General features: G+C 33.6%; 40 protein-coding genes and 1 pseudogene (1 of these 41 only partly in view). 21 read left to right on the plus strand and 20 right to left on the minus strand.

The window, feature by feature from the left end:
• The 3 genes from ABD935_RS01830 to ABD935_RS01840 form a co-directional block, all read right to left on the minus strand.
• Window positions 1-1,205: the 5' portion of a DUF5060 domain-containing protein gene (locus ABD935_RS01830; protein ID WP_345189823.1), read on the minus strand. The gene continues 421 nt to the left of window position 1, outside the view; only the first 1,205 of its 1,626 coding nucleotides appear in the window; its start codon is at window positions 1,203-1,205; the stop codon falls past the left edge of the window.
• Between the two features lie 52 nt (window positions 1,206-1,257).
• Complete coding sequence (locus ABD935_RS01835) at window positions 1,258-2,910, minus strand: sulfatase family protein (protein ID WP_425550188.1); 1,653 nt, start codon at window positions 2,908-2,910, stop codon at window positions 1,258-1,260.
• Between the two features lie 160 nt (window positions 2,911-3,070).
• Window positions 3,071-3,943 (minus strand): AraC family transcriptional regulator, encoded by an 873-nt coding sequence (locus ABD935_RS01840; RefSeq protein ID WP_345189825.1) that lies wholly within the window; start codon window positions 3,941-3,943, stop codon window positions 3,071-3,073.
• Between the two features lie 154 nt (window positions 3,944-4,097).
• Here ABD935_RS01840 and ABD935_RS01845 point away from each other — a divergent pair, with 154 nt between their 5' ends.
• The 5 genes from ABD935_RS01845 to ABD935_RS01865 all read left to right on the plus strand — a co-directional run bounded on the left by ABD935_RS01845 (window position 4,098) and on the right by ABD935_RS01865 (window position 9,040).
• Window positions 4,098-5,216 (plus strand): Zn-dependent alcohol dehydrogenase, encoded by a 1,119-nt coding sequence (locus ABD935_RS01845; RefSeq protein ID WP_345189826.1) that lies wholly within the window; start codon window positions 4,098-4,100, stop codon window positions 5,214-5,216.
• A 13-nt stretch (window positions 5,217-5,229) separates the two neighbouring features.
• Window positions 5,230-6,033 carry an alpha/beta hydrolase gene (locus tag ABD935_RS01850; protein ID WP_345189827.1) on the plus strand — a complete coding sequence of 268 codons (804 nt, stop codon included), beginning with the start codon at window positions 5,230-5,232 and terminating at the stop codon, window positions 6,031-6,033.
• A gap of 10 nt (window positions 6,034-6,043) precedes the next feature.
• The gene (locus ABD935_RS01855) at window positions 6,044-7,201 is read left to right on the plus strand and encodes a cytochrome P450 (RefSeq protein ID WP_345189829.1); all 1,158 of its coding nucleotides are present in this window, start codon (window positions 6,044-6,046) and stop codon (window positions 7,199-7,201) included.
• A gap of 158 nt (window positions 7,202-7,359) precedes the next feature.
• Window positions 7,360-7,674 carry a 2Fe-2S iron-sulfur cluster-binding protein gene (locus tag ABD935_RS01860; RefSeq protein WP_345189830.1) on the plus strand — a complete coding sequence of 105 codons (315 nt, stop codon included), beginning with the start codon at window positions 7,360-7,362 and terminating at the stop codon, window positions 7,672-7,674.
• Window positions 7,675-7,792: 118 nt separating this feature from the next.
• Window positions 7,793-9,040: an NAD(P)/FAD-dependent oxidoreductase gene (locus ABD935_RS01865; protein ID WP_345189831.1), complete on the plus strand. Its 1,248-nt coding sequence runs from the start codon at window positions 7,793-7,795 to the stop codon at window positions 9,038-9,040.
• Window positions 9,041-9,119: 79 nt separating this feature from the next.
• On the opposite strand, the gene ABD935_RS01870 is transcribed toward ABD935_RS01865, so the two are convergent.
• Window positions 9,120-10,142: a T9SS type A sorting domain-containing protein gene (locus ABD935_RS01870; RefSeq protein ID WP_345189833.1), complete on the minus strand. Its 1,023-nt coding sequence runs from the start codon at window positions 10,140-10,142 to the stop codon at window positions 9,120-9,122.
• A 578-nt stretch (window positions 10,143-10,720) separates the two neighbouring features.
• Between ABD935_RS01870 and ABD935_RS01875 the strand changes: the two are divergent.
• Window positions 10,721-11,971, plus strand: a pseudogene (locus tag ABD935_RS01875) (alpha-L-fucosidase).
• A 71-nt stretch (window positions 11,972-12,042) separates the two neighbouring features.
• Window positions 12,043-12,252: an alpha-L-fucosidase C-terminal domain-containing protein gene (locus tag ABD935_RS01880; RefSeq protein ID WP_345189879.1), complete on the plus strand. Its 210-nt coding sequence runs from the start codon at window positions 12,043-12,045 to the stop codon at window positions 12,250-12,252.
• 82 nt (window positions 12,253-12,334) lie between these two features.
• On the opposite strand, the gene ABD935_RS01885 is transcribed toward ABD935_RS01880, so the two are convergent.
• Window positions 12,335-13,171: a T9SS type A sorting domain-containing protein gene (locus ABD935_RS01885; RefSeq protein ID WP_345189835.1), complete on the minus strand. Its 837-nt coding sequence runs from the start codon at window positions 13,169-13,171 to the stop codon at window positions 12,335-12,337.
• 261 nt (window positions 13,172-13,432) lie between these two features.
• Here ABD935_RS01885 and ABD935_RS01890 point away from each other — a divergent pair, with 261 nt between their 5' ends.
• Window positions 13,433-15,586, plus strand: a complete 2,154-nt coding sequence (locus ABD935_RS01890) for a T9SS type A sorting domain-containing protein (protein WP_345189836.1) — start codon at window positions 13,433-13,435, stop codon at window positions 15,584-15,586.
• 91 nt (window positions 15,587-15,677) lie between these two features.
• On the opposite strand, the gene ABD935_RS01895 is transcribed toward ABD935_RS01890, so the two are convergent.
• The 5 genes from ABD935_RS01895 to ABD935_RS01915 form a co-directional block, all read right to left on the minus strand.
• Window positions 15,678-19,007, minus strand: coding sequence for a CRTAC1 family protein (locus tag ABD935_RS01895; protein WP_345189837.1), 3,330 nt, complete (start codon window positions 19,005-19,007; stop codon window positions 15,678-15,680).
• 93 nt (window positions 19,008-19,100) lie between these two features.
• Complete coding sequence (locus ABD935_RS01900; RefSeq protein ID WP_345189838.1) at window positions 19,101-20,303, minus strand: PKD domain-containing protein; 1,203 nt, start codon at window positions 20,301-20,303, stop codon at window positions 19,101-19,103.
• Between the two features lie 20 nt (window positions 20,304-20,323).
• On the minus strand, window positions 20,324-21,874 hold the full coding sequence (locus tag ABD935_RS01905; RefSeq protein WP_345189839.1) for a RagB/SusD family nutrient uptake outer membrane protein: 1,551 nt from the start codon (window positions 21,872-21,874) through the stop codon (window positions 20,324-20,326).
• A 38-nt stretch (window positions 21,875-21,912) separates the two neighbouring features.
• The gene (locus ABD935_RS01910) at window positions 21,913-25,173 is read right to left on the minus strand and encodes a SusC/RagA family TonB-linked outer membrane protein (protein ID WP_345189841.1); all 3,261 of its coding nucleotides are present in this window, start codon (window positions 25,171-25,173) and stop codon (window positions 21,913-21,915) included.
• Between the two features lie 170 nt (window positions 25,174-25,343).
• Window positions 25,344-26,255, minus strand: coding sequence for an IS1595 family transposase (locus ABD935_RS01915; protein ID WP_345189843.1), 912 nt, complete (start codon window positions 26,253-26,255; stop codon window positions 25,344-25,346).
• A gap of 281 nt (window positions 26,256-26,536) precedes the next feature.
• Here ABD935_RS01915 and lacZ point away from each other — a divergent pair, with 281 nt between their 5' ends.
• A complete protein-coding gene (gene lacZ / locus ABD935_RS01920) occupies window positions 26,537-29,764 on the plus strand; it encodes a beta-galactosidase, LacZ type (protein ID WP_345189844.1) in 3,228 nt (1,075 codons plus the stop codon).
• Between the two features lie 248 nt (window positions 29,765-30,012).
• Here the strand turns inward: lacZ and ABD935_RS01925 are convergent, their stop codons facing one another.
• The 7 genes from ABD935_RS01925 to tsaD form a co-directional block, all read right to left on the minus strand.
• On the minus strand, window positions 30,013-31,194 hold the full coding sequence (locus ABD935_RS01925; RefSeq protein ID WP_345189846.1) for a class I SAM-dependent methyltransferase: 1,182 nt from the start codon (window positions 31,192-31,194) through the stop codon (window positions 30,013-30,015).
• Window positions 31,195-31,203: 9 nt separating this feature from the next.
• Window positions 31,204-32,292: an AI-2E family transporter gene (locus ABD935_RS01930; protein ID WP_345189847.1), complete on the minus strand. Its 1,089-nt coding sequence runs from the start codon at window positions 32,290-32,292 to the stop codon at window positions 31,204-31,206.
• Between the two features lie 21 nt (window positions 32,293-32,313).
• Window positions 32,314-32,814 (minus strand): TrmH family RNA methyltransferase, encoded by a 501-nt coding sequence (locus ABD935_RS01935; protein WP_345189848.1) that lies wholly within the window; start codon window positions 32,812-32,814, stop codon window positions 32,314-32,316.
• A 69-nt stretch (window positions 32,815-32,883) separates the two neighbouring features.
• On the minus strand, window positions 32,884-33,525 hold the full coding sequence (locus ABD935_RS01940; RefSeq protein WP_345189850.1) for a DUF4159 domain-containing protein: 642 nt from the start codon (window positions 33,523-33,525) through the stop codon (window positions 32,884-32,886).
• A gap of 14 nt (window positions 33,526-33,539) precedes the next feature.
• Window positions 33,540-34,259, minus strand: a complete 720-nt coding sequence (locus tag ABD935_RS01945) for a 16S rRNA (uracil(1498)-N(3))-methyltransferase (protein WP_345189851.1) — start codon at window positions 34,257-34,259, stop codon at window positions 33,540-33,542.
• Window positions 34,259-34,897, minus strand: a complete 639-nt coding sequence (locus ABD935_RS01950; protein WP_345189853.1) for a peptidylprolyl isomerase — start codon at window positions 34,895-34,897, stop codon at window positions 34,259-34,261. Before ABD935_RS01950 ends, ABD935_RS01945 begins: the two co-directional genes overlap by 1 nt.
• 361 nt (window positions 34,898-35,258) lie before the next feature.
• Window positions 35,259-36,281 (minus strand): tRNA (adenosine(37)-N6)-threonylcarbamoyltransferase complex transferase subunit TsaD, encoded by a 1,023-nt coding sequence (gene tsaD, locus ABD935_RS01955; RefSeq protein ID WP_345189855.1) that lies wholly within the window; start codon window positions 36,279-36,281, stop codon window positions 35,259-35,261.
• A 165-nt stretch (window positions 36,282-36,446) separates the two neighbouring features.
• Here tsaD and ABD935_RS01960 point away from each other — a divergent pair, with 165 nt between their 5' ends.
• From ABD935_RS01960 to ABD935_RS01980, 5 genes are all read left to right on the plus strand, one after another.
• Window positions 36,447-40,835 (plus strand): translocation/assembly module TamB domain-containing protein, encoded by a 4,389-nt coding sequence (locus ABD935_RS01960; protein ID WP_345189856.1) that lies wholly within the window; start codon window positions 36,447-36,449, stop codon window positions 40,833-40,835.
• A gap of 143 nt (window positions 40,836-40,978) precedes the next feature.
• A complete protein-coding gene (gene pfkA / locus ABD935_RS01965; RefSeq protein ID WP_345189858.1) occupies window positions 40,979-41,965 on the plus strand; it encodes a 6-phosphofructokinase in 987 nt (328 codons plus the stop codon).
• A gap of 17 nt (window positions 41,966-41,982) precedes the next feature.
• Window positions 41,983-42,987, plus strand: coding sequence for a type I glyceraldehyde-3-phosphate dehydrogenase (gene gap, locus ABD935_RS01970; RefSeq protein ID WP_345189859.1), 1,005 nt, complete (start codon window positions 41,983-41,985; stop codon window positions 42,985-42,987).
• 85 nt (window positions 42,988-43,072) lie between these two features.
• Window positions 43,073-43,933 carry an N-acetylglucosamine kinase gene (locus tag ABD935_RS01975; RefSeq protein ID WP_345189860.1) on the plus strand — a complete coding sequence of 287 codons (861 nt, stop codon included), beginning with the start codon at window positions 43,073-43,075 and terminating at the stop codon, window positions 43,931-43,933.
• Between the two features lie 24 nt (window positions 43,934-43,957).
• Window positions 43,958-45,181 (plus strand): ATP-binding cassette domain-containing protein, encoded by a 1,224-nt coding sequence (locus ABD935_RS01980; protein ID WP_345189861.1) that lies wholly within the window; start codon window positions 43,958-43,960, stop codon window positions 45,179-45,181.
• 184 nt (window positions 45,182-45,365) lie between these two features.
• Here the strand turns inward: ABD935_RS01980 and ABD935_RS01985 are convergent, their stop codons facing one another.
• Entirely contained in the window at window positions 45,366-46,406 is a 1,041-nt protein-coding gene (locus tag ABD935_RS01985; RefSeq protein ID WP_345189862.1) for a GMP reductase, read from the minus strand.
• Window positions 46,407-46,540: 134 nt separating this feature from the next.
• Here ABD935_RS01985 and ABD935_RS01990 point away from each other — a divergent pair, with 134 nt between their 5' ends.
• Window positions 46,541-47,950, plus strand: a complete 1,410-nt coding sequence (locus ABD935_RS01990; protein WP_345189863.1) for a response regulator — start codon at window positions 46,541-46,543, stop codon at window positions 47,948-47,950.
• Window positions 47,951-47,961: 11 nt separating this feature from the next.
• Here the strand turns inward: ABD935_RS01990 and ABD935_RS01995 are convergent, their stop codons facing one another.
• Window positions 47,962-48,342, minus strand: coding sequence for a Rid family detoxifying hydrolase (locus tag ABD935_RS01995; protein WP_345189864.1), 381 nt, complete (start codon window positions 48,340-48,342; stop codon window positions 47,962-47,964).
• Between the two features lie 98 nt (window positions 48,343-48,440).
• Window positions 48,441-51,191, minus strand: a complete 2,751-nt coding sequence (locus ABD935_RS02000) for a putative LPS assembly protein LptD (protein ID WP_345189865.1) — start codon at window positions 51,189-51,191, stop codon at window positions 48,441-48,443.
• 177 nt (window positions 51,192-51,368) lie between these two features.
• Between ABD935_RS02000 and ABD935_RS02005 the strand changes: the two genes are divergently transcribed.
• The 6 genes from ABD935_RS02005 (at window position 51,369) to serB (ending at window position 57,631) form a co-directional block, all read left to right on the plus strand.
• A complete protein-coding gene (locus tag ABD935_RS02005; protein WP_345189866.1) occupies window positions 51,369-52,466 on the plus strand; it encodes an N-acetylmuramoyl-L-alanine amidase family protein in 1,098 nt (365 codons plus the stop codon).
• A gap of 53 nt (window positions 52,467-52,519) precedes the next feature.
• On the plus strand, window positions 52,520-53,461 hold the full coding sequence (locus ABD935_RS02010) for an MlaD family protein (RefSeq protein WP_345189867.1): 942 nt from the start codon (window positions 52,520-52,522) through the stop codon (window positions 53,459-53,461).
• A gap of 5 nt (window positions 53,462-53,466) precedes the next feature.
• Window positions 53,467-54,774 (plus strand): 4Fe-4S dicluster domain-containing protein, encoded by a 1,308-nt coding sequence (locus ABD935_RS02015; protein WP_345189869.1) that lies wholly within the window; start codon window positions 53,467-53,469, stop codon window positions 54,772-54,774.
• 158 nt (window positions 54,775-54,932) lie between these two features.
• Window positions 54,933-55,724, plus strand: coding sequence for a (Fe-S)-binding protein (locus ABD935_RS02020; RefSeq protein WP_345189870.1), 792 nt, complete (start codon window positions 54,933-54,935; stop codon window positions 55,722-55,724).
• A gap of 93 nt (window positions 55,725-55,817) precedes the next feature.
• Window positions 55,818-56,303, plus strand: a complete 486-nt coding sequence (locus ABD935_RS02025; RefSeq protein ID WP_345189871.1) for an ABC transporter ATPase — start codon at window positions 55,818-55,820, stop codon at window positions 56,301-56,303.
• Window positions 56,304-56,407: 104 nt separating this feature from the next.
• Window positions 56,408-57,631 (plus strand): phosphoserine phosphatase SerB, encoded by a 1,224-nt coding sequence (gene serB, locus ABD935_RS02030; RefSeq protein WP_345189873.1) that lies wholly within the window; start codon window positions 56,408-56,410, stop codon window positions 57,629-57,631.
• Window positions 57,632-57,671 lie beyond the last annotated feature (40 nt).

Here is a 57,671-nt window from a genome sequence, read left to right on the forward strand (position 1 = left end):
CACATGTAATTACGGCGCAAACAAATTTCTGCATTGGTATAATCACCTGTAAAAACCACATAAGGAGATTCCTCATAACCTCCATGTTCTATATTAAAAACGGGTTTGTCTTTAAACTTTGTTCTAGCATCAAGCATCTTGTCATAAAGATTATGCGACCAATTTTGAGTAGAAATGAAATCAACTTTATCTGGAAACCTTGAACAATATTTAAAATCATGTACCGATAACAATCTGTTAAATTTGTCTTGCGCTCTTAATCTTTTTATTCTTCCATGTATATAATCTTCATCTGCTCTACCATAATACAAGGCTTCTTTTGAAATATCCCAAACCACATTTGGAAAAGCTTGATAGCGCTTTATTATATAATCAAAATACATATTATCTGCCTCTGTATCCATATCTGGCCAAGCTACTAACTTGTTCCAAACGTAAATCATGAGGTGTGATACAATCCGTTTATCATGCATTAAGCTAATAGTACGATCAAATTTTTGAAAAAATCCTGGATTTAGTGCGGAATGGTCAGGTTCTTGGTTTGTCCCTAGGAAAGGAGAAATAGCTGCTGGACCACCAAATTCATGTTCAGGATGCTCTTTTAATTTTTCGTCTTTTTCCCAACTAACATCATACGAAAACACATTCATTACAATTTGATTGAAACCATTTTGCTCTATTAAATCCAATAAGTGATTTGTTTTAGGGATGCCCTTATCATTGTGATAATCCAATGCATATAACCAGTCACATTCAAAAGCCAGTAAGAAGTAAGGTGTGCCATCTTCATAATAAAAATGCTGAGGATTTTCTTTATTGATTACAATGGCTCCGTGATTACCGTCTTTATTATTTTCAACAATGATATTTCCCTTTTTCCCAGATAATTCAGTTAAATCTCCTTTTGTTTCAAAACTCCATTTGCCTTTTTGCGAACTGGAAAAGCGTATTATCCATTCATTTTGACCATTGTAAAATCCTGGCATTTCTTGCTTTGTGCCATTTTCGTGCGTAAAAATGGCATGAAAATCTACCGTAAATGGAGATTTTAATTGTGTTTTAGAAACAAAACTGATATCTAAAACTTCCCATTTTTCTACTTGATATGAAGCATGCTTTTTATAGTTTTCTTTTTTAATTTGACCAAAAGCTACATTTGATAAAAATAGAATAGCAATGACACTAATTTTAATGAGATGATTCATTTGTTAAATTTAATTTTAATGGGATTAAAGCATTTAAAAATATTAAAACAATTTAATCATTCCAATGCGCATCAATGACCTTTTGAATGTGCGGATACTTGTCGCCGTCTTCTTCATTCAATTCTTTACGTTTGGCTACAAGTTGCTCTTTTAAATTGGCAATAATGTCTTTATAGGCTGGATCTTTATAGGCATTGTTCATTTCTTGAGGGTCTTTACTTAAATCGTAGAACTCCCAAGCAACTGGTGTGTGCATGGTAAAACGGTTGCCCCAACTAGCTTTGTTCCATTCGGCATCAGGGTTGTCGGTATCTACCCAATACTTTCCATAGAAAAATATAAGTTTATGTTTTTTGGTTCTTATACCAAAATGTGCAGGATTAGCATGCGCATGCGCCATGTGCATCCAATACCGGTAATAGGTAGATTGTTGCCAGTTTTCAGGTTCTTCACCCGTTTCTAAAATATGTTTAAAACTATGCCCTTGCATTTGTTCAGGTGGCGTTCCTCCAGCCAATTCAATTAAAGTTGGTGCAAAATCCGCATTATTTATTATGGCATCTGTTCTCGTTCCTGCTTTGATTTTCTCTGGGTATCTTACAAAAAATGGCATACGCATAGACTCGTCGTACATCCAACGTTTGTCAATATAATCATGTTCACCCAACATAAAGCCTTGGTCGCCAGTGTACACAATAATGGTGTTATCGTAAAGGCCTTCTTTTTTAAGATATTCAATAAGTCGCGCCACATTATCATCTATACCTTTTACACTTCGTAGGTAGCGTTTTAAATATTCTTGATAGGTTTTGTGTATGTATTCCTTATCGTCTAAACCATCGGCTTGAGTGGTGTCAAAATCGGGGTTGTTTCTTTTGGTAAATTCAGTGCTCCAAATACGCATACCCATATTTCTTATGATGTTTCTTTTGGAAACCGAAGAACCAATTACATGGATTAAAGAATCATTTGCCCCGCGTGTTGCAATAGAACCGTTATTACCATTATCATATAAACTGGCAGGTTCCGGAATTTCTGTATCTTCAAGATAGTCTTTATAGCGCGGTGCATATTCAAAATCGTCATGAGGTGCTTTAAATTGGTGCATTAAAAAAAACGGTTTACTCTTATCTCGTTTATTTTCTAACCAATCTAATGTGATATCGGTAATCACATCCGAACTTTGGCCCATGTATTGTTTCCCTTCATAATTTGGTAAACCATTAAAAGGTTCATAATGCATACCACTCTCGGTTAGGTAAGGGTCAAAATAAGAACCTTGTTGATGATGTTGTGTGAAAATATTGTAATAATCAAAATTAGGTTGGTGCGTTAAATGCCATTTTCCAACAAGTGCCGTTTGGTACCCTAGTTTTTTTATTTCCTGAGGTAGGTATTGATTTTTTGTTTCAACTTCCCCCTCTAAATCTATCACGCCATTGGCTTGGCTATATTGACCGCTAATTATAGTTGCTCTACTCGGTGTGCAAATAGAGTTGGTTACAAAACAATTGTTGAAAATGATGCCTTCATTGGCTATTTTATCTAAAGTTGGTGTGGGGTTTAAAGATGATAATCTACTGCCGTAAATACCAAATGCCTGAGAGGTATGGTCGTCGGACATAATGTAGATGATATTGGGTTGCTTAGTGGTGTCTTTTGCTTTTGTTTCGTTGTTTTTACATGAAACTATAGCAAGTATCATTAAGGCAAATACTAAGTTTTTACTAATGGAAATGTTAAAATTCATAGTTAGTTGTTTTATAAGCATTAAAGATGAAGCTTTTTAAGGCTAATTATGAACACATATGATTTATTTAAGGCAAAGATTGATTAATCTAAGATAATATATTTGGTGTTTTTAATTAACCAAGTGCTTTGTTGTAAGCGTTTAGGTGGTTTTTTCTGAAATTTAGGGGTGAGCAATTTTTGAATTTTTGAAATTGTCTGTAAAAAAAAGGTAAACTTTCATAACCACATGAATAAGCTATTTGTTTGACTGGGTTATGGGTTTCAATAAGTTGTTTGCATGCCATATGGATTCTATATTCATTAACAAACGTAAAAAATGATTTGTTTAATGATTTTTTGAAGAACCTGCAAAAAGCTTCATCGCTCATAGCAATTATTGAAGACACATGTTGAAGCTTAATCTTTTTGTCATAATTAATATGGACATGATTGAAAACGCTATGTATTCTATGGTTTGTTTTATTATTTAAATTAGGAGCAAACCCTTCTGTAATTAAAAATTTTTGAGGTTTAGCAAATGAAAGGGATTCTAATAATTTTAAAAAACTTAACAGTTTTTCTAAAGCGGATTGATGTAATATATCGACTAATTTTTTTGAGAACTTTTTTGAAACCTCAGCATTAAATTTAATACCTCTTGATGATTTGTCCAATATCCATTTTATATTCTTGAATTCGCTTTTTTCCATCCAACCCTGCCCTAAAATGGTGTCATTAAATTGAAACACAATCGATTTTACAGGTTTTATATCGGGATTGGTATTTTTCCAACAATGCGGTACGTTGGTACCTAATAACACAAAGTCGCCTTCTTCAAAATTTTCAACACTATTACCAACATAGCGGATGCCTTTTCCTTTTATGATATAGGTCAGTTCGTATTCTGGATGAAAATGCCAAGGCGCATCAAAGCTTTCTTTTTCGTATAAAAAGGCGCGAAAAGAACTATCGGTAGATTCTGGGATTTTTTCAAACTTAGCTTTCAAATGGAATTCAATTATATGCTATTATGATGTAAAGTTATTATTTTTTTCATAAATAAATCAAAATAAGTACTGTTATTGCAAAAATACACAATAAATAGTATTGTGCCATTTTATAATTTTGTGGATTCGTTTAAACACTAAAAAATCAAAAAGTATGAGCTTAACATGCAAAGCAGCTATTGCCAAAGGTGATGGCACGTTTTCTATTGATTCTATTGAAGTTCAAAACCCAAAACCTGATGAAGTTTTAATTGCTGTAAAAGCCGCTGGTTTGTGTCATACAGATCACGACTCTTTAAACTGGGGTAAACCAATTGTAATGGGACATGAAGGCGCAGGTGTGGTTACCGCAATTGGTAGAGATGTAACACGAGTTAAAATTGGCGATAGTGTTATTTTAAATTGGGCGACACCATGCGGAACTTGTTTTCAATGTGAACACGAAAATGAACACATATGCGAAAACAATTCGCCTGTTGTAGCAGGATCAAATGGCTACACAGAAGGGCATGCACACATGGAAGGCACATCTTTAAACGGAACTCCAATTGAACGTTCTTTTAATATTGGGACACTTTCAGAATATACTTTGGTAAAAGAGTCGGCAGTTGTTAAAAACCCTATTCAAGACATGTCTTTTAGTGCGGCTAGTATTGTAAGTTGTGGTGTTATGACAGGGTTTGGTTCAGCTGTAAATACTGCACAAGTAACAGAAAACTCATCCGCAGTGGTTTTAGGAACTGGAGGTGTTGGTTTAAATGTTATTCAAGGTATTAAAGTATCAAAAGCTTCAAAAATTATTGCCATCGACATCAATCAAACACGATTGGATATGGCTGTAGAATTTGGAGCAACACATACTATCTTAGCAGATAAAGATGATAAAGGCTTGTTGAAAGCAGCCGAAAAAGTAAAGACATTGACCAACGGAAGAGGAGCAGATTATGCATTTGAATGCACCGCTATTCCCGCTTTGGGAGCAGCACCTTTGGCTATGATTAGAAATGCAGGGACAGCAGTACAGGTAAGTGGTATTGAAGAAGAAGTCCTGATTGATATGTCTTTGTTTGAATGGGATAAAAAATACATCAACCCATTATACGGTAAGTGTAATCCTCAAAAAGATTTTCCTAAAATAATTGAACATTATAGAAATGGAGATATTATGCTGGATGAAATGATTACAAGAACCTATACCTTAGAAAATTTACAACAGGCATTTGATGATATGTTATCTGGTAAAAATGCTAAAGGCGTTATTGTTTTTGAATAAGAAATGAAAATCCATGTCAAAATTTAGAACTACAGAAATATCGGACCCACGTTTTGAGTCTAATCATTTAAGACATATTACGGTTAAAAGTAGCCACTTGAAAAACCGTGGAGATATTACTGTGTTTGTACCACCAGGAGAAGATTTATCTAATTTGCCAATCGTCATTTTATTGCACGGTGTTTATGGAAGTCATTGGATTTGGTCTCAAAAAACGGGCATTCATTTAAAAATGAAATCATGGATTGAAACTGAAAGTATAGAACCTATGATTATCGCGATGCCATCAGACGGACTTTTTGGAGATGGTAGTGGTTATTTACCTCATAAAAATGCTGATTTTGAAAAATGGATTGTTGAAGATGTGCCCAATGCCGTTGTGGAATTGATTCCTCAGGCGAGTAGCACATCAAAATTGTTTATCGCTGGTTTATCTATGGGTGGGTTTGGTGCTTTGCGATTAGGTATTAAACACAACGATAAGTTTTCAGGCGTTTCTGGCTTGTCGTCAATTACGGTAGTTGAAGAGATGGCTTTATTTGTTGAAGAAGAACTGTCTGCATATCATCAAAATGAAGCTCAAAACAAATCGGTTTACGCCACTATCTTAAAACATAAAAACAAGTTCCCTCCTTTTAGGTTCGATTGCGGAAAAGATGATGAACTTATTGAAGGGAATAGAAAACTGCATCAGCAGTTAGTTGATTTGAATATAGACCATACATACAAAGAAAATCCAGGAAAACACGAGTGGGTATATTGGGAAGCCCATATTAAAGAAACCATTCAGTTTTTTAATGATATTTTAAAACAATAAACATAAACTTATGAAAAAAAGTGCACTTCCAGATCCATTTGAAGCCGCTAGAACAACTAAAGGTTACGGAGAAATGAATGACCAAAACGACCCAGTTACCATGATTTTGGGTCTTAAAGATGTACGTAAATGTGCGCATAATTGGAAAACGTTTCAATCAGGAGCTACTCCAGGGCGTATTGTAGTACCTTCTGAAGTTAATATTCGCGATACAAGACAAATTCCGTTCGAAGTGGATCCGCCAGAGCATAAGGCATATCGTGCCATAGTGGAACCTTGGTTTAAGAGGCCCTTGGAGGCAGGTTATAGTGCTGCTCTAACAGAGCAAATCCATGCGATTATTGATGAGGTGCTTACCATGGATTCCGTTGAAGTTGTAGAGGGTTTTTCATTACGTTTGCAGTCACGCGCGTTAACCTTGTTATTGAACACACCTTATGAAGAAGCAGAAACCTGGATCTCTTGGGGAACACATGTTTTTAGAAGCGAAGGAAATGCATTGGATGGAGAAAAGGCAAATATTCTCTATGATTATATAGATGAAAATATAAGTAAAGCCATTGAGAACCCAGGTAATGATTTATATTCCATGCTTTTAAAAGCTACCCTAGACGGTAAAAAACTAACTCGCGAAGAAATAAAAGGCGTTGTGGTTTTAACCTTTTCAGGGGGTCGGGATACCATTATTAATGCGGTAACAAATGCTGTTGCGTATTTTGCTGAACATCCAGAGTCTCTTCATAAGTTAAAAAATGAACCAGAAATCGCAGGCAAAGCGGTTGAAGAATTGATTCGTTATTTTTCGCCATTAACCCATATGGGGCGTGTAGTTACAGAAGATACCGAAGTATGCGAACATGCAGTAAAAGCAGATTCTCGTATTTCTTTATGTTGGGCTTCAGCAAACCGTGATGATAGAGTGTTTGAAAACCCAAACGAAGTTGTTTTAGACCGAAAAATAAATCCACATGTTGCTTTTGGTTTTGGTACGCATAACTGTTTAGGAGCAACACATGCACGCCAGATCATGAATATTTTGGTGAATACTTTGGCAGAGAAAGTGAAGTCTATTGATATTATAGATTACAAAGAAAATATTGAAGATTTAGATCAATTTAAACGTAAAGTAGGTTATGATAAACTTACCGTTAAGTTTAATGGACAATAATTAATAAAAAAAGAAGCAAGACTACTTCACTATCATACATAATAGCTAAGACAAAATTTATGCTGAACTACCTAGACTAAATTTAGGATAAATGATTCAAAAGCGGTAATATTTTTTTTCAAACAATACTAAAAAAAAACACTAATAAATAAGAGATTATGGCAAAAATAACATTTATAACAACAGATAATAAAACGATTACTTTAGAAGGAACATCGGGTTCTGTAATGCAACTAGCTGTAGATAATAGCGTTCCTGGCATTGATGGCGATTGCGGAGGCGTATGTTCTTGTGCTACTTGCCACGTTCACGTAGCTCCAGAACATCAAACAAAAACTGGAGAAGCTACCGAGATTGAAACGGATATGTTGGAACTAAACGATTATGCAAATGAGCAGAGTCGTCTATGTTGCCAAATTGAAATCAGTGATGCACTTGACGGTATCGTACTCCAAGTTGCAGAATCAGATTAATTAAACAGTCATTGCGAGGAAAAATGGCGAAGTATTTTGTCAGTTAATTAAAAGATTGTTTCTTAACTCGCAATGACAAAAAAGTATCTTTTTTTTTAATTCAAAAAAATATTATTTAATGTCAGATAATCTTACTAAAGAATCTATTTGTGTCGTTATCGGTGCAAGTCATGCAGGTGTCAATCTTGCTTTTTCATTACGTAAAGAAGGTTGGGAAGGTGCTATTCTTCTTTTTGATAAAGACCCCGAAATTCCTTATCATCGTCCACCGCTTTCAAAAACCTATTTGAGTAATGAAGACGTGAATGTGTTGAAATCTGCTGAAAGCTACCAAAAAGAGAATATTAACTTGAATTTGGGGATTTTAGTGAGGTCAATAAACCGAACAGATAAAACGATTACGTTAAGTGATGGTACTAATCAAACTTATGATAAGTTAGTTATAGCAACAGGGGCGCGTCCAATAATACCGCCAATTCCTGGCATAGAAAAAGCAACTCATTTATATCCTTTAAGAACAGCAGAAGATGTTGGGCATATTCGTAATGCGTTTCATGCTAGTAAAAACAAACGAGTTGTTATTATTGGTGGTGGTTATATAGGTTTAGAAACAGCAGCATCCATAAAAAAATTAGGAGGAGTGGTAACTGTTCTAGAGCGTGAAACACGAATTTTGGCACGCGTTACAGCTCCAGAAATGTCTGATTTCTTTATGAATTTGCATGCTGAAAATGGGGTAGAAGTGCTAACAGATAAAAATGTTACTACTATAGGTAATTCTAAAGGTGTCAATACTGTTACTTGTGCAGATGGCTCTCAATTTGAAGCAGATATTATCATTGTAGGTGTTGGTATTCGTGTTAATTTAGAATTGGCAAAAGAAGCAGGGTTAGTTATTGAAAATGGTATTCTGGTAGATGAAACGGCATGTACAAACGATAACGATATTTATGCTATTGGAGACTGTACATTTCATTTTAACCCACATTACAACTGCTATGTACGATTGGAATCTGTTCAAAATGCAGTAGATCAAGCCAAAGTAGCAGCAGCTGCAATTTCTGGTAAACGGCCAGTTTATAATTCTATTCCTTGGTTTTGGTCAGATCAGTTTGATGTTAAATTACAAATGGTGGGTTTGTCTGAAGGTTATAACGAAACTTTAATTAGAAAAGAAGACAGCGCGGGCACCAAAACCTCAATTTGGTATTTTAAAGATGATCGGTTGTTGGCGGTTGATGCTATTAATAATCCGAAAGCTTTTGTGTTGGGAACAAAATTTATAAAAGACGGTAGTAACATAGATAAATCTAAATTAATGGATGCATCTGTTCCTTTTAAACCTGCCGATTTATTGATAGGATAACTTGAAATGTCAAAATATAAATAAGCTGTCTGGAAATAAATTTCCAGACAGCTTATTTATAAAAAGACTAAACAATTAATTATTGCTTAATAACTCTTTTTGTTACACTACCTCCTTCAGTATTTAATTTTAAGAAGTAAACTCCTGAAATTAGATTTGTAAAATCAGTAGTTTTACTAACTAATGCACCAACAACATTATATACTTCTACACTTTTAATATCTATCCCAGCACCTTTAATATTAACGATGCCATTAGTTGGATTAGGATAAAAAGTAGCTGCTTTTAAAGCCTCTACTTTTGGAGTGCTTAATGTGGTATTGGTAATTGGAAAAGTTTGATTAGTAGCTACTGCGCCAGAAGGGCCAGTAGTATTACTATTCCAAAAAGCCACAGTTTCAGAGCCATTAAAATCGCCGTCAGATCCAAAAAAGCCTGGGTTCCAAACTGTATTTTCTCCAAAACCGGTTCCGTCTGTAAGTATATCTATAAAACCTCCACCCCATTGGGCTCCATTTGTGTCAGTAATTTTAAATTGATTAAAAACTCGGTAGGTTGTATTAGGTGCAAAATTTGTAAGTGTAATTGTTATAGTAGGATCAGGTGCCCACCCAATAGCTTTACCATTAGCATCTACCATCATTTCAGCTGTAGTAATAACACTTTGAGTAATAGTAGGCACAGCAGCAGCCTGTACAGTTATTACTTGAAAAACACTATGATTACTACCACCAGCTGCAGTAAATTCCACTACAAGACGATATTCTTGACCAGCTGGTAAACTTGCAGATGGTGTATCGCCTGACGGTATAGTAATACTACCAGATACAATTCCAGTTCCTGTTTGTGCAGCTGGAATTATATTTACATTACCTGCGCCTCTCCATTGTACGATACTTGCTGGAACAGTGTTTGTATCATAGATCCTTACGATAAATCTAAGTTGAGAAACGTCTGGCCCTCCTTGTGCATCAAAATCGGCTGTTGCTTGAAATGAGCTTCCAGGTGCTACCGTAATAGGAGCTGAAGTAATTGTTATTGTTTGCGAAAAAGCAAATGAGGTAAAGATAAGGGTTGCAATTAAAAGTAATTTTTTCATCATAGTAAAGTTTTAGAATTAATTAGTTTAGTAAATTTAAAACACTTACATAATTTAATTATTCCCGTATGTTTTTTTTAGTATAACATATGGTTTTACTCGTTTTAGTGTTAAATATTATCGATAAATACATATGATTTATTAACTTTATTATTAATACTTGCGAAAATTCCTAAACTTTTATTTGTCATTTTTGTTTAGGGTATTAAGCTTTTGTGTTAGTAGAACTCTATATATGGACTGTTTTTATTGATTACCATTTCAATAGCAGATGTCTTTTCTGATCAAAATCAGGGTTTTAGATTATAAAATAAGGAAAGGGTTGAAAAGGATGTGTTGGTTTCAAATAATGTCAAAAAAAAGTCTTTAATTTTTTTTTCTATGCATATTAAATATTTGATATGGTGATTAAATCATGAGTATTCTCATTGAGTTCTTATCAACAACAGGATCTAGTTTATACTTATTATTTTTAAGACATAATTATTTACCATTCCAACAATATTATAATTTATATAGTTCAATTTTAAAGCCAATCTAAAATGATAAAAATAAATCAAATTTTATCTATAATATTCATCATGTTTTTATTTGTTTCTTGCAATACAAAACATAAAGAGAAAAGTGATTCTGTAAAAAATACAGTAGTATATGAATCAGATTGGGAATCCTTAAAAAAGCATGAAACCCCAGAATGGTTTTTAGATGCTAAATTCGGAATCTATTGCCATTGGGGACCATACTCTGTTCCTGAATACGAAAACGAATGGTATGCCCATTGGATGTACGTTAATAAAGACAACCCAGAAGCTAAAGACGGGAAGGCCAGTAAATTTTATGAGTATCATGTGAAAACCTATGGAACATTGGATAAATTTGGTTATAAAGATTTTATCCCCATGTTTACAGCTGAAAAATTTGATGCCGCTGAGTGGGCAGAATTATTTAAAAAGGCTTGAGTAAAATTTGCAGGCCCTGTATCTGAACATGCAGATGGTTTTACTATGTGGGATAGCAATTTAACAACTTGGGATGCCAAAGAAATGGGCCCCAAACGCGATATCATGGGAGAACTTTCAAAGGAAATAAGAAAGCGTGATATGAAGTTTATCGCTACATTTCACAGACATTGGTTATTAGGTTGGTTTCCTACTTGGGATGAAACTACAGACGCATCAAATCCAGAATTTGAAGGGTTGTACGGGCCAAAAATGAAGAAAGGTGATTTTCAATATCCACTAAACCCTCATCAAATTGATGCAGGCATTCAAAAACATTACCCTTTAGCAGATGAAAAATTCAATAAAAAATGGTTAGCTAGACTTAAAGAAATTGTTGATAAATACAATCCTGATTTAGTATGGTTTGATAACAAAATGGACGTGATTGGCGACTCTTATAGAAAAGATTTTTTAGGCTATTATTATAATCATGCCGCTAAAAATAAACAAGAGGTGGTTTCAACCTATAAATTTTATGACTTCGCCAAAGGTAGTGCGGTTTTAGATTTGGAGCGTTCTAGAATGAGTGAAAAGCAAGATTTTCCTTGGCTCAAAGATGATTCCATAGACTGGAAATCGTGATCACATATCAGCAACCCCAATTATAAATCAGCCAATAGGCTCATTGATTTTTTAGTGGATGTGGTAAGTAAAAATGGTTCAGTTTTGTTAAACATTACGCCAAAGGCCAATGGTGAAATTCCTGAACCTGTTAAAGAGCGTTTATTGGAAATGGGAGAGTGGTTAAAGATAAATGGAGAAGCCATTTATGGCACACGACCCTTTAGAATTTATGGTGAAGGCAAAGCACAGATAGTTGAAGGCCATTAAGCGAAAATAAAAACCCAGATAATACTTCGGATGACATCCGTTTTACCACAAAAGGAGCTATTTTATATACCATTGTTTTAGATTGGCCTAAAACCAATGAAACTATTATTTCCAGCTTAAAGCTCGGAAATGAGTATTATGACAAGATCATAAAATCTATTGAATTATTAGGCTATAATGGGAATATAGAATTTGATGTTAAAGAAGATGGTTTGCACATTCATTTACCAGAAAAACAAGTAGGGAAACATGCCTTTGTATTTAAGGTTTTATCGGAATAGGTGTTTTTGGACTATTAGAAAAATAAGCAAAAGCCCCTGTTCATGTAAACAGGGGCTTTTGTAACAAAATAGATTGTTCTTTTTAGTTTTTTATAAACTTAGCTTGTAAACCTGTATCTGTTCTCAAGAAATATAATCCGACATTCAAATCAGAAACATTCAGTTCTTTTGTGTTTTTAAAAGTTTTAACTGTTTTGCCCAGAACGTTATAAATCTGAATAGATTTAAATTGCTCATTAGTTGAAATAGCCAATCTATCAGTAGTTGGGTTTGGGTATATTGAAACAGATTTAATATCGAAATTTTTCGAACTTAAAGTAGCACTAGGATTAGCAGCAACATCATCTATGTAATATGTTTCTCCAGCACCTGCAGTAGATCTGTCAAAAAAGAATCTAGTAAAAGTATTAGTTCCAGCGGGAACATTAATATCTACATCAGGATCCACAGGGCTTCCTGGAGTGCCGCTTAAATCAATTTCAAACTCTGTCCATGTATTCAAAGCCACGGTAACATTCTTAGTGATTAAATAATTACCAGGGTCAGGGTTGCCAATTTGAATTTGTAATTCAAAATTTGTCTTATCTACCGAATATACCTTAAATCTAAAAAACCTGTTCACATCTAAGTTGTAGCTACCCAGTTCTGTAGTTCCATCATATACGGCCTGTAAAGCATTCCATCCGCCACAGCCGGTAGTCTTAACATATTCAACACTGTTTCCTGTTCTTGTGCCGTCTGGATCAGTTACCGAAGTTACAGTAGGTTTTATTGGCGCTCCTGGTCCTGAAGGAGTAAGCGTAACGTCAGGTTTGGTTGCAGGAGGGGTTATTTCCATATCAAAGATATCGATTTGTGCGGTCATAGCAACAGTTGCAAAAAGAAATAATAATGTTGTAAAAAGTAATTTTTTCATCATAATAAGGGTTTATAGATTATTTTAGTAAACTTAATGATGCTCATTGGTTTTACTTGAACCATATATTTTTTTTAGGATAACATATGGTTTTATACATGTAAAAGTTTAAAAGTTTTGTTGGTTAAAGGTTTTAATTATAAATAAAGTATTAGGTGAATATATTTATTGAATTTAGACATAAGTAGCCTTAATAAAGCCTTATAAACAGTAGATTGGATAATTTAAGCCTTAGTTTTATTTTAAATATAAAAACTATTCAAAATGAATAAAATTCTACATTTTTTATGCATTATTGTTTTCCTCCTAAGAACTTCCTTGTTCGCCCAAAATATATATGTGGCCACTAATGGGGACGACGCCAATAATGGCACAATTGACAGTCCGTTCAAAACATTCAGTAAGGCTATTTCAGTGATGTCCGCAGGGGATGTTTGTATTATTAGAGGAGGTATTTACGAGGAAAAATTATTAGTAAACAAAAGCGGAACGGCAGGCAATTACTTAACTTTTAAATCTGCTAGTGGAGAAAATGTAGAAATTAGAGCGACTACTGTTGTTGATGGTTGGCAATTGCATACGGGCAATATTTATAAAGCCAATGTAAATATGGCGATTACTAGTAGGTATCGTGCAGTCTATCATAACGACGAATATATGGATTTGGCCAGATGGCCCAATAACACAGACAATAATCGTTGGACATTAAACTCTATTCCTGTAACTGGCGGGGATGGTTCACATTTTCTAGTAAGTGGTATACCTAGTATAGATTGGACTGGTGGATTGGTATATTATCTAGGTGCGCATTCAGGAACAAGTTGGAACAGAACCATAACCAGTAGTACAACATCTAGAATAGATCATACAGGCGTAAATGTTAATAGCTGGCCTTTTAATCCGCACAATCCAACTGTGTGGAGAAATTACTCAGGCAATAATAGAGGGCAGTTGTATTTATTCAATAAGCTGGAAGCCTTGGATTATGCTAGGGAATGGTTTTATGATAGTACTAGTCAAACCCTTTATTTTCAATCAGCCACTGGTAGTATGCCTTTAGATGGGGAAGTAGAGTTTGCCACCGAGAAATATGCTGCAGAATTAAATGGAAACTATATTCAAGTAGAAGATATAAAATTTTTTGGGGGAAGCGTTTTAGTTAAAGGCACTAATAACATTTTCTTAAACAACACTATTACACATGGAACAGCATTGCACGATGATTTAACCAATACCACAGCAAATATAGGAAATGCTGCCCTAGAAGTTAGAGGAGCAAACACATGGGTTAAAGGCTGCAACATAAATCATAGTTCGGCTAATGGTATAACTGTTGAAAAATGGTCTGGAGCGCATAACTCAACTATAGAAGGAAATTATGTAAGCAATATTGATTATTTAGGAATACATACTACGCCCATTAGGTCTCTTGCAGATAATGTAAAAATATTAAAAAACACCATTGTTAATGCCGGAAGAGACGGTATTTACGTTAGTGGAGATAATTGTGAAGTAGCCTATAATGATGTGTCTTTTTCGGAATTGATAAATAGTGATTCAGGTGTGTTTTATACGGTAGGAGGGGCAACTTTAAAAAATACGGAAATACACCATAATTGGTTTCATGACGCTACTGCTCCAAGCTATTCTCATGAAGTTGATGGGCCAGGGAAAGCAGCAGGTATCTATTTGGATAATAATAGTAAAGGGTACACAGTTCACCATAATGTGGTATGGAACGTATCTTGGAGCGGCTACCAAGTGAACTGGAACAATACTGATTTAGACTTTTTTCATAATACCATTTGGAATGCCGAGCGCGCTATGGATTCTTGGGTAAATGGCTTTGCGCAACAAAACAACAAAGTATATAATAATTTTGCAAATACAGGAAGTTGGTTTGCAGGGAACGGCCCTGCGGAATTTGATATACAGGATAATTTAATATCTACTGTTTCTCCTTTTGAAGATGTTAATAATCAATATTTTATGCCAAAGCCTGGCAGTGTTGTGATAGATCAAGCTATGGTTATTTCTGGGTTTGTTAAGCCTTATGAAGGAAGTGCGCCGGATATAGGAGCCTATGAAAGAGGTGGTACCGAGTGGACTGCTGGCGTAAATGCTATTGAAGATACAGGGATGCCACTTAGTGTTTCTGAATTTGATGAGGAAACAAGTTTAAAAATGTATCCAAATCCAACAAGTACTTTTTTGAATATTGGATTTGCAGGAAACCAAGGTTTTGATAAAACCTCAATAGCTATATATTCATTAATGGGAAATCTGTTGAAGTCTATTTCTGTTGATGGACTAAAAGGAAGTTCAAGTATCTCTGTACAGGATTTGTCAACAGGTGTTTACTTGGTGAAATTGAAATCTCAACATGGGGTTTATACTGGTAAATTTATAAAGAAGTAATAACGGATTTAAGCTACTTGTCTAGTCTAAGTTTAAAATGGGAAGGATATTTTAAATATCCTTCCCATTTTAATTTACAGATTTGGTGTGTTTAGAAATTATTGGTATAGATTTTAAGTGTCTCGTTATTTATACCCACCAGAATTCCTATACTGTTATTTGTCATTTTTATTTGATTTATGGCTTTTACATTGGTAGGTTCACAAAAACCACTTTCTAAATAGCTCAAAACACGGTAGTTTCCGTTTTTTGTTCCCAATAATACCCCCCCAATAGATTGGTCGGCCCTTGTGGTCTCAACTTCAACTTCAAACTTATTACCTGCTAATATAATATCAAGTATTCCATCATGGTTAATGTCTAAAATATCAATGCCGTTTATAACAGATAATTGGGCTTCCATGGGTAGTTTTTTAAGCTTCAATTTGCCATTGTCATTTTCTAGAATAATACTAGCAAATTCTTGTGCTTCATACTTTAGGGCTTCATTGGCAGTGTTGCCTATAATTTGTGTAATGTCTGCTTTGGCAAATTCATTATATGTTTTGAATTTTTTTGAAATATTTGGAATTTGTTGCGACGAGCACTCTTTTCCTCTTATAGGAACCACTCGGTCTTTATAATGTTTGGCTAAAAACACATCGTTGGTACCATTTTGGTCAAAATCGCTAGCATATACAATAAATGGTTTTTCTGGACTCGCACTAAACTTATAATTCAAACCTAGATTTCCTAAAACAAAATCGGTATCCCCATCAGCATCCAAATCGGCAGCTTTTATTGTATTCCACCAGCCTCTTGTTTTATCTAAATTATAAGTTTTGGTAACGTTTTTAAAAATATTCTGTTCTTTTTTAAAAATAGTAATAGGCATCCATTCTCCAACAACAATAAGTTCATTTTGTTTATCACCATCTATATCGCTCCAAACTGCGGAGGTTACCATGCCTATTCTTGATAGTTCTGGTGCAAGAATTTCCGTTACGTCTGTAAATATGCCTTTATTGTTTTCTAATAAAAAACTTTTAGGCGCAAATGGGTAGGTTTTTGGAATGAGTCTACCGCCAACAAATAAATCTAAATCACCATCATCATCAAAATCTAAGGGGATAACACAAGAACCGCTTTCGATTAATTCTGGTAAGTCATTGGATTTGGAAAAATTGCCCTTACCATCATTCATATATAATCTATCTTGTAAAATAGGGGAGTAGGCATCAAATTCATTACCACCGCTTACTACGTATAGATCTAGATCCAAATCGTTATCAATATCAATAAATGTTGCACCAACATCTTCATGAGGAGCATCTTTTAAAAAGATACTCTGTTTTTTTTCTATAAAAGTGCGTGATTTAGTTTGAAGATAAATGGTACTTGCTTGCTGACTAGCACCACCTACAAAAAAATCATCCAAACCATCGTTGTTTACATCGCCTACGGTAATACATGGCCCGTTTTGCGATAGTTTATGAGGCAATAAAATTTGATCTTTAAAATCATCATAACTATTTTCTTTATGAATAAAAGGGGCTTTTAATACTTTGGAAGTAATGTCTTTTAACAATGTTTTTGTAATATTATTAATGTAATTAATATTTATAGCCGCTTTATAATTGATAGTTATAAGCTGATTTGCTTTTATGTTTTTTGAAATGCTTTTTTTTCCGTTATTCCAATCTACTTTAATAGAATCTATAGTTTCTGTTTTTCCTAAACCAAAGTGAACTAATGGCTCTACAGAAGATAAATAACCTCTTACGGTTTTAAATTCGTGGTATTGCAATTTGTCGTTATAATAGATGCTCACTTTTGCACCCAAACCTGTCGTATTTTTTTCTGGGCCAATGAGCTTGATTTTTAAATAATTATTTTGAAGTTTTTCTGAAGTATTTTGATAAATGTACGCTTCAGCATTCATGTTATTAACTACAATATCTAAATCACCATCGTTATCTAAATCGGCAACGGCTGCACCGCTAGAAAAGCTATCGTGATTAACACCCCATGCTTCAATTTTTTCAGTAAAAGTTAAATCACCATTATTTTTAAATATATAGTTTGGTATTTTGTTTTCATTGAATAAATTGATGATGTATTGCGCCTTTTGTTCATTAGTGCTATTTCTAGCTTGCGGGCTTCTCATATATTCACGAAACTTAGTATTAGCGTCTTTATCCCATATATCTCTTTTGAAACCGTTAGTTATATACAAATCTCTGTAGCCATCATTATCAAAATCGCTACCCAAACAAGACCAGCTCCAATCGGTTTTAGATAACCCTGAATATTGCCCAATATCACTAAAAACCCCATTTCCTCTATTTAACTGTAGCATGTTATGCATGTATTGATAATGAAAACCATTTGTGGTCATGTCGTTAAACAGCTTGGTATTCATTGATGCCATAGTGGTTTTGGAACGTTCATAATCTTCTGGTAACATTTCCAATTGCATGATGTCTTCAAAACCATCATTGTTAAAATCTACTACATCTACACCCATAGCGTAGAAAGGAACGTGGTTAAGACGTTGAGGTAATTCATCTTGAAACTTATTTTTTCCTTGGTTGATGTACAGATAATCGCGTTCTAAATAATCGTTTGACACATAAACATCGGTCTTGCCATCGTTATTTATATCAGTGGTTGAAAGCCCTAAGCCATAACCAAAATTGTTTTTTATACCCGATTTTACACCTTTTTCTTTAAAGATGCCATTTGTATTTATGTAAAGTTTATCTCTAAAACGATTATCTTGTTTTTCTTTTCCTTTTAAAACCTGTTCGTAACCCATGAAGAATGTGTTGGGTCTGTTGGTTAAAAACATATCTAAGTCATTATCATTATCGGCATCAAAAAAAGACGCCATAATGGAATACCCTGTGTCATCCAAACCATATACTTTAGCCTGTTCTTTAAAAGAATCATCTCCTTGATTAATATAGAGCAAGTTGGCACGGTTTTCAACCGTATCTTGGTTACCTCCTCTACAGATATAAATATCTAAAAAACCATCAGCATTTACATCAGCCATTACCACACCGTTATGCCAGCCATTTCCTCCAGAAACACCGGCAGAATTAGTAATGTCTTCAAATTTAAAATTGCCTTTGTTTAAATAGAGTTTATTTGGAACTTCGTTTCCTGTAAAGTAAATATCAGATAACCCATCGTTATTTATATCTCCAATAGCAACACCAGCACCATTATAAACATAGTTAAAAACCGCAAAGAAATTATTGAAATTTTCTTCAATAGTATTATTGAAAGTAACGTTGCTATGATTAGAATAGATTAAATTAAATAAGGTGCTATTTCCCTTATTGTTACTATTTGAATTGAAATGTATTTCCGGTTTGTCTTGCTTGCAACTATAAACCAGTAAAATAATAACTATAATTTTTTTTGAAATACTCATAAGGAAAGGTACTGAAATTATTAAATTGAAAAAAGCCCAATTGTTTTTACAAAAAGGCTTTTTAAAACTAAAACAAACTACTATTTAAATTATTTAATTTCTAATTACCTGAATGTTATCAATAAAAAGATTCATATTTAGGTCGGTGTGAAATGGTGTATTCCACATTTTAATTTGTACATAATAATCACCTGGTTGTAAGGTTTTTGTACTTGAGGCAGCAAACCAAGCGCCTCCGGCAGTTCTAAAAAACTGTTTAGTAGGACCATCAGCTGTTGTACCAGCTGCAGGTGTAGATATTTCAAATACATAATCGGGATGTGTTGTAGATATCAAATCTCCAAAAGTATCCATAGAAACTGTGTAATCACCAGCTGTTGTTACGGTAAATGGATAGTTTTCCATTCTTAAGGTATTATTTGTAAATGCACCTACTCCTGGTTCTTCATACAAATATTTTAAACTCGCAGTACCTTCTGAAAAACGTTCCATTGAAACTGATAAATTAGCGTTTCTATCTTCACCACTATTTCCTCTAGCAACCCAATTGGATAAACCAGCAATTTCTCCATCATTATTACCACAATCTATGAGGTTTACAGTTTCATCACAAAGAGGAACTAACAAGATATTCATATAATCTTCTTTTGTGGTGGTTCCGATACTTGCCGGTACGCCACGTCCCACGGTTAATGTTACTGAATACACGCCAGGATCGGCATAGGTGACAAAAGGATTTCTTTCGGTACTTGTAGCAGGGTTGCCACCTTCAAATTCCCAAAGAATGGTGTCTTCCAATCTGCCTTCTTCAAATGTAGATTGTCCGTCAAGTGTTCTATCAAAAAACTGAATGGTGCTTCCGAATAAGTCAGATGTTTTTTCAGCTTCAAAATCAGGAACTACTTTTTGAAATACTTTTACTTTGAATAAATTGCTTTCAACTGAACCATCTTCGTGTGTAACTTCTAGAGTTGTACTGAACCCTTGGTTTTCTCTAGCTTGTCCAGTTCCAATTGAAGGGGATGGACTTGGATAAGAAACGTTAACAACTTCATCCGTTGATGTTGCGGTATTACCACCTTCAAAGGTCCAAACTCTTGAACTTACTGTCTGAGAAGAATCTGTATAGGTAATCGATTCACCTTCTGTAATTAATAGCTTGTTTGCAGTCGCTTTAAAGCTCCCGGCTCTAATACCATCTAATAAATTAGAGTCTTCTACACAAGCTGTGGTAGTTACTAGCAATACTAAAACCATTGATATGAAACTATAAGCTATATTTTTATTTTTTTGCATAATATTAGTTTTAAGTGTTTTTAATAATACCCTGGGCTTAGATCTGGGTCTAAACTCGGATTAATTTGAATTTCGGAGTTTGGAACAGGCCATCTAATTTCAAAATCTTGATATTCTGTACCAGGGTCTCCCGCATTTGGTCCTCCTTGAGTAATTCCAGAGATAGCTTCTTTGTATTTTCCAAAACGAATTAAATCATTTCGTCTCCAACCTTCAAGGCATAACTCTTTACGTCTTTCATCCAACAAGGCTGTGGCATTTTCTTCAGAAGAACCTAAAACCATGTCAGGTACAGCTGTAGGGGTCATTCTTGCTCGGGATCTTAACTTGTTTACAGTCATATCAATAACTTCTTGTGTCAACAGACCTTGACCGTTTAAAGCTTCTGCATACATTAATAGTACATCTGCATAACGAATATATGGATTATCAAAAGGTGTGTCATTTGGAGATGCGCCGTCTTGCGGTGCATGCCATTTCCAACCTCTCCAGTTGTTTTTGGCAACTGTCCAAGCATCTGGGTTGCTCATACCGTCTTCTGGAGTCCAATCATTGGCATTATGTTTTGCAATATTGTTTAATAAACGGATGTCATCCCTATCATAACTGGCTTCAAAGTTTTGGTTGATGAAACATGTTCCCCAGCCACCGCCATTGTTTACATTTCCGTTTGGTCCGTAAAACGTACTTAATAAGCCACCTTCATTCTTACCAGGCCCTTCCATTCCTATAGAATAAACCATTTCTACACTTTGTTCATTATCTAATGAGAAAACATCAGGGTAACTAGCTAATAAATTATACACACCGCTGTCCATAACGTCTTTAAGTATGGCACTGGCCAAAGCAAATTTATCGGTTTGGTTTAAAGGAAACCCCGTCATTTGTAAATATACTTTTCCTAACAAAGCTTGAGCCGCTCCTTTGGTTACTCTACCGCCACCTTGTTCTGCTGGCAAGATAGCTGCAGCTGCTTTTAAATCTTCGATAATAAATTCATATACTTTATCTGGAGCTGCTTGTGGTACTTCTAAATTATCTAAACTGGTTACTTCATTTTTGATAAGTGGTACATTTTCCCAAGTGGAAACCAAGGCGAAATTTATGGTTGATCTTAAAAATTTCGCTTGTGCTACAAAATTATCTCTATCTTCTATATCAATTTGATTGGCAGTCATAGCACCAATCCGGTCTACAACACTATTTACTCTATTTAATGCCACGTATAAGTTTTCCCAAATACTTCTAACTGTGTTGTTTGTAGGTGTTAATTGTTGTAAATAGATTAATTTACGATCGCCACCCCATGGCGGAACAACCACTTCGTCGGTACCTATTGTTCCCCAATGGATTGCCCATCCATCAACACCGTTGCCACCAGAGCTCACTATATTTTGTACAGCATCATAGGCTCCTATTAGATAAGTTTCTGCTCCATTTTTATCTACTAATAGCGCATTAGGTGTTACGAAGGTTGTTGGGTTTTCGTCTAAAAACCCTTCATTGCACGACGTTATCGATGCTATCAATACGGATAACAAGAATAAACTGCTTATTTTTTTCGTTTTCATTTTTTTCATTTTAATAATTAATGTTAACATACACATAGTTAAAAACCTACGTTTAAACCAACTCTGAAAGTTCTCGCTCTTGGATAAGAATCAATATCCAACCCTGGCGTTAATTGATTATTACCTACACTTACATCTGGATCGTAACCTGAGTAATTTGTCCATACGTATAAATTATCAACAGAGCCATATACTCTTAAGTTTTTTAGCCCTAATTTTTTTGCAAGGTCTTTCTTAAGACTATACCCAAAAGTTATATTAGCTAGTCTTAAGAAAGATCCATCTTCTACATAATCTGAATACGCATTACCAGAAATTCCGGCATCACCATTACCCCAAATTACTGGAACATCGGTATTAGGATTATCTGGAGTCCAACGGTCTCTAACACTTCCGTATTTATTAAAATAAGGTATAGCTTGAGAAGTTGCTTGCTTAATATTTTTGTTATATACATCATTTCCGTAAGACCATGAAGTAAGTACAGATAAATCAAAGTTTTTATAAGAGAAGTTATTAGTAAATCCACCAAAATGATCTGGAACGGTTCTACCAATTATAGTTCTATCATCTGAGTTTACTACACCATCTCCAGCGTCGGGAATACCATCACCATTAGTGTCAACCGTTAATTGATCTGCAAACTTAGGCATTCCAGGACGATAACTGTTTCGGTTTGGTTGTCCTGAAGATAATACAACATCATCTTTTAATGTGTAAACTACGTCATAGTAAGGGATACCTGCTGCTTCAGCATCAGCATAAATTTTTTCAGCTGCTTGAGCATTACTAAGACCATCAAAAGCATCAAAATCACCGTAGTTATATACACCATCAACTTGTAATCCATATATCGAACCTAAAGACTCGCCAACTCTAACTACATAATCATCCTGAATTTGGTTATCTCCAATAGCTCTTACAAAAAACTCATCGGCACCTCCTAAATTTAATACTTTGTTTTTGTTAAAACTAATATTGAAATCTGAAGACCAAGTGAAGTTATCACTTTGAATATTAACGGTGTGTAAAGCAAATTCAAATCCTTTATTTTCTAAAGCACCTATATTTTGAAAGGCTGTTTTAAAACCAGATGTAGACGGTAACGGTCTTTCTAATAGTAAGTCAGTAGTTTCTTTTTTGTAATAATCAGCCTCCAAACTTATACGGCTATTGAAAAGCGCTATCGAGATTCCTGCATCAACTTGTGCTGTGGTTTCCCATGTTAAATCTTCATTTGCTAATCGTGAAACAGCAACTCCAGTTGTTAAGTTATTTCCATTAAAAATACTACTTGCTAATCCTGCTGATGCTAAAGAACGATAGGAACCAATAGCAGTATTACCAGTTTCTCCATAACTTACTTTTAGTTTTAAGTTATTTAACCAATCAACATTCTCTAAAAACTTTTCATTGTTAACTTTCCAAGCAAACCCAGCCGATGGGAAGAACCCCCATTTGTTGCCTTCAGCAAATCTAGAAGATCCGTCATAACGCGCACTTACATTTAATGTAAATCTGTTATCAAAGTCATACTGTATTCTTCCTAAATAAGATTTAAGTGAATTATCTGAAAACGTAGATTGTGTTGGTAAAGTTACCGTAGCACTTCCTAAATTATCTAAATTGATATTGGGCAAATCAAAACCTGTAGATGCCGACGTTACATTTTCAAATGATGTGGCTTGTTGTTCATAAACAGCAGTAACATTTAAAGAGTGATCTCCAAAAGATTTACTGAAATTTAAGTTTTGCTCTGATGTTATGCCTTGTCCTTGAAAAGTTCCTACAAAAGCTCTACCATTCGCAGATCTACCCCACCCATATTTTTCTGAAAAATACCTTTTATTTTTGCCACCAAAAGTATTAAGCCTGAGTGATGATTTGAAAGTTAGACCATCAGCAATTTTATACTGTACATATACGTTACCATATATGTTATGTCGCGTACCTGAGTTTATATCGCTTTCTAAAATAACATTTGGATTGGATATATCACCACTTCTTAAAGATAATAAACGACCATCATCATCGTATTCAGCATCACCATATCTTGTTATACCTTGTACAGGGCTAAATAGTACAGCATTGGTAACAATACCTGAGCGCCCATTGGCATTTTCAGAAGCTGCAGATACTACACCACCAGTATTATTAAAACCAATATTGGCATTCATACCTACTTTAATTCTTTCTCCAATATTTTGATCCAATCTTAAGTTTCCATTATATCTTTCAAAACTTGAGGTTTTAATAATCCCTTCTTGATTGATGTATGAAAAAGATGCAGAATAAGAACTATTATCAGAGCCTCCAGTTGATGATACTTTGTAATTTTTAGTAACAGCTGTTCTTGTAATTTCATCCTGCCAATCTGTAAGAATCACTCTAGGATCTAATAAGTTTAAATCATTACCATATTGGTCTCTATAAGCACCAACAAATTGATCTCCTGCATTATTTGGGTCCCATGGCGTATATTCATATCTCCAATCGACAAACTCTTGTGCGGATAATAAATCAATTTTATTTGAAATAGTACCAAAACTAGTATAAGTTTCAAAGTTAAAATCGGCCCTCCCTTTTTTACCTTTTTTAGTGGTAATGATAATAACACCGTTTGCTCCTCTAGAACCATAAATAGCAGTAGCAGAAGCATCTTTTAAGACCTCAATGGATTCTATGGTGCTTGGGTCGATTGAAGCTAGTGGGCTTGTTGAACTATTTCCTATTCCTAAACCAGTACCTTGAGCGGTTCCATCAATAGCAAAACCATCAATAACGTATAAAGGGTCATTACTAGCATTAATAGATGATCCACCACGAACTCTTATTTTAAATCCAGCTCCTGGACCACCTTCAGAACTTACTACTTGTACACCTGATGCTTTTGATGCTAGTGCACCTTCAAAGGAAACACTCTTTACTTTGTCAAGATCATCAGCTTTTAAAGATACTACAGATCCGGTTAAGTCTTTTCGTTTTACACTTCCGTAGCCAATAACAACTACTTCATCTAGTTTAGAAGCATCTTCTTGTAAGACAACTTTTAATACTGACTTGTCACCTATAGTAACTTCTTTGGTTACGTAACCTAGATAACTAAAAACTAATACATCTGATGCACTAGCATTGATTTCAAAGTTACCATCAAAATCGGTTACACTTCCCTTGGTTGTGTTTTTTACTAGAATGTTTACACCAAGTAGGGGTTCTCCACCAGATGTAACAATTCCAGTAACTGTCTTAGATTGCCCATAAGAAACACTAAAACAGAAAAGACTAATGAGCGTAGACACAAAAGCTTTCGTTTTAAAATTTTTAAACAATTGGAATTTCATATTTTTATTTAGTTTAAGTTTTGAATTACAAAATTGTTAAAAATTGTTCCTTGGAAGGGTAACAAATGATTTATTTAAGAATACATATGGTCTTGATGTTAAAGTATTTTTTGTATATCCGTTTTTACTCATAACCCTGTAATGTTAGCGATAACCAGCCTATCGAAGATTTTTTGTCCAAAATACCTGCGATTGAGCTTATAAACAAATTCATTTAGATATAATTGCAAATACTTTCTCTTGATTTTATGATAATTCCCAACAAAGTTACGCTTTGCGTTACTTATTGCTATATGCACCCATTTTAGGGTTTCTTTTGTTGTTGTTTCGCTTGATTTTTCACTAATGCGCAGTTCTACAAAATCAGCAATGTTAACATACGATGTACTCTGGTCTGTAAAGACAATAGTTTGCTCCCCACCAACTGCGTTTTCAAAGGTTATATCTGTACCATCTGCCTTATGGTCCTCTAAAACCTTTGCCTTAAAATAACGGCATTGCCGCTCTACTTTTCCCGTGTCCAAATCTTCAAGAACTGTGCTTTCTGCCATTACCATTACGTTGGATTTTGTTTTGCTTCCTCGTCCTGCCTTTTGTGTTTTGTGGTCATTTTCAGAAGCTTCTATGGTAAAATACCCTTCGTCCATTTCTATCATGCCTTCAAGCGTATATCTGTCATCTCTATTTCCCATAGCTTTTCTTAGTTTATGGACCATAGCCCAAACTGGCTCATAACGTTTCAATCCTAATTGACGCTGTATCTCTTTAGAGGAAAACCCTTTCTTGGTTGCCGTCAACAAGAACATGGTTTTATACCAAATCAAAAATGACAGATTAGAACTCTGCATTATGGTTCCGCTACGGAGAGAAGTGCGACTTCTGCATTTTTTACATTCATAGCTCCATTGGCTTTTTATCCAATAATGCTCTGTATGTGAACAGCGTTTACAGACAACACCTAACTTGTCTCGTGCTTCTTTAAAATGTGTGCGACAGGCTTCCTCACTGTCAAATTCTGCTGTAAAACTAAAAATATTCATAACTTGGTTTTCATTAAAGATAAGGATAATTTAATAAATTATTAGTGTTTACTGATATACAATAATAATATTAAAAAAGAGGATTTTTTATGGTCTGACAGACTATAGTAAGCTCTATAGCAAAGAAACCTCAAAATGAATTTGTTCAGTTTGAGCAAATCTTTTTTATCATAATATAAATTGGATTTAAAACATATGTTGTCATTTAATATTCATTTGTAGCTTAATAATTTGTTATAAATTATAAATTTCGCATTTACTTTAATATTGAATCCAGATACATGAAAAACCAAATTTTCTTATTGCTTTTTTTAATCCCAATTGCTTTTGTTGCACAACAAAATGATTGGGAAAATCCGTATGTAAACCAAATTAACAGATTACAGGCATGTGCTACTTTTTATTCTTATGAGGATGTAGAACAAGCTAAGGAAAACATACGAGAAAAGTCGTTATTGTTTAAATCACTAAATGGCGATTGGCAATTTAATTGGGTAGCAAAACCAGCTGAGGCTTCTAAGGATTTTCAGAAAACAAGTTTTGATGCTTCAAAATGGGATGTTATAGATGTGCCATCAAACTGGGAAATGCGTGGTTATGGCACCCCCATTTATACTAATTCTACCTATCCTTTTTTTAGTGATTTCCCATATATTAACAAGCACGATAATCCAGTTGGGCATTATATAAAATCTTTTGAAGTAGATAAATCATGGAGCAATAAAGATGTCATTCTTCACTTCGGAGGTGTGTCTTCGGCATTTTATGTTTGGGTAAATGGTGCGTTTGTTGGTTATAGCGAAGATACCAGATTGCCATCGGAATTTGATATCACCAAACATATTAAAGAAGGCAATAATAAAATAGCGGTTAAAGTATATCGTTGGTGTGATGGTAGTTATTTAGAAGCGCAAGACCATTGGAGAATGAGCGGCATTGAGCGCGAAGTATACTTACAGGCTGTTCCTAAAGTAAGATTGTCAGATTTTACAATTAGAACTGAATTAGATGAAAATTATGAAGATGCACTTTTGCAAATACGCCCGGAATTCATTGCGAATATTGCCGATAGATATATTGAAAAAGTAGGTCATTTTGGAGATGCGCCGTTAAACACGAAAGTGGATGATTGGATTTTAAGCACACAATTGCTTGATGCTAATGGCAATGCATTTGGGGAAGTAATAAATACAAATCTTAAAAAGTATTTTGGAGAAATTTATCCGCAACGCGATAATGTATCTTTTGGTTTAATTGAATCTAAAGTAAAAGCTCCTGAAAAATGGTCGGCAGATAGTCCTTATTTATATACCTTATTATTTACACTTAAAGATAATAAAGGTAACGCAGTTCAATATACAAATGCTAAAGTTGGGTTTAGGGAGTTAAAAATTGACGAACGTGGACGATTTTTGGTAAACGGAAATCCTGTGAAAATGATAGGTGTTAATCGCCATGATCACCACATGAAAAACGGAAAATCTGTTTCTAGGGCAGATATGGAAGCCGACGTAAAACTCTTAAAACAATTCAACTTTAATGCAGTGCGAACGTCACATTATCCTAACGATCCTTATTTCTATGATTTGTGTGATACATACGGAATTTACGTTATGGACGAAGCCAATTTAGAAACCCATGGTACTCGTGGTAAACTATCTAATGTGCCAGAATGGTCCAATGCCTTTCTGGAACGTGGGGTGCGTATGGTGGAGCGTGATAAAAACCATCCGAGTATAGTCATGTGGTCATTAGGTAATGAGTCCGGTATGGGAGCAAATCATGCCGCTATGTCAGGTTGGATTAAGGAGATGGATCCTACAAGATATATTCATTATGAAGGAGCGCAAGGAGATGCCACTGATGCACGCTATAAAAAGAGTTACTTTCAACTTGGAAAAGGTAATCCAACAGACCCTAAATGGGTGGATATGTTAAGTAGAATGTATCCGCAAGCCCATGAATTGCAAAGTTTAATTGATGATACCAGTTTTGATAAACGACCAGTGCTTATGTGCGAGTATGCACATGCTATGGGAAATTCAGTAGGAAATATGCAAACCTATTGGGATGTTATTTATAAAAATGATAGAGCTTTAGGGGGCTATATTTGGGATTGGATAGATCAAGGTATAGTAAAAAAGGATGAAGATGGCACAGAATTTTTGGCCTATGGTGGCGATTTTGGAGACAAACCAAATAATGGAAGTTTCTGTATTAATGGCATTATAGCTTCTGATAGAACACCAAAACCGGAGATTTACGAATGTAAAAAAGTAAATCAACCAGCTGTTATTTCAGAAATCAATAGTTTAAATGGTGAATTTGAAATTTTAAATCGTCATCATGCTATCGATTTGTCAAAGTATGATTTGGTTTGGGTATTATCAAAAAATGGGGTAGAGGTGCAATCTGGAGTTTTAGAGCCTTTGGTAACTAAACCTTATAAAAAAGATAAAATTAAAATTCCTTTTAAAACACCGAAAACAAAATCTGGCGATTTGTATTTTATTAATATTCAAGGAAAACTTAAAACCACCAATTTATGGGCAAATAAGGGCTATGTTGTTTTTGAAGAACAATTCAAATTGCCTTTTGAAATTAAGAAATCAAACGAGAAAATTGTAAAAAACCCATCGTTAGTTGTTAATGAAACTTCAGATAAAATTACAGTAAACAATAAGTCAATGCATGTTGAAATTGATAAAAATACAGGCCTTCTCTCTTCATATAAATTTAAAGGGAGAGAGTTTTTTAAAAGCCCTTTAAAACTTAATTTTTGGAGACCAGAAACAGAAAATGATGCAGCTTATAGAAAGAGCAAAAAACAAACTAATGAACGCAATTGGATGAAAGCAGGAGATCGGTTTAAGGTTGAAAACACTTCGATAAATTATGAAAATATGGGTGAAGTCATGATAAAAATTGATGGCAAAATTGAAAACCCTAAAACATCAGTTTCATTGGTATATTCGATTTTTGGAAATGGTCAAATTCAGGTTGATTATACAAACCATATAGATCAAAGTGCTCCGAATATCCCAAAAATAGGCATGCAGTTTGATGTTTCAAATCAATATAAAAATGTAACCTATTTTGGAAAAGGGCCACAGGCCAATTATCAAGACAGACAAACAGGAGCTTTTGTTGGTGTTTATAAAGGGGATGTAAATACTATGAGTTATGGCTATGTATTTCCTGAAGAATATGGAAACCATATGGATACGCATTGGTTTAAAGTTCAAAATGCCTCAGGAAAAGGGCTTATGGTTAAAGGTGAAGTGCCTTTAAACTTTAGTGTGCTACCTTATAGCACTTATAATATTGAAGCTGCCAAACATACCAACGAGTTAGTTGATCGTGATGCTTTAACCGTTAATATAGATCTTGTTCAAATGGGCGTTGGAGGCGACAATACCTGGTCGTTTAGAGCAGAGCCACATGAACAGTTTAGGGTAAAACCAGGAGATTACAAATATACCTATACTTTGATTCCGGTTGAAAAATAACCATAGGTTTGGTTAAGTAGATGACATTATTTTGAAAAATAAAGAACCTGAGTCGTCTAAAAATAGGTTGACAGGTTTTAAATAAAACTAAGCCAGAGCATTTATTTGTTCTGGTTTTTTGTTGTGTATAAAATTTTAATCTGTATTTAAAAGCTCCAAAAAAATATCAATTAGTAGGTGAAATGAATAACGATATTCTCAGCTTTAAGGGGTTTATAAGAATACATAGAATAAACTATTGTCAAATTTTATTCTAGCTTGAAAGTTGATATAATAATCTTATTATTATTTAAATCTGTCGTAAAAAACAAATAGTTAGAACCACCATCTTTAATGTTGAATTTTTTTCTGATATTTTGGACAGATTCAGGAAAATTTCTCGTGGTTATGTTTGCTTTTTTAATACCTAGTTTCTTTAACTCTTTTTTGTTATAAGGTACAATGCTTTCAATTTTAAAAATCCTACCAGGAAAATCAATTAATAGATTACTAGTATATAAATGAGAGTGTCTGTGAATTTTAAAAACATTTAACTGATAAGATATAGAATGAAATGCGCCAGATTTTAAAATGGCGCTATTAGGTTCGTATAAATAGGTGAGCGGTTTGCTGTATTTTGATTCTATTTGTTTTTCATTTTCAATTGAAAACTTGAAATAGTCGTTGGTTTCTTTTTTGATATTAACGGTCTCAATAGTAACAACATCATTATAACCGTTTTCTAAAACCCAAAGTAATTCTTTTACCTCGTTGTTAACAGCAACTATATGAATGGTTTTAACATGTTTTAATTCGCCAATACCAATAGATATGTCCAATAAAGGAGACGTTTTAATTAAAATGTTATTCGTTTTTTTTAAGATTAAATTTAATTGCTCTGGAATATTTGGCAAACAATCATTTAAAAAGAATACTTTGCCTTTACTATCGTGTCTACGAGAGGGGTCAACGTAAATCCAATCATATTTTTTGCCTGAAGTTTTTAAATATTCAATACCATCAGTTTTAATGGTTTCAATATTATGAGCGCCTAATTGTTTGTAGTTGTGCTTAACAATTTTAGATAACGATTCATTTATCTCGCAATGGGTAACAGTCTTAAACTGTTTAGAAAAGTAAAAACAATCCACACCAAAACCTCCTGTTAAATCAATGATGGATTGGCCACTTATTAGCTCAGATTTATATTGTGCTGTAGTTTCTGATGAGGTTTGTTCAATATTTAATTTATTGGGATAATATATGTTTTTACTTGTAAACCATGTTGGTAATTTTTTTTCACAACGCTTTTTTGCTTCAATTTGTTCTATGATTTCTTTAGTCTCAACGGCATCAAATCTCGTTCCTTTTAACAATAAAGTATTAACATCAGAATTCAAATTCAAATTTATAAATTCTTGAATGTCAATATTTAAAATAGTCTTATTCAAAAATTAAGTTTATAAACCTTTAGTTAGTTTTTTAACAATTTTGTTTTCGGATAAAAATTCCTTCAAAATAACTTTAATAGCCGTGTAAGCTGGTATGGCTATGATTAAGCCAATGACTCCAAATAAAATACCAGTAATCAAAATCACTAAGAAAATTTCAAGCGGATGTGATTTTACACTTTTTGAGAATATAATAGGCTGGCTTCCAAAATTATCAACCAATTGCCCAATCATAAAGACTATAAAAACCCAGAATGTTTTAGGTAGAATAACAAGGCTAAAAGATTCTCCAAGATTGCTCGTCATGGTAAGCATAAGCATTAAAAACGCACCAATTAAAGGACCAACATAAGGTATGAGATTTAGTAAAGCACATAAAAAAGCTATTACTATTGCGTTTTCAACACCTATAATTAAAAGCCCTATGGTGTAAATAATAAATAAAATCAAAATTTGAAAAATAAGGCCAACAAAATATCTGGAGAGTAGATCCTTGATTTTTGTTGAAGAATTTTTCCAACGTGACTCTTTGTTATCTGGTATAAAAGTTAAAAGACCGTTTTCAAATAATCGGCTGTCTTTTAAAAAGAAAAAGGATATGAATAATACCGAAAACAATGCAATGCTAAAACTTCCGAGTCCACTAACTACCGAGTTTAAAAAATCTGGTATTAATGAGAAATCTATCTTTGAAAGTAAGTTAGATTCTTTTAAAGACTGCTCTACATCTATTTGGTGTAAATCAAAATAGGTTATTATTTCGCTATATAAATTTTCAATATTAGTTTGAAGTTCTTCAATATTTAACAGTGACAAATTTTGACCCTGTTTTATAACTAATGGAATAAACAACCCGACTAGTCCAACAAAAACACCAAGTAAAAGCGCCATGGACACTATAACCGCAATGGTATTCTTAAATTTTAATCTGCGTTCTAAGAATAAAACAATAGGTCTTCCAATTAATGAAATTACTGCAGCAATAGCTATATAGCCAATTACAGCTTGAATTTGGTATAAAAAGAAAAGTGTTAAGGCAATGCCCAATATAATGCCTACAGCTTTTAAAATACCGTTAGAAATGATGTTAGAATTCATGTAGTAAATATATAAAACTGTTTATAAAAGTTGTTTGGTCATTTCATATAATGCAATATTGGTTGCTTGTACCACATTCATACTACTATTTTGACCGAACATATCAATATGAATTACGGCATTAGATTGATTAAGAATGTGTTCTGAAACACCAAAATTCTCATCACCAATAATTAAAGCAATGGGGCTTTCTGTTGAAAATGTAAACGTATGTATAGGTTTACTTAAGGTCGTTATTTCGAGCGAAATAATTTGATAATTTTTAGATTTTAAATGTTCAACGACTTCTGATGCAGTTTCATGAATTTCATGATTAACTGTTTTTTCTGTTGCTCTTGAGGTTTTTGACATTTTCCGTCCTAACTGAATATTTTCACCACAAAGGATGAGTTTTTCAATTCCAAAGGCATCAGCAATTCTAAATAGGCTGCCTATGTTCGGGGCATTGGTAACATTATCGCAAACTAATGTTATTGGGAAGGTTTTAGACTGAAAAGCAGTATTGTAGTGTGTGAGTTGCATCTTTTTAATTAGAGTATTCAGTAGCAGTTAGCAGTTCTTTCATTGCGACTTAGCATCTTTGCGAGATATTCAATTCTCAAACGCATATTTAACAATATTGGCACCCATTTTAAGTGCTTTCAACCTAATGTCTTGCGGGTCGTTATGGACTTCGGGGTCTTCCCAGCCATCACCTAGATCGCTTTCAAAAGTAAACAATAAAATTAGTCTGTCTTCATGAAAAATACCAAAAGCTTGTGGGCGCTTACCATCATGTTCATGTATTTTAGGTAACCCGTTTGAAAATTTATAAACACTATTGAAAATAGCATGATTCGTTGGTAATTCTATCAAATCTTTATCTGGAAACACTTTTTTAAGTGCTTTTGTAATATATGGTTCCATGCCATAATTGTCATCAATATGTAAAAATCCACCAGAAAATAAGTAGTTCTTTAAGTTTTCAATATCGGTCTCACTAAAATAAACATTACCATGCCCGGTCATGTGTAACATAGGAAACTGAAAAATATCTGGGCTGCCAACTTCAACCGTTTGTGGTTTTGGGTTTATTTTGGTATTAATGTTTTCGTTGCAAAAAGAAATAAGATTTGTTAAAGCGGTTGGGTTGCCGTACCAATCGCCACCACCTTTATATTTTAAAATGGCTAAATCTTGGCTAAATATTAAAATAGAGAAGAGAAAAAAGAAAGCAGAAAAAATAAGCTTCATATTTTTTAAATAAATTATTGCCCATTATGGACTTCGTTTACAAATGCCACGGAATGGCAAGCAACAATAGCTGCAGTTTCTGTGCGTAATCTGGTTTCTCCCAAAGTTACGGGAATAAAATTATTTTGAACGGCCATTTCAATTTCTTTAACAGAAAAATCGCCTTCTGGACCTATTAAAATGGTAACGTCCGTTTTTGGTTTCAACGCTTGTTTTAAAGATTTTCTATCAGTTTCTTCGCAGTGTGCTATAAACAAATCGCCCGTAAAACCTTGTTTTATAAAGTCTTTAAAGTTTATAGCTTCATTTAATTTTGGAAGACAGCAGCTTAAAGATTGTTTCATAGCTGATTGTATAATACGCTCAAAACGTTCATGCTTAATGAACTTACGTTCACTATGATCACAAATTATAGGTGTGATGCTATCAACACCAATTTCGGTAGCTTTTTCTAAAAACCATTCGTAGCGGTCATTCATTTTTGTTGGTGCAACCGCCAAATGTAAATTATAATTGTGTTTAGGTTGTAGTGTTTTAGAAACTATATTAGCAATACATTTATTGATGTTTGGTATAGAAATTTCGGCAGTAAACAGCCAGCCTTTGCCATTGGTTATGTGTAATGTATCGCCAAGGGTTTTCCGAAGTACTTTAACAATGTGCTTACTTTCTTCTTTATTAAAAGAAAATTGCAAGGTGTTTTCTGTGAGTTCCGAATTATAAAATAGTTGCATTATTTGGCTGTTTCTACAATTTTTAAAACTTTTATTTCTGAAATATCTTTAGGTTCATGCGATTGTAAAACAAGATAATACCAATTTTTTGAAGGGATATCTATAGTATAAATAGCTTCTAGTTCATGATGTTCGGAAATTACTATATTTTCAAAATCGGTTAGCATCTCACCATCTGTAAACCAGCCAGTATCTCCACCTCTATTGGCATTATGGTCCATGGAATATTGTTTTGCTAAAAAACTAAAGGGCGAACCATTATTGTGTTTTTCAATGAGTGTTTCTCTAAGTTTATTTATACTTTCTAGGGAGTATTTAGCACCATCTAAAAAAATGTAAGATACTCTAAAATAAGGTTTGCTGCTTTTTTCTAATACTTTGTAAAAGGTTTTATCGCGTTCTGTTCTTATAGATTTAATATTGCCTTTTTCTAATTCAAATAAAGCTTTTGCTAAATCTGTTTTGTGCTTTTCTTCATTGAAAGTGAATATTTTATTCTCTTTTGAAGATTTGGTTTTAAGAAATAAACGGGCTTGCTCGGAGGTTTCAATAACATTGAGTGCTTCTTCATCTTTGTTTTGAGCGGTTAATAAAGATGTGATACAAATGAAAAATAAAACAAGTAATTGTTTAAGCATAATGAGGTTTTTAATTCAGTTTCAAATTTAAAAGTATTCGTGGGTAATATTGATGAAGCTGAAATAAGTTTTTAAGAAGCTGTTGTTTATAACTTTGGTTTTATGATTTTATTTGAGATATATCAAGTTATAGAAACAACTATAATACTGTTTCTAAAGGGCATACGAGTTAAAGTCAATAGTCCCATTTTTAGCCACGAATACACAAATTAGAACGAATAAAAAAAACTTGAGATTTTTCAAATATTAGTTAATATTAGTAACATTCGTGGCTAAATATTTTTAATGCGGCAGCCCTTACCATTTCAATAATTTTAAAAGCTTCAATCATATTTATTGAGACTGAATACTGCGACTGAATTCATATTTTTAACCGCGCCGAAGCCACAACATCTTGTTCAGCAAAATCTGCTTCTAAATATTTTAAATAACCAACAATGGCTATCATAGCAGCATTATCTGTAGTAAATTCAAATTTAGGCACATAGGTGGTCCAACCAAATTTTTGCTCACCATCTTTTAACGCTTGCCGTATACCAGAATTAGCAGAAACGCCTCCACCAATTGCAATGTGGTTGATGCCGGTTTCTTTGGTTGCTAGTTTCAATTTATCAATCAAAATACCAATAATAGTGTATTGAATTGACGCACATATATCATTTAAGTTTTTTGATATAAAATTAGGATTTGCTTTTACTTCACGCTGAACAAAATATAACACGGCTGTTTTAAACCCTGAAAAGCTAAAATTTAAACCTTCTACTTTAGGCTTCGTAAATTGAAATGCCTTTGGATTGCCTAATTTGGCACGTTTATCAATTTCAGGACCCGCGGGATATCCTAAGCCTAGAATTTTTCCGCTTTTGTCAAAAGCTTCACCAACGGCATCGTCAATGGTTTCCCCAATAACTTTCATGTCAAAATAATTGTCCACTCTAACAATCTGTGTGTGGCCACCAGAAATAGTCATGGCTAAAAACGGAAAAGGCGGTTTGTTAAAGCCTTCTTCATCTATAAAATGTGCTAAAATGTGCGCTTGCATGTGGTTAACATCTATTAAAGGAATATGTAATCCGTAGGCCAAAGATTTAGCAAAAGACGTTCCTACCAATAAACTCCCCATTAATCCAGGTCCTCTGGTAAACGCAATAGCGTTAAGTTGTTCTTTAGTAATATTTGCTTTTTCAAGAGCTTGGTGTACTACAGGGACTATGTTTTGTTGATGTGCTCTTGAAGCTAGTTCTGGCACAACACCACCATAGGCTTCGTGTATTTTTTGAGTAGCTACAACATTACTTAAAATACGCCCGTTGTGTATTACAGAAGCAGCGGTATCATCGCAAGAGGACTCAATTCCTAGGATATAAATATTTTGTGAAGACATTAATAAAAATTAGGCACAATAATTGTTAATTTTGAAAGCGAATAAACATCTCAATCGTTACTTTTACTCGTAATTACAAAAGTAGTTTATTCTTAATTAAGTTGTAACTTTAAGGGCATCAAAAAATTTCTTAAAATACTATCAAAAATAGTGGGTATCCTACTCATGTTATTCATCATTTTGGTGTTGATACTATCTATCCCTGCTGTTCAAACTGGACTTGGAAAATACGCTACAAGAAAACTAAACGAAGGTTTTAATACCAACATCAACATCAGTAAAGTTAGCCTGCAATTTAATGGCGATGTAGAGATTAAAAACATATACATTGAAGATTATAAAAAAGACACACTCATAAGTATCACAGAACTTAATACTTCTATTTTAAGTTTTGGAAATTTATATAAAGGAAAACTAATTTTTGGTGATATTGATATTGAAAACCTCTTATTTAACATTAAAACATATCACGGAGAAACCGAGACAAACCTCGATGTTTTTGTAGATAGATTTGAAAATGATAACCCTAGAACAGGGAAAAGTAAATTTTTACTGTCCTCTAGTGATGTATCCATTTATAATAGTGTTTTCAAATTATCTAATGAGAATAAAGAAACAGTAAAAGTCCTTCATTTTAAGGACTTAAACATTAACGCTACCAATTTTTTAATTAGTGGAAGTGATGTGAGTGCTAGGATAAACACGTTAGCTTTTAAAGATAGCAGAGGTGTAAAGGTGAAAAATTTGATGACCGATTTTAGTTATACTTTAACAGATATGACTTTTGGAAATCTTCAAATAAAAACACCAAATTCAATTTTAAATGGTGATTTAAAGTTCTCTTATATGAGAGAAGATTTGAAATATTTTGTAGACAAGGTTTTTGTAACCGCAAGCTTTAAAGACTCCAATGTTCAGCTTGATGAACTCAATACATTTTATAATGAATTTGGAGTAAATCAATCTGCAAAGTTTAGTGTAGATGCTTCAGGAACTTTAAATGATTTGCAAACCAATAATTTAAAGTTAACTACAAGTGCCAATACCAAGGTTTATGGTGATATTAAATTTAAAAACCTATTTAATAAAGAAGCTGACAACTTCTATATGAATGGTAAATTCAGGAATTTATCTTCTACTTATAAAGATTTAAAAGCCTTGTTGCCAAATGTTTTAGGTGAAGCCATACCAACTTCATTTGATAGGGTAGGGAAGTTTACAATTGTAGGTAACTCTCAAGTAACATCATCTAAAGTTATTGCAAATATTGAAATAGATACAGATTTAGGTTTTGTTGATTCCAACTTAGAAATAAACAAGATTAATGATATTGATAATGCAGATTACAAAGGGAATATCGTTTTTAAAGCGTTTGATTTCGGAACGTTCTTAAATGATCCTAATGTTGGTAATGCATCATTAAATTTTGATGTTAATGGTAAAGGGTTTACCAATGAAAAGATTGATACCAAAGTAAAAGGTGATGTTTTCGAAATTGAATACAATAAGTATAATTATAAAAACTTAAAAGTAGCAGGTAATGTTAAAAATAGAATTTTTGACGGAAACCTAATTGTAAACGATAAAAACCTAAATCTAAATTTTACAGGATTAATAGATTTTTCAGAAGCTATAAGAAAGTATGATTTTGAGGCTGTTGTTGATTATGCTAATTTAAACATACTAAATTTTGTAAAAAAAGATAGTATTTCGATTTTCAAGAGTAAGGTTAGAATGAATATGAACAGTAGTAATTTAGATGATGCTTACGGAAAAATAACCTTCAATAATACGGTTTATAAAAATGAACATGACACCTACTATTTTGATAGATTTAATGTGTCCTCTAGATTTGAAAAGGACATTAGATTTATTGAATTTAACTCACCAGATATTATTGAAGGCAATTTAAAAGGACGTTTCTTATTCAAAGATTTAAAGAAGCTATTTGAAAATTCTATCGGACATATATATACCAATTACATACCGCATAATGTCGAAACCAACCAAAGTATAGATTTTAATTTTAAAATTTATAATAAAATTGTAGAAGTGGTTTACCCAGAGATAGAAGTTGGTGCAAACACATACATAAGAGGGCGTGTTGAAAGCGATGAAGAAAAATTCAAGTTGACCTTTAAATCGCCAAAAATAAAACTGTTAGACTATTTTGCTAATGATATTGAACTGCAAGTCGATAATAGTAACCCCGTATTTAATACATACGTTGAGATTGATAGTTTAAACACCAAATATTATAACATTTCTAAATTCAATTTAATTAATGTTACCGTAAACGACACGCTGTTTATGCGTTCTGAATTTAATGGCGGTAAGCGAAATGATGATAGTTATAATTTAAGCTTTTACCATACTATAAATGAAAAAAGCGAATCTGTAATTGGTTTCAAACAGTCTGATGTTACTATTAAGGATAACAAATGGAACATTAATGAAAACCAGGATAAGTTTCATAAAATTGCCTTCAATAAAAAGCTAACAAACTTTAATATTGATAAGTTTAGGATTAATCATAATAATGAAGAAATTAAGCTCTCTGGTTTTATAAATGACTCTACGCAAAAAGATATAAAACTGAATTTTACTAATGTTGATTTAGCTAAAATCACACCAGATATTGATAGTTTAGCATTGGCAGGAAACGTAAATGGTAAGTTGGATCTGCTTCAGCAAAACGGTACGTATCTTCCAAACTCAACGATTGTTATTGATGATTTTAAAGTAAATGATTTCTTGTTAGGTTCTTTTGATGCTACAATAACAGGTAATAAATCCCTTACTAATTACAAAGTAGACGCTACTATTAAGGATGATTTTTTAAAATCCTTTAGTGCCAAAGGTGATATAGATGTTTCAAGAAAACAGTCCACAATAGATGTCGCATTAGATTTTAATAACTTTAATTTATTTCCCCTAAATCCATTGCTAGCTGGCGTTTTGAGTAATATTCGAGGAGATGTTACTGGTGATGTTAAAGTGGTTGGCGATTTAAGACGTCCAGACATTAATGGTAATCTAATAATCAATAAAGGCGGATTGGGTATTCCGTATCTTAATGTCGATTTTGATTTCAATAATAAAGCATCGGTAACACTAAAAAAACAAAGCTTTATTTTTAATAATATTAAGTTAACGGATACCAAATATAATTCTAAAGGCGAGTTAAATGGCGACTTGAGTCATGTTAATTTTTCAAAGTGGGGATTAGATTTAGATTTATCTACCTCACGTTTATTGGTTTTAGACACCAAAGAGTCTGAAGAATCATTGTATTATGGTACTGGTTTTATTGGCGGAAGGGCTAGAATATCTGGACCAACAGACCAATTAGTTATTAGTGTGGTGGGGGAAACAAAGCGAGGCACAGTGTTTAAAATTCCGTTGAGCGATGCTGAATCCTTTGGCGATAATTCGTTTATCCATTTTATAACCAAAGAAGAAAAAGAAGCGAGAAAAGAAGGTGCTGAAGTTGTTTTTGAAGAAATAAGAGGATTAGAACTAGATTTCGAATTAGATGTTACTGAAGATGCCGAAGTGGAAATTATTATTGATAAAAACACAGGGCATTCATTAAAAGGACGAGGTATAGGCGGTTTGTTAGTTGAAATTAACACTAATGGAAAGTTTGATATGTGGGGGGATTTTGCGGTATTCGAAGGGGTTTATAATTTCGCTTATGGTGGTATTATTCAAAAAGAATTTACGGTTCAGCCAGGTGGTACTATTGCGTGGGAAGGCGACCCTTTAAAAGCCCAAATAGACATGTTGGCCATATATAAAACGCAAGCAAATCCATCACCTTTGCTAGACAATCCCATAAACAGGAGTATTCCTGTAGAATTGAATATTGCTATAAGAGGCGATTTAGAACAACCAAAGCCTGAATTTAGTTTTGAGTTTCCTAATGTAAGTTCAACTATAAAATCAGAGCTTCAATATAGATTGGAGTCTGATGAAGATAAACAAAATCAAGCTCTATATTTAATATCTACTGGCTCCTTTTCTAGAGGCTTAAACGAAGTCAATTTTTCAGGAACCATTGCAGAACGACTTAATGGGATAATTAATGGTATTTTTACTAGTGCTGATAGTAAACTTAATATTGGTTTAAATTATGAAGCGGGACAAAACAGACCGGACTATCAAACAGATGATAGGTTTGGCGTAACGCTACAAACTCAAATTAGCGACCGCGTACTAATTAACGGTAAGGTAGGTGTTCCGGTAGGTGGCGCTACAGAAACTGTTATTGCAGGCGATGTGGAAATAGATTTTCTTTTAAATGAAGAAGGTACGCTTACAGCCAAAGTATTCAATCGAGAAAATAGTATTCAAAATTTTGGTGAGCAAATAGGTTATACTCAAGGAGTGGGACTGTCTTATAATGTAGATTTTGATACGTTTAAGGAACTTCTCCAAAAACTCTTTAAAAAATCTAAAAAAGAGGAAGAACAGGTCTTGGGAAAAACAGAAAACGGAGATGGAAATGCATTACCAGAATATATTTCTATTAAGTCATCATCAGAAAATTAGCCCTTTTTTATTAATTTTTTAATCCGGCACGATTTTTTTATCAACTAAAACGTTATAGTTTTAGAAGTCACAGTAATTTACTGTAAATGCTATAGATATGTGGGTTTTGTTTAGTAATTTTACCATTTAAATTAGAATATTTAATGCCAAAAACAATAAAAAAATTAGCAGTTTTAACATCGGGAGGCGATTCTCCAGGAATGAATGCAGCCATTCGTTCTGTAGTTAGAGCTTGTGCGTACCATAATATAAAATGTATAGGAGTTTATCGCGGTTATGAAGGCTTGATTGAAGGAGATTTTAACGAGATGGATGCCAGAAGCGTAAAAGGTATCATTAATAAAGGTGGAACTATATTGAAATCTGCACGTTCTAAAGAATTTAGAACTGTTGAAGGACGACAAAAAGCATTTCAGAGTTTAATTGAAGCCGAGATTGAAGGATTAATAGTTATTGGTGGTGATGGTTCATTTACCGGAGCACTTATTTTTAATCAAGAATTTGGTTTCCCAGTAATGGGTATTCCTGGTACTATAGATAATGATATAGTAGGAACTTCTCATACTTTAGGTTTTGATACGGCACTTAATACGGTAGTTGATGCTATTGATAAAATTCGTGATACTGCAAGTTCACATAACCGTTTATTTTTTATCGAGGTTATGGGACGTGATGTTGGTCATATAGCTTTAAACACTGGTATAGCTGGTGGAGCAGAAGAGATTTTAATACCAGAGGAAGATTTAGGCTTAGATAGATTAGTAGAGTCCTTAAACAAAAGTAGAAAATCTGGAAAATCCTCAAGTATAGTCATTGTAGCTGAAGGTGATAAAATTGGTAAAAACATTTTTGAGCTTAAGGACTATGTTGATGAAAACATGGAAGATTATGATGTAAGAGTATCAGTTCTTGGTCATATGCAACGCGGAGGAAGTCCTTCATGCTTTGATAGAGTTTTAGCAAGTAGAATGGGAGTTAAAGCCGTTGAGTCCATGTTAAATGGGCAAACCAATTATATGGTTGGCTTATTAAACGGAAAAATGGAACTTACACCATTAGATAATGCCATTAAAGGAAAAACAAAAATAAACTTAGAATTATTGCGTGTCTCAGATATCATGAGCACTTAACATTTATAAACACGATTATGTCAAAATTAAAAATTGGAATTAACGGATTTGGTAGAATAGGTAGAATAGCTTTTAGAGTAGCAGCTTCAAGACCTGATATACAAGTAGTAGGAATTAATGATTTGTTGGATGTAGAGCACTTAGCTTACTTATTAAAATATGACTCTGTTCACGGACAGTTTGATGGAACTATTTCAACAAACAATGGAAACTTGGTTGTCAATGGTAATGAAATCAGAATTACTGCTGAGCGTAACCCAGAAGATTTAAAATGGGATGCTGTTGGAGCAGAAGTTGTTTTAGATTGTACTGGTATCTTTACAAACTTAGAAGGTGCCCAAAAACATATTACTGCTGGAGCTAAAAAGGTTGCTATTTCTGCGCCATCTGCTGATGCACCAATGTTTGTAATGGGTGTAAATCATAAAAATGTTACCGCTGCTGATACTATTGTATCTAATGCATCTTGTACTACAAACTGTTTAGCACCACTTGCTAAAGTAATTAACGATAAATTCGGAATTGCTGAAGGATTGATGACTACAGTTCATGCTGCAACAGCAACTCAATTTACTGTTGATGGACCATCTAAAAAAGATTACAGATTAGGTCGTGCATCTTTAAATAACATCGTACCGGCATCTACAGGAGCTGCAAAAGCAGTAGGAAAAGTTATTCCTGAATTAAACGGAAAATTAACAGGTATGGCTTTTAGAGTACCAACTGTTGATGTATCTGTAGTAGATTTAACATGTCGTTTGGAAAAACCAGCGCCTTGGGCTGAAATTAAAGCTGCTTTAAAAGAAGCTTCTGAAGGAGAATTAGCTGGTGTTTTAGGATATACTGAAGAAGGGGTAGTATCTCAAGATTTCGTATCTGAACCAAAAACGAGTACTTTTGATGCTAACGCAAGTATGGCATTAAATGATGGTTTTGTTAAATTAGTATCTTGGTATGATAATGAGTTTGGTTATTCAACTAAATTAGTAGATTTGGCACAACACATTGCGTCAGTAAAATAAAAATTTAAATTACTAATAATAACTCCATAGAGTTATTGTGTTATAGGCACAGTAGTCTGTGGAGTTTTTTTATATCCTTATACTTATGATTTTAATTGTTGATAGTGGTTCTACAAAATCTGATTGGATTGCAGTAGATAATAACGGAAATAAATTACTTGAAAAGATTCGTACTAAAGGTCTTAATCCGGCAATTTTATCAGAAAAGAAACTCTATAAATTAATTAGAAAAAGTAAGGATTTAAAGAATAATAGCGATAAAGTTACTCATGTGTTTTTCTATGGTGCCGGTTGTGGTACGGAAAATCCAAGAATGATGTTAAAAGAGGTGCTAGAAGATGTATTTCCTAACGCCAAAGTTGAAGTAAACGAAGATACATTGGCTGCCGTATACGCTACAATCAATCATCCAAAAGAAGCTGCTGTAGTTTGTATTATGGGTACAGGTTCCAATTGTAGTTATTATGATGGTGAAAATTTACATCAGCGTGTTAAATCTTTGGGATACACACTTATGGACGATGCTTCTGGTAATTATTATGGGAAACAACTCATTAGAGATTATTACTTCAATAACATGCCTGAAAATGTTAAAATAGCTTTTGGAAGTAAATATAATATGGAGCCTGATTATATTAAGTACAATTTATATAAACAGCCTAACCCAAACGCCTATCTAGCAAATTTTGCTGAATTTATGTTTTTGCATAAAGATTCAGAATATACCATAAACCTTATTAAGAAAGGCATTCGTTTATTCGCTACTAATATGATTATGCAATATAAAGAAGAGCTTAAAACTGTTCCAGTACATTTTGCAGGTTCGATTGCATATTTCTCGCAAAAGGAAATCAAAGAAGTTGCTGAAGAAATGGGCTTTAAAGTAGGTAATTTTGAGCGCAGACCTATTGATGGTTTAGTAGGTTTTCATACAAAAGATTTATAGATTTCATATTTCAAATATTAATATTTGGACAAACACCTAGCGGTTTACATTTCTAATAAAGACAATAAGCAAGCACTTATTGAGCGCATTATATCTGGGCAATTTATTAGTACGCTTTCCAATTTAAAAGGTGCTCTTTTTTCTGAAATAACTTTAAATAAATTTATAGCAGAAGAAATTCATCATGGACACTTTGATGTGGTTACCGAAACTAAAAATAGCTTGCAAAAGTCTTCAGAGGGCGAGCGAAAAAAAGCATTATTAAACCATATTATTTCCCAAAATCCAGAATACATTATTGTAGATAATGTTTTTGGAAATTTAGATATTACCGCACAAAGCTACATTGAAAAGACATTAGAGCATTTAAGTAAAGAAATCTCAATAGTTCAGATTACAAATCGAAAAGCTGATATTTTATCTTTTATAAATGACATATTTCAAGTGCAAGAAGGTGAATTTTTTCCTATTAAAAACATTGATGAATCTGAGATAACAGAAAGTAAAAGGTTTGTTGAAGCACTTCCGCAACCTTATAAAATAGCTAGTACCCCTGTTAATCCTCTTGTGTGTTTTAATAATGTTACCATTGCATACAATGAAAGAACTATTGTGAATAATATTTGTTGGGAGATTAAATCTGGTGAGTTTTGGCAATTAATAGGCTCTAATGGTTCTGGAAAAAGCACGCTTTTATCCTTAATATCAGGAGATAACCCAAAAGCTTACGGACAAGACATTACATTGTTTGGAATAAAAAAGGGGAGTGGTGAAAGTATTTGGGATATAAAGGAAAAGGTAGGCTATTTTTCATCTGAAATATTAAGAGGTTTTAAACGCTCGGACTCTATTGGAAATATGATTGTTTCTGGATTTTATGATACTATAGGTTTATATAAAATGCCAACACATGCGCAAATTAAAATAGCTCAACAATGGTTGTATGTTTTGGATATGTTCGATATTAGAAAAAGTAATTTTTTGTCATTATCTATTGGGCATCAGCGTTTGGTGTTAATCGCCCGAGCTATGGTTAAACAACCGCCATTGCTTATTTTAGATGAACCAACAAATGGACTTGATGATGTTGATGCTAAATTGTTTTCTGGGTTGATAAATAAAATTGCATCGGAAAGTAATACCGCTATTTTATATGTTTCGCATAGAAAAGAAAAAAATCTAAAACCTGAATTTATTTATCAATTAACCTCTGGTAGTAATGGGTCAATTGGTAAAAAGGTTTTATAAATTGTCATATATATGGAATAGGATATTTTTTCTAAGTACATAACAAAAATTAATTTTGAGAAATAAACAACCAGCAGTTTTTGGGATAACAAAGCCCTCTTATGTTTGTTTTAAAATATCCAATACAGTTACAATAATTTATCTGTAAAATCATATATATATTATAGTTGAAGTCAGGCATGTGTTAAGAGTTGTAAACTCTGTTTTCTTGCTCGTTAACTCTAATAAATGTGGTCCGTTTTGTTAGTTCCTTTAGCCTAGAAGCCCCTACATAGGTGCAAGTACTTCTTAAGCCGCCTAAAATTTCTTGTAATGAGTTTTCAACAGATCCTTTATATGGGACTTCAACAGTTTTTCCTTCACTCGCCCTATAATCCGCAACACCGCCTGCATGTTTCTCCATGGCAGTTGATGAACTCATACCATAAAATTTTCTATAAGGTTCTCCGTTTTTCTTTATGATTTCGCCACCGCTTTCATCATGTCCAGCGAGCATACCTCCAAGCATAACAAAATCTGCTCCAGCACCAAAGGCTTTAGCAATATCTCCAGGTGTTGAGCAACCGCCATCACTAATTATTTGCCCGCCTAAACCATGAGCAGCATCAGCACATTCAATAATAGCAGAAAGTTGAGGGTAGCCAACACCAGTTTTAACACGCGTTGTACACACAGAACCAGGACCAATTCCAACTTTAACAATATCTGCTCCAGAGAGTAATAGCTCTTCTACCATTTCTCCAGTTACCACGTTACCCGCAATAATTACTTTGTCAGGATATTGGTCTCTAGTGTGCTTTACAAAATTTGCAAAATGTTCAGAATAACCATTGGCCACATCTATACATATGAATTTCAGAAAAGGATTGAATTTAAAAATATGCGCCAGTTTTTCAGAATCGTTTTCCCCAATACCTATACTTACTGCAATATTGTTTTCAATGTCTTTAGGGATATTGGAAGAAAATACATTCCAATCTTCTGTGCTATAATGTTTATGGATGGCGGTAAATAACTTTTTTTCAGACAACGCTTTAGCCATTTCAAAAGTACCAACAGTATCCATGTTTGCTGCCATAATAGGAATGCCTCTCCATATGAATGGACTGTGCAAAAATTTAAAATCACGCTCTAAATTTACTTCGGACCGACTTTTTAAGGTTGAACGCTTTGGGCGAATCATGACATCTTTAAACCCTAATTTTATATCGTATTCTATTCTCATATATTAATATAATTTATGCGGTTTTTCCAATTTTAAATTTAATCAAATTCAAAGGAATTATAAAATTTAATAAGCTATAATAGTTTTGTTAAATAGTATAATTATAGATAAGTTTGTTAAAACGAACTTTGTAGATGCCACTTATCCCAAAATCTGTTAAAGTAAAAAATAAATTGTCTTTTTTTATCTTCATATCAATTGGGGCTATTCTCGCTATCGGATATTTATTTCTAGAGAAGAAAATTTATACTGAAACAGCCGCAATATTTTTATTTATTCTTGCCATTATACAAGTTTTTGCCTTACAGTTTTTCTTGAAAAATCAATTAAAAAATGATGTTATAAAAAACAGTCATAGACTTAGAATTGATGAAATGCAGCACAAATTGGAAGCTTCTGAAAAACTGGCAGAGCATAAGTCTATTTATTTATCTAATATGAGTTATGAGGTTAGAACGCCTTTAAGCACGGTATTAGGCATGTTGAATATGCTAAAGCAAACGGAATTAACTGGTGATCAAAAAGCACAAGTTGAAATAGCTGAATATTCTTCAAAACATTTGTTGCAATTGGTTAATATGGTTACGGATAATGCTGAGGTTGATGCAGGAAATTTAAAATTAGACTTATTAACTATTGATTTAAAATCCGATTTATCTAGACTTTTCAAGGTTTTTGAATACCAAGCATGGGAAAAAGGACTGGAGTTTGATTATAAATTCCTGTCTGAAGAAAAAGACAAATTTTTGGTTTTAGGCGATACAGCAAGAATTCAGCAAGTACTAATCAATTTAATTAATAACGCCATTAAGTTTACAAACTCAGGCAAAATATCGGTTATCGTTGATCAGACTGTTGGTATTGATGATGACCAAATTATAACGTTTTACATCAAAGATACAGGTGTTGGCATGAAACCTGAAGAAGTAAAACGGATTTTTAATGATTCTGAAGTATCCTATAGTACCAGTATGATGCGAGATTATAGAGGCGGGGGCATTGGACTTTCTATTTCTCATCAATTGGTTAAGTTTATGGGAGGTGAGTTGAAATTAGAGAGTAAAGAAAATGAAGGCTCTACATTTTATTTTAGTTTGCAACTGAAAAAAACGTTAAATATTAAAACTGAAGAAGAAGCATTTAACCCTATTTTATTAAATAAGTTTAATGTTCTGGTTGCCGAGGATAATAGAATGAATCAGAAGGTAATTAAGTTTTTGTTAGAACGACAAGGTGCAGATTGTACGTTTGCTAAAAATGGATTAGAAGCTGTTGAATTGTATAAGATATTAGATTTCGATATGGTTTTTATGGACATTTATATGCCAGATATGGATGGGTATCAAGCAACAAAGCACATTAAAGAAACCAAAAAATATTCAGCTAGTAATACGCCAATTATTGCAGTCTCGGCCAGTGCTTTTGAGGAGGATATCGAGAGCGCAAAACGTGCTGGGATAGATGATTTTTTAGCTAAACCTATTGAAGTTGTTAGGCTAAAAGAGCTACTTGTTAAGTATTCCAAAACAGATACTTCAACATAGCTTCCTTAATTTTATTTAACAGCAATCATGCTAATTTCCACGTTTACATTTTTGGGTAGTTTTGCAACCTGAACGGTTTCACGGGCTGGAGCATTAGCATCGTCAAAATAACTACCATAAACGTCATTTATTTGTATGAAATCGTCCATGTTACTTATAAAAATTGAAGATTTTACTACATGTTCAAAAGTCATATCTGCCGCTTCTAAAACAGCTTTTAAATTCTGCATAACTTGCCCGGTTTCCGTTTTTATATCATCTAAAATAAGCTGTCCAGTTTCAGGATTAAAAGCAATTTGACCAGAAGTATATAATGTATTTCCTGTTAAAACCGCTTGATTATATGGACCAATGGGAGCAGGAGCATTTTTAGTAGTAATTATTGTTTTCATGATATTAAATTTTCATTTTTTGCAAATTCTGGTATTACTTAAAAGAAATCTCTTGATTTCATTGATACAAAAAGAATCGTGGTCTTTTTATTTAATTTTTATAATGTAATGTCTGGTTGCCTGCGCTTTTCATATTTAAGGTCTTTCAAAATACTGGATTTTATTCCAATAAAGAAATTCCAAGAACTTCTAGTACTAAAAGGTACCCAGCTAAAATTCATACGCCAACTTAGTAAGTCACGCTCAAAACGCAGTTGTGTATAGGTGAATCCCGCATTTTTTAGATCATAACCGGAAGAGGCTCCAAAAGACCATTTTTCGGATAATTCAATATCACCAGAAAACATAAGCGAATGCGATGATATTTCATTTTGCCGCCTCGAGTTTGAGTAGTTTACGGCATAAGCAATCCTTAAGCTCCAAGGTATTTTATAGTTATACAATTCACTTGGCGTTTGTTCTTTGTCTTCGCCTCCTCGTATTTGCTGATTAGCAAAGTCTTCAGATACACCAAATAAATCGTCGTCACGACCACCACTGCGTAAATTTTCTTGTATACTACTATCCTTCTTATCGTCTTTTTTGTCACCTTTTTTACTAGCTAAAGACCAGCTTGTTGTCAAATTTGCACTTGTTAACCTAAAAAGACTTCCACCATTATTAATATTGAATTTATCTATTTTTTTGTTATTATTGTCCAGAGCATAAGGGTCTAAAGTAGCACCAAAATTCACACTCATTTTATTCTTAAATAGCTGAGTGCCACCGCTCATTCTAACAGGACTCCATTGTAAAGAATCACCAGCAAAATTATAAGAGGTTGAAAAGTTTAAGTTATTTAATAAAATGATTTTTTTAGGTTCAGTGGCCGTACTATCTCTATCTCTCACTTTGGCTTCAAGATTATTGGACACTGAAATTCCCATAGAACTAGAAAAATTTTTATTTGGAGTTCCAAAAACACCTTGTTCAAATCGGCTATATTCAACATCGGTAGTGGTTAAGCCATCAGCACTGACAACTTCATAAGAATCATAATATTTGTCAAAAGCAGGGTTGATATTATAGCTTATTGATGGTCTAATAACATGCCGAATGGCTTTTATTTTATTGTCTGTACCTTCTTTTTCAAAATTAAACATACCATATATAGTGGTTCCTAAACTAGTACTGAAATTATAGGTTCTATAGGAGTCAAATCCGTTGACATCCTCGGTTACGGCTTCTCTTTCAATAGGGTCAAAAGACCTATTAATTGTTTTAAATGTCCATACTTCATTAAAATTAGTGCTCGCGCTCAAACTAAAATATTTGAATACTTTAAAGTTGGTGCTTAGCGGAATAGTGTGCTGAAAACCTGCTTTAGCATCTTCAAACATTTCTTTTTTAAAGAACAAAGAATCTGTAGTCTGAATTCTGTTTTCCCCACGGATATTATACTGTAAATTGATATTTTGAATAATCCCTTTTTTTGAACCTGTTTTGGAAGCAAATGGGTACATTCTGCCTACACTACCTTGAAACGTTGGAAGTGTCATGTTTATGGTTTCGGTATTTGTGTTTTGAGAATGCGTTGCAGTTACACTGTAATTAACCTGTGGTTCTCCCTGAAATGTTTTTGAATAGGACACCGAAGATGATAGCGTGTTATTTAAAAAAGCACCAGAATTTATTTGATTAACAGAGCTACGGTAGTATGTGCTACTACCTAAGTTAACCGAAGCTGAAAAACGCGAACTAGGGCTAGCTTTGGAATCTTGGCTGTGCGACCAGCGTAAATTATAGATAGTACTTCTGGCATAATCAGGAAAACCACGTTCGCTTGTAATCAGGTTTTCATATCTAAAACCAACATTACCTCTAAATCTATAACGCTTGGAGTAGGTGCTTTCTAAACGTGTGCCATAACTGCCATTGGTGTAATAATCACCTAAAACGGCTAAATCTATATAATCGCTAATAGCAAAGTAATATCCTCCATTTTGTAAAAAATAACCTCTGTCGTTTTGTTCGCCAAAAGTAGGAATGATAACTCCAGAAGTTTGCTTTTCACTTTGCGGAAAAAAACCAAAAGGTAGGCCTAAAGGTGTGGGTACATCATAAATAAAAAGGTTTGCTAAACCCGTTACAATTTTTTTTCCAGGAACAATTTTTGCCTTTCTGAGTTTTATGTAATATTCAGGATCATCAAGGTTTTCGGCAGTGGTATATTTTGCATTCTTTAAAAAGTAAACCGAATCATTTTCCTTCTTAGTTATTTGGGCAATTACAGTACCTTCTCCCTGTTCTGTTTTAGAATTATATATAAGTGCCTTTTGGGTTTCAGTATTAAAAATAATAGAATCTGGTTCAACAATATTACTACCTTGTGTAAAAACAGGTTTTTGAGTATAACCTTCAATAGAATCAGTAATCCCTTTTGCGTAAACCGTGTTTTTTATGTAGTCAATAGTAATGTCGCCAGCGGTTATGTTCATATCGCCATAATCAATCTTGGCTTCATTATATAAATAAAGCTTTTGCTTTTTTTGACTGAACCTACTGTAATCTGTAGCGTGGTATTTAACTATATGCTCTAAAAGGTCTTTTTCAGGGGGAATGGAATCTGTTAAAGTAGAATCTTGTTGTTTTTTTGATAGTTCAGGAAAAGAAATACTATCAGTTTCAATTATTAAGCTATCTTTAATACTTCGGTCAATAACTTTTCCCTTTTTAGGGATGTCTTGAGCGAAGCTTAACGTGTTAATAAACACTGTAAAACTTAATGCAAAAAGTATTTTAAAGTTGTTTGTGTGCAACGCTTTTAAATGTATTTTTGTAAAAGTATGGCTCGGTTTTTGAAAAGCCAAAATTACATATATTTTTCTGTGATTGATTTAATATTCAATTAAAAATTTAAAATTAAAATAAACCGAGTTTTTTAGTCGTTAAAGTCCTTTAAGAAACATCAATATCGAGGGCTTTTTATCAAGAATGATGCCTAAACAGATGTCACTTAAAATCGATTAAAAAAAAGAATTTACCTGATGAAAACGAACAACATATTACTTTTCGTATCTTTTATAATAGTATTAACACTTTCTTCTTTTGTAAATACAGAACAAGTTTCTACTAAAAAATTTGTAGTGGTTTTAGATGCTGGTCATGGAGGGAAAGATCCTGGGAATTTAGGAAATGGTTATCGAGAAAAAATTATTGCGTTAAAAATTGTTTTAGCAGTTGGAAAACAACTTGAGAAGAACCCAAATATAAAAGTTGTCTATACACGTAAAACAGATGTTTTTATTGATTTATTTGTGAGAGGAAAAATTGCCAACAAGGCTAATGCAGACTTGTTCGTTTCGATTCATTGCGATTCCCATACCAGTCAAGCCTATGGAGCAGGAACCTTTGTTTTAGGAACGCATAGGAATAAAACTAATTTTGAGGTTGCTAAAAAGGAGAACTCCGTAATTTTTATGGAGGAGGATTATGAGAAAAACTACGCAGGTTTTGATCCGAACTCACCAGAATCTGTCATGAGTATTCTTTTAAGTCAAGAAGAATACTTAGATCAAAGTATACAGTTAGCTGGCTTAATTCAGAATAATTTTGCGAATACATTAAAACGTAAAAACAGAAAGGTTAAACAAGCGGGTTTCATCGTTTTACATCAAACCGTAATGCCCAGTGTTTTGGTAGAACTTGGGTTTTTAACGAATAAAAAAGAAGGCGCTTACTTGAATTCCAAAAAGGGTCAAAGCGAAATGTCAATGGCAATCAAGAATGCTATTTTGGAATATAAAATGAGCATAGAAAAAAATGTTGGAAACTATACGACTATTGATGAGGTTGAAAACAAAAAAGAAACCGTTACAAGCGATATAACCTTTAAAGTGCAAATAGCAGCAAGTTCCAAAGCATTGGAAACAAAATCTTATAATTTTAAAGGACTAAAAACGATTTCACGATTAAAAGAAGGTAATCTCTATAAATATTTCTATGGTTCTACAAATAGTTATGAGGAAACAAAAGTCTTAGAGCAAGAGGCAAGAAACAAAGGCTATTCCTCTAGTTTTATAGTAGCTTTTAAAGCAGGTAAAAAAATAGCGTTAATTGATGCTTTAAAATCAACAGCTAATTAGACCTGTTCTTTTTAAATTTATATTAAATTTGCCCTTCTAACAATTCATTTATTTTGAAAATATCTAAAGAAGTTAAAATAGGAGTACTTGTGTTATCGGGCATTGTCCTATTTATTTTTGGGTTCAATTATCTAAAAGGTCAAAATTTATTAGATTCCTCACGTACGTTTTATACAGAATATGAAAATGTTGAAGGTGTAGTGCCTTCTACACCAGTAACTATTAGTGGAAAAGCTGTTGGGAAAGTAAAAGACATTTCATTTAAAGAGGATGGCTCTGGAAAATTATCAGTAACACTTTTAGTGGATAACAGTTTTCAATTCTCTAAAAATAGTAAAGCAGAATTATACGAAACTGGACTTATTGGAGGTAAAGCCATTGCAATAGTTCCAGCGTTTGATGGTGCTGCTAATGCCAAAGATCAAGATGTTTTATCAGGTGGAATTAAAGCTGGTTTAACCGATTTGGTTAATCAAAGACTAACACCTCTTCAAGAGAAAATTGAAAAAATGATGGTTAGTGCAGATACATTGCTTGGTAACTTAAATGATGTTTTTGATGATAAAACGAAATCAAATTTAAAGACGAGTATTTCAGAATTAAGTGCTACCATTCAATCTTTCAAAAACACGTCTGTGTCTTTAAATCAAGTGGTTCAGGATAATCAAGAAAAAATTGACAATGTATTGACTAATGCCGATAAACTTACGGGCAATTTAGCAAACATAACAACTACGCTTTCAGAATCTAATTTAAAAGAAACCGTAAAAAATTTAGAATCTACACTTCAAAATTTTGATAATATATTAGCTAATTTAGAAAAGGGAGAAGGCTCTATGGGTAAACTTCTTAAAGATGACGCATTGTATGACAATCTAAAAGGCGCTTCAAAAGAAATGGAAGCGCTTTTAGAAGACATAAAATTACACCCAAAACGCTATTTTAGAATATTATCTAAAAAAGAAATTCCTTATTCAGAAGCAGAATCTAACTAATAATTATGGAATATTTACCTAATATACTTTTTGCTATTATACTTATAGCTGGAATTGGTTTTTTTTCTAAAAACGTTAAAAAGCTTATTCGTAATATTAAATTAGGGCAAGTTATAGATGTTAGTGATAATACATCGCAACGATGGAAAAACATGGCGATGATAGCCTTAGGGCAAAGTAAAATGGTACGTCGCCCAATTGCAGGTTTTTTGCATGTTGTCGTTTATATAGGTTTTATAATCATTAATATTGAAGTTCTAGAAATTATAATTGATGGTCTTTTTGGTACACATAGAATAGGTTTAACTGTCTTACCCGTATCTGCTTATGGTTTTTTAATTGCTGCTTTCGAAATTTTGGCAATTTTAGTTTTCATAGCGGTTACCATATTTTGGATTCGTAGAAATATTATAAAATTATCACGTTTCTGGAAAAGTGAAATGACCAGTTGGCCAAAAAACGATGGAAATTTTATCCTGTATTTTGAAATGGTGTTAATGACCCTGTTTTTGGTCATGAATGCTACCGATGTTCATTTTCAAGACATGAATTCAGGAAATAGCATAAGCCAATTTATAGCACCATGGTTTTCTGGATTATCAGAAAGTAGCTTGCATATAATAGAACGCGGAGCATGGTGGGTGCATATCATCGGTATTTTAGTATTCTTGAATTATCTGTATTTTTCAAAGCATTTACACATATTATTGGCGTTTCCAAACACGTATTATGGTAAGCTAACCCCAAAAGGGCAATTCAATAACCTTGAAGCAGTTACCAAAGAAGTGAAAATGATGATGGATCCCAATGCCGATCCCTATGCTGTTCCTGAAGATGATGGTGAAGTACCTGCAAAATTTGGCGCCAGCGATGTACAAGATCTAAATTGGGTACAATTATTAAACGCATATACCTGTACAGAATGTGGACGTTGCACTAGTGAATGTCCAGCAAATCAAACAGGCAAAAAGTTGTCTCCACGTAAAATCATGATGGATACCCGCGACCGTTTAGAGGAAGTTGGTAAAAATATAGATACAAACAACGGCGAGTTTAAAGATGACGGTAAACAACTTCTGGATGATTATATTACCAAAGAAGAGTTGTGGGCGTGTACCTCATGTAACGCTTGTGTAGAAGCCTGCCCCGTAAGTATCGACCCGCTGTCAATTATTTTAGAAATGCGTCGTTATTTGGTTATGGAGCAGTCCGCTGCACCAGTCGAACTCAATAACATGATGACAAATATCGAGAACAACGGAGCACCATGGCCATATAATCAAATGGACAGATTAAATTGGAAAAACGAATAATTAAATAATTTGGGCGTTACCCGAAAAGGGTCGGGCTTTACGTTGCAATCTTTTTTAAGAGAAAAACTTAAAAAAGGATTTACACTACAATCCCTAACGCAAAACCAACACATATCCTGCGAGGTTTTAAAAACGGTGTAGGTATTAAAATTTAAACAATGAGCGAATTACTAAAAGTACCAACCATGGCAGAATACATGGCTCAAGGAAAACAACCCGAAGTTTTATTTTGGGTAGGTTGTGCTGGAAGTTTTGATGATAGAGCAAAAAAAATAACAAAAGCATTTGTAAAGCTTTTAAACAAAGCTAATGTTGAGTTTGCAGTTCTTGGAACAGAGGAAAGTTGCACAGGCGACCCCGCAAAACGTGCAGGAAATGAGTTTTTATTTCAAATGCAAGCCGTAACCAATATAGAGGTGCTAAATGCTTATGAGGTAAAAAAAATAGTAACCGCTTGTCCACATTGTTTTAATACCATAAAGAATGAGTATCCAGAATTAGGTGGTAATTATGAGGTCATGCACCACACACAATTTTTAAAAACATTGCTAGATGAAGGGCGTTTAAGCATCGAAGGTGGTAAGTATAAAGGCAAACGCATCACATTTCACGACCCCTGTTATTTAGGACGTGCTAATAATGTTTATGAAGCCCCACGCGAATTAATTCAGAAATTAGAAGCGGAATTAGTCGAGATGAAAAATTGCCGACGCAACGGATTGTGTTGTGGAGCAGGAGGTGCGCAAATGTTTAAAGAACCAGAAAAAGGCGATAAAGATGTAAATGTTGAACGCACAGAACAAGCCTTAGATGTAAAACCAGAAATTATTGCAGCGGGTTGCCCGTTCTGTAATACCATGATGACGGATGGTGTAAAAGCCAAAGAAAAAGAAAGTGATGTTCAAGTTATGGACGTTGCAGAACTTATAGCTAACGCTCAAGATTTATAGTTTTTGTCATTCCTGCGAAGGCAGGAATCCATTGCCTATTTATAATTTATTTAAAAAATCGTAAATCAACAATCGTAATTCGTAAATAGTACAATGTTAGTAGATTTCAACACATTACCAGAAGAATCACGGGTTTGGATATACCAAGCTAACCGTTCATTTTCAGAACAAGAACTTGAAGAAATTCAATCTAAACTAGATGTTTTTATTGAAAATTGGACAGCGCATGGCAGTGATTTACAATCTGGATATACCATAAAATATAAACGATTCATTATTATTGGCTTAAACCAAGATTTGAATAAAGCTACAGGTTGCTCTATAGATGCTTCTGTCAATTTTATTCAACAATTAGAAAAAGACTATAATGTTGATTTATTGGATAAAATGAACGTGTCCTATAAGCAAGGCGATTATGTTGCTTATAAAACGCTATCCGATTTTCGAAAAATGGCAAAAGATAAAGCCGTTTCAAAAAATACGATCGTCTTTAATAATCTTGTTACCAATATTGGGGAATTTAAAGAAAACTGGGAAGTGCCTGCAAGCGAGAGTTGGCATGGTCGGTTTGTTAAATAAGCGAGGTATTATTTCAAAAATAAACTTTCATATATCAAATAGAATAGTGATTTTTACGTTCCGATAACTATCGGGATTCAAAAAGTAAATACGAATTCAATATTATGGACAACGAGATCATCTTATTAAATATTTCAGGACAAGATAAACCAGGTTTAACGTCTAATTTAACCGCTGTTTTAGCAGAATATGGTGCTAAAGTGTTGGATATTGGTCAAGCAAATATTCATGATACATTATCCTTAGGTATTTTATTTGAAATTCAAGCTGGAAAAAAATCGGCAGCAGTTTTAAAAGACTTACTTTTCAAGGCTTATGAGCTTGGTATTAGCGCTAAATTCACACCAATTACCCTTGATGATTATGAACACTGGGTCACGCTTCAAGGGAAAAATAGATACATCGTTACAATTTTAGGAGAAAAACTAGCAGCTCAGCAAATATCAGAAGTTACTAAAGTCATTTCAGACAAGAATCTAAATATAGATGCTATAAAAAGACTTACCGGGCGATTATCACTAGTTAAAGAGGAGGAGTATCCTAGAGCTTCTATACAGCTATCCATTAGAGGGGAAATAAGTGATAAAGCTGAAATTACGGAGAAATTTATGCAGATTTCTCACGATTTAGATGTCGATATAGCGTTTCAAGAAGATAATATTTATAGAAGAAATAGACGTTTGGTTTGTTTTGATATGGATTCTACATTAATCCAAGCGGAAGTTATCGACAAATTAGCGGAATTAGCTGGTGTTGGCGATGAGGTAAAAGCAATAACAGAATCGGCAATGCAAGGCGAAATAGATTTCAAGGAAAGCTTTAAAAGACGCATGAAGCTCTTAAAAGGTTTGAGTGAAGAGGTTCTTCACGATGTTGCTGTCAATTTACCTATAACTAAAGGCGCTAAAAGACTCATTGATACACTAAAAAGCTACGGTTTTAAAACAGCAATTTTATCGGGTGGATTTACATACTTTGGTGACTATTTGAAAAAAGAATTAGGTATGGACTATGTCTTTGCAAACCAATTAGAAATAAAAGATGGTGTTTTAACAGGTGGTTACCTTGGTGATATTGTAGATGGCGATAAAAAAGCAGAATACCTTAAAGAAATTGCTCTAAAAGAAGGCATAGATATTAGCCAAACTATAGCAGTCGGTGATGGCGCAAACGATCTGCCAATGTTGAATTTAGCTGGCTTAGGCATAGCATTTCACGCAAAACCTACAGTAAAGGATAATGCGGAAAATTCGATATCTAGTATTGGACTAGATGGCGTATTGTATTTGTTAGGTTACCACGACAGACATATTGATTTAATTGAGTAGTTTTTGTTTATAATCTTGTTATAAATCTATCTTAAAGTCT

The organism is Algibacter agarivorans (assembly GCF_039543245.1).
GTDB classification, from domain to species: domain Bacteria; phylum Bacteroidota; class Bacteroidia; order Flavobacteriales; family Flavobacteriaceae; genus Algibacter_G; species Algibacter_G agarivorans.

Coding starts and splice junctions, on each gene's coding strand:
- ABD935_RS01835 (WP_425550188.1), bottom strand. CDS start 2,910: ATGATACTTGCTATAGTTTCATGTAAAAACAACGAAACAAAAGCAAAA.
- ABD935_RS01845 (WP_345189826.1), top strand. CDS start 4,098: ATGAGCTTAACATGCAAAGCAGCTATTGCCAAAGGTGATGGCACGTTT.
- ABD935_RS01850 (WP_345189827.1), top strand. CDS start 5,230: ATGTCAAAATTTAGAACTACAGAAATATCGGACCCACGTTTTGAGTCT.
- ABD935_RS01855 (WP_345189829.1), top strand. CDS start 6,044: ATGAAAAAAAGTGCACTTCCAGATCCATTTGAAGCCGCTAGAACAACT.
- ABD935_RS01860 (WP_345189830.1), top strand. CDS start 7,360: ATGGCAAAAATAACATTTATAACAACAGATAATAAAACGATTACTTTA.
- ABD935_RS01865 (WP_345189831.1), top strand. CDS start 7,793: ATGTCAGATAATCTTACTAAAGAATCTATTTGTGTCGTTATCGGTGCA.
- ABD935_RS01870 (WP_345189833.1), bottom strand. CDS start 10,142: ATGATGAAAAAATTACTTTTAATTGCAACCCTTATCTTTACCTCATTT.
- ABD935_RS01885 (WP_345189835.1), bottom strand. CDS start 13,171: ATGATGAAAAAATTACTTTTTACAACATTATTATTTCTTTTTGCAACT.
- ABD935_RS01890 (WP_345189836.1), top strand. CDS start 13,433: ATGAATAAAATTCTACATTTTTTATGCATTATTGTTTTCCTCCTAAGA.
- ABD935_RS01895 (WP_345189837.1), bottom strand. CDS start 19,007: ATGAGTATTTCAAAAAAAATTATAGTTATTATTTTACTGGTTTATAGT.
- ABD935_RS01900 (WP_345189838.1), bottom strand. CDS start 20,303: ATGCAAAAAAATAAAAATATAGCTTATAGTTTCATATCAATGGTTTTA.
- ABD935_RS01905 (WP_345189839.1), bottom strand. CDS start 21,874: ATGAAAACGAAAAAAATAAGCAGTTTATTCTTGTTATCCGTATTGATA.
- ABD935_RS01915 (WP_345189843.1), bottom strand. CDS start 26,255: ATGAATATTTTTAGTTTTACAGCAGAATTTGACAGTGAGGAAGCCTGT.
- lacZ (WP_345189844.1), top strand. CDS start 26,537: ATGAAAAACCAAATTTTCTTATTGCTTTTTTTAATCCCAATTGCTTTT.
- ABD935_RS01930 (WP_345189847.1), bottom strand. CDS start 32,292: ATGAATTCTAACATCATTTCTAACGGTATTTTAAAAGCTGTAGGCATT.
- ABD935_RS01935 (WP_345189848.1), bottom strand. CDS start 32,814: ATGCAACTCACACACTACAATACTGCTTTTCAGTCTAAAACCTTCCCA.
- ABD935_RS01940 (WP_345189850.1), bottom strand. CDS start 33,525: ATGAAGCTTATTTTTTCTGCTTTCTTTTTTCTCTTCTCTATTTTAATA.
- ABD935_RS01945 (WP_345189851.1), bottom strand. CDS start 34,259: ATGCAACTATTTTATAATTCGGAACTCACAGAAAACACCTTGCAATTT.
- ABD935_RS01950 (WP_345189853.1), bottom strand. CDS start 34,897: ATGCTTAAACAATTACTTGTTTTATTTTTCATTTGTATCACATCTTTA.
- tsaD (WP_345189855.1), bottom strand. CDS start 36,281: ATGTCTTCACAAAATATTTATATCCTAGGAATTGAGTCCTCTTGCGAT.
- ABD935_RS01960 (WP_345189856.1), top strand. CDS start 36,447: ATGTTATTCATCATTTTGGTGTTGATACTATCTATCCCTGCTGTTCAA.
- pfkA (WP_345189858.1), top strand. CDS start 40,979: ATGCCAAAAACAATAAAAAAATTAGCAGTTTTAACATCGGGAGGCGAT.
- gap (WP_345189859.1), top strand. CDS start 41,983: ATGTCAAAATTAAAAATTGGAATTAACGGATTTGGTAGAATAGGTAGA.
- ABD935_RS01975 (WP_345189860.1), top strand. CDS start 43,073: ATGATTTTAATTGTTGATAGTGGTTCTACAAAATCTGATTGGATTGCA.
- ABD935_RS01985 (WP_345189862.1), bottom strand. CDS start 46,406: ATGAGAATAGAATACGATATAAAATTAGGGTTTAAAGATGTCATGATT.
- ABD935_RS01990 (WP_345189863.1), top strand. CDS start 46,541: ATGCCACTTATCCCAAAATCTGTTAAAGTAAAAAATAAATTGTCTTTT.
- ABD935_RS01995 (WP_345189864.1), bottom strand. CDS start 48,342: ATGAAAACAATAATTACTACTAAAAATGCTCCTGCTCCCATTGGTCCA.
- ABD935_RS02005 (WP_345189866.1), top strand. CDS start 51,369: ATGAAAACGAACAACATATTACTTTTCGTATCTTTTATAATAGTATTA.
- ABD935_RS02015 (WP_345189869.1), top strand. CDS start 53,467: ATGGAATATTTACCTAATATACTTTTTGCTATTATACTTATAGCTGGA.
- ABD935_RS02020 (WP_345189870.1), top strand. CDS start 54,933: ATGAGCGAATTACTAAAAGTACCAACCATGGCAGAATACATGGCTCAA.
- ABD935_RS02025 (WP_345189871.1), top strand. CDS start 55,818: ATGTTAGTAGATTTCAACACATTACCAGAAGAATCACGGGTTTGGATA.
- serB (WP_345189873.1), top strand. CDS start 56,408: ATGGACAACGAGATCATCTTATTAAATATTTCAGGACAAGATAAACCA.